At 64.3% G+C, this 56582-nt stretch carries 51 protein-coding genes and 1 tRNA gene (2 of these 52 only partly in view); 29 read left to right on the top strand and 23 right to left on the bottom strand.

What is annotated here, in order from left to right; all coding sequences use genetic code 11:
• Positions 1-374, top strand: partial view of an acyl-CoA synthetase gene (locus AC066Y_RS29820; protein WP_478276980.1) — the final stretch only. The gene continues 1237 nt to the left of window position 1, outside the view; the window shows 374 of its 1611 coding nt (coding positions 1238-1611); its start codon lies beyond the left edge, outside the window; it ends in the stop codon at positions 372-374.
• Positions 375-526: 152 nt separating this feature from the next.
• Here the strand turns inward: AC066Y_RS29820 and AC066Y_RS29815 are convergent, their stop codons facing one another.
• Genes AC066Y_RS29815 through AC066Y_RS29800 form a run of 4 tightly spaced genes read right to left on the bottom strand, consistent with a single transcriptional unit; the run spans position 527 to position 2303 of the window.
• Positions 527-1039, bottom strand: a complete 513-nt coding sequence (locus AC066Y_RS29815; protein WP_478276979.1) for an SRPBCC family protein — start codon at positions 1037-1039, stop codon at positions 527-529.
• A 32-nt stretch (positions 1040-1071) separates the two neighbouring features.
• The gene (locus AC066Y_RS29810; RefSeq protein WP_478276978.1) at positions 1072-1539 is read right to left on the bottom strand and encodes an SRPBCC family protein; all 468 of its coding nucleotides are present in this window, start codon (positions 1537-1539) and stop codon (positions 1072-1074) included.
• Positions 1532-1996 (bottom strand): SRPBCC family protein, encoded by a 465-nt coding sequence (locus tag AC066Y_RS29805; protein WP_478276977.1) that lies wholly within the window; start codon positions 1994-1996, stop codon positions 1532-1534. The genes AC066Y_RS29810 and AC066Y_RS29805 overlap by 8 nt, the downstream gene beginning before the upstream one ends.
• Positions 1989-2303, bottom strand: a complete 315-nt coding sequence (locus tag AC066Y_RS29800) for an ArsR/SmtB family transcription factor (RefSeq protein ID WP_028333124.1) — start codon at positions 2301-2303, stop codon at positions 1989-1991. The genes AC066Y_RS29805 and AC066Y_RS29800 overlap by 8 nt, the downstream gene beginning before the upstream one ends.
• Before the next feature lie 237 nt (positions 2304-2540).
• Between AC066Y_RS29800 and AC066Y_RS29795 the strand changes: the two genes are divergently transcribed.
• On the top strand, positions 2541-3158 hold the full coding sequence (locus tag AC066Y_RS29795) for a LysE family translocator (protein WP_456758807.1): 618 nt from the start codon (positions 2541-2543) through the stop codon (positions 3156-3158).
• A 9-nt stretch (positions 3159-3167) separates the two neighbouring features.
• On the opposite strand, the gene AC066Y_RS29790 is transcribed toward AC066Y_RS29795, so the two are convergent.
• Genes AC066Y_RS29790 through AC066Y_RS29780 form a run of 3 tightly spaced genes read right to left on the bottom strand, consistent with a single transcriptional unit; the run spans position 3168 to position 7428 of the window.
• Positions 3168-4091, bottom strand: a complete 924-nt coding sequence (locus tag AC066Y_RS29790; RefSeq protein WP_478276976.1) for an FAD binding domain-containing protein — start codon at positions 4089-4091, stop codon at positions 3168-3170.
• Entirely contained in the window at positions 4088-6769 is a 2682-nt protein-coding gene (locus AC066Y_RS29785) for a molybdopterin-dependent oxidoreductase (RefSeq protein WP_478276975.1), read from the bottom strand. Before AC066Y_RS29785 ends, AC066Y_RS29790 begins: the two co-directional genes overlap by 4 nt.
• Complete coding sequence (locus AC066Y_RS29780; protein ID WP_478276974.1) at positions 6766-7428, bottom strand: TetR/AcrR family transcriptional regulator; 663 nt, start codon at positions 7426-7428, stop codon at positions 6766-6768. Before AC066Y_RS29780 ends, AC066Y_RS29785 begins: the two co-directional genes overlap by 4 nt.
• A gap of 211 nt (positions 7429-7639) precedes the next feature.
• Between AC066Y_RS29780 and AC066Y_RS29775 the strand changes: the two genes are divergently transcribed.
• From AC066Y_RS29775 to AC066Y_RS29760, 4 genes are all read left to right on the top strand, one after another.
• The gene (locus tag AC066Y_RS29775; protein WP_478277000.1) at positions 7640-7873 is read left to right on the top strand and encodes a DUF6894 family protein; all 234 of its coding nucleotides are present in this window, start codon (positions 7640-7642) and stop codon (positions 7871-7873) included.
• A 9-nt stretch (positions 7874-7882) separates the two neighbouring features.
• A complete protein-coding gene (locus tag AC066Y_RS29770; protein WP_478276973.1) occupies positions 7883-8059 on the top strand; it encodes a hypothetical protein in 177 nt (58 codons plus the stop codon).
• 281 nt (positions 8060-8340) lie between these two features.
• Positions 8341-9429: a PepSY-associated TM helix domain-containing protein gene (locus AC066Y_RS29765; protein WP_478276999.1), complete on the top strand. Its 1089-nt coding sequence runs from the start codon at positions 8341-8343 to the stop codon at positions 9427-9429.
• Between the two features lie 7 nt (positions 9430-9436).
• Entirely contained in the window at positions 9437-9619 is a 183-nt protein-coding gene (locus AC066Y_RS29760) for a hypothetical protein (protein WP_176529339.1), read from the top strand.
• 432 nt (positions 9620-10051) lie between these two features.
• Here AC066Y_RS29760 and AC066Y_RS29755 read toward each other — a convergent pair whose 3' ends face one another.
• Positions 10052-10849: an N-formylglutamate amidohydrolase gene (locus tag AC066Y_RS29755; protein WP_478276972.1), complete on the bottom strand. Its 798-nt coding sequence runs from the start codon at positions 10847-10849 to the stop codon at positions 10052-10054.
• 102 nt (positions 10850-10951) lie between these two features.
• Between AC066Y_RS29755 and AC066Y_RS29750 the strand changes: the two genes are divergently transcribed.
• The 3 genes from AC066Y_RS29750 (at position 10952) to AC066Y_RS29740 (ending at position 13231) form a co-directional block, all read left to right on the top strand.
• Entirely contained in the window at positions 10952-11854 is a 903-nt protein-coding gene (locus AC066Y_RS29750; protein WP_478276971.1) for a transglutaminase family protein, read from the top strand.
• A gap of 2 nt (positions 11855-11856) precedes the next feature.
• Entirely contained in the window at positions 11857-12669 is an 813-nt protein-coding gene (locus tag AC066Y_RS29745) for a transglutaminase-like domain-containing protein (RefSeq protein ID WP_478276998.1), read from the top strand.
• Positions 12670-12832: 163 nt separating this feature from the next.
• Positions 12833-13231, top strand: a complete 399-nt coding sequence (locus tag AC066Y_RS29740; RefSeq protein ID WP_478276970.1) for a gamma-glutamylcyclotransferase family protein — start codon at positions 12833-12835, stop codon at positions 13229-13231.
• Between the two features lie 5 nt (positions 13232-13236).
• Here the strand turns inward: AC066Y_RS29740 and AC066Y_RS29735 are convergent, their stop codons facing one another.
• Complete coding sequence (locus AC066Y_RS29735; protein ID WP_478276969.1) at positions 13237-13791, bottom strand: chlorite dismutase family protein; 555 nt, start codon at positions 13789-13791, stop codon at positions 13237-13239.
• Positions 13792-14001: 210 nt separating this feature from the next.
• Here AC066Y_RS29735 and dnaG point away from each other — a divergent pair, with 210 nt between their 5' ends.
• Together dnaG and rpoD are read left to right on the top strand one after the other, a co-directional pair.
• Positions 14002-16014, top strand: a complete 2013-nt coding sequence (gene dnaG, locus AC066Y_RS29730) for a DNA primase (protein WP_478276968.1) — start codon at positions 14002-14004, stop codon at positions 16012-16014.
• 253 nt (positions 16015-16267) lie between these two features.
• Positions 16268-18400, top strand: coding sequence for an RNA polymerase sigma factor RpoD (gene rpoD, locus AC066Y_RS29725; protein WP_456758792.1), 2133 nt, complete (start codon positions 16268-16270; stop codon positions 18398-18400).
• 214 nt (positions 18401-18614) lie between these two features.
• Here the strand turns inward: rpoD and AC066Y_RS29720 are convergent, their stop codons facing one another.
• The 3 genes from AC066Y_RS29720 to AC066Y_RS29710 form a co-directional block, all read right to left on the bottom strand.
• Positions 18615-18851 carry a hypothetical protein gene (locus AC066Y_RS29720; RefSeq protein WP_092124162.1) on the bottom strand — a complete coding sequence of 79 codons (237 nt, stop codon included), beginning with the start codon at positions 18849-18851 and terminating at the stop codon, positions 18615-18617.
• A 128-nt stretch (positions 18852-18979) separates the two neighbouring features.
• Complete coding sequence (locus AC066Y_RS29715; RefSeq protein ID WP_478276967.1) at positions 18980-20155, bottom strand: DUF5677 domain-containing protein; 1176 nt, start codon at positions 20153-20155, stop codon at positions 18980-18982.
• 152 nt (positions 20156-20307) lie between these two features.
• A complete protein-coding gene (locus AC066Y_RS29710) occupies positions 20308-23172 on the bottom strand; it encodes a CHAT domain-containing protein (protein WP_478276966.1) in 2865 nt (954 codons plus the stop codon).
• Between the two features lie 164 nt (positions 23173-23336).
• Here AC066Y_RS29710 and AC066Y_RS29705 point away from each other — a divergent pair, with 164 nt between their 5' ends.
• From AC066Y_RS29705 to AC066Y_RS29685, 5 genes are all read left to right on the top strand, one after another.
• Positions 23337-23681: a hypothetical protein gene (locus tag AC066Y_RS29705; RefSeq protein ID WP_478276965.1), complete on the top strand. Its 345-nt coding sequence runs from the start codon at positions 23337-23339 to the stop codon at positions 23679-23681.
• Between the two features lie 17 nt (positions 23682-23698).
• Positions 23699-24109, top strand: coding sequence for an ester cyclase (locus AC066Y_RS29700; RefSeq protein ID WP_212313292.1), 411 nt, complete (start codon positions 23699-23701; stop codon positions 24107-24109).
• 270 nt (positions 24110-24379) lie between these two features.
• A complete protein-coding gene (locus AC066Y_RS29695; protein ID WP_478276964.1) occupies positions 24380-25273 on the top strand; it encodes a DUF4231 domain-containing protein in 894 nt (297 codons plus the stop codon).
• Positions 25274-25357: 84 nt separating this feature from the next.
• On the top strand, positions 25358-26164 hold the full coding sequence (locus tag AC066Y_RS29690) for a lytic murein transglycosylase (protein WP_478276963.1): 807 nt from the start codon (positions 25358-25360) through the stop codon (positions 26162-26164).
• A gap of 125 nt (positions 26165-26289) precedes the next feature.
• The gene (locus AC066Y_RS29685) at positions 26290-27135 is read left to right on the top strand and encodes an FRG domain-containing protein (RefSeq protein WP_478276962.1); all 846 of its coding nucleotides are present in this window, start codon (positions 26290-26292) and stop codon (positions 27133-27135) included.
• 261 nt (positions 27136-27396) lie between these two features.
• On the opposite strand, the gene AC066Y_RS29680 is transcribed toward AC066Y_RS29685, so the two are convergent.
• Entirely contained in the window at positions 27397-28263 is an 867-nt protein-coding gene (locus tag AC066Y_RS29680) for an SDR family NAD(P)-dependent oxidoreductase (RefSeq protein ID WP_478276961.1), read from the bottom strand.
• Positions 28264-28422: 159 nt separating this feature from the next.
• Here AC066Y_RS29680 and AC066Y_RS29675 point away from each other — a divergent pair, with 159 nt between their 5' ends.
• The 5 genes from AC066Y_RS29675 (at position 28423) to AC066Y_RS29655 (ending at position 33136) form a co-directional block, all read left to right on the top strand.
• Positions 28423-28824 carry a response regulator gene (locus AC066Y_RS29675; protein ID WP_478276960.1) on the top strand — a complete coding sequence of 134 codons (402 nt, stop codon included), beginning with the start codon at positions 28423-28425 and terminating at the stop codon, positions 28822-28824.
• 135 nt (positions 28825-28959) lie between these two features.
• Positions 28960-29571, top strand: coding sequence for a LysE family translocator (locus tag AC066Y_RS29670; protein ID WP_478276959.1), 612 nt, complete (start codon positions 28960-28962; stop codon positions 29569-29571).
• Between the two features lie 633 nt (positions 29572-30204).
• Entirely contained in the window at positions 30205-31410 is a 1206-nt protein-coding gene (locus tag AC066Y_RS29665; protein ID WP_478276958.1) for a GGDEF domain-containing protein, read from the top strand.
• A 36-nt stretch (positions 31411-31446) separates the two neighbouring features.
• Positions 31447-32064 carry a peptidoglycan recognition protein family protein gene (locus AC066Y_RS29660; protein ID WP_478276997.1) on the top strand — a complete coding sequence of 206 codons (618 nt, stop codon included), beginning with the start codon at positions 31447-31449 and terminating at the stop codon, positions 32062-32064.
• 178 nt (positions 32065-32242) lie between these two features.
• Positions 32243-33136, top strand: a complete 894-nt coding sequence (locus AC066Y_RS29655) for a L,D-transpeptidase (protein WP_478276957.1) — start codon at positions 32243-32245, stop codon at positions 33134-33136.
• Positions 33137-33257: 121 nt separating this feature from the next.
• Here the strand turns inward: AC066Y_RS29655 and rpoH are convergent, their stop codons facing one another.
• Both rpoH and AC066Y_RS29645 read right to left on the bottom strand, forming a co-directional pair.
• Positions 33258-34154 carry an RNA polymerase sigma factor RpoH gene (rpoH, locus tag AC066Y_RS29650; RefSeq protein WP_021077401.1) on the bottom strand — a complete coding sequence of 299 codons (897 nt, stop codon included), beginning with the start codon at positions 34152-34154 and terminating at the stop codon, positions 33258-33260.
• A 217-nt stretch (positions 34155-34371) separates the two neighbouring features.
• On the bottom strand, positions 34372-35352 hold the full coding sequence (locus AC066Y_RS29645) for an RluA family pseudouridine synthase (RefSeq protein WP_478276996.1): 981 nt from the start codon (positions 35350-35352) through the stop codon (positions 34372-34374).
• A 63-nt stretch (positions 35353-35415) separates the two neighbouring features.
• Between AC066Y_RS29645 and AC066Y_RS29640 the strand changes: the two genes are divergently transcribed.
• From AC066Y_RS29640 to AC066Y_RS29630, 3 genes are all read left to right on the top strand, one after another.
• Entirely contained in the window at positions 35416-35751 is a 336-nt protein-coding gene (locus tag AC066Y_RS29640; protein WP_050402671.1) for a hypothetical protein, read from the top strand.
• Positions 35752-35877: 126 nt separating this feature from the next.
• A complete protein-coding gene (locus AC066Y_RS29635) occupies positions 35878-36525 on the top strand; it encodes a QcrA and Rieske domain-containing protein (RefSeq protein WP_478276956.1) in 648 nt (215 codons plus the stop codon).
• A 123-nt stretch (positions 36526-36648) separates the two neighbouring features.
• Positions 36649-38379 carry a methanol/ethanol family PQQ-dependent dehydrogenase gene (locus tag AC066Y_RS29630; RefSeq protein WP_478276955.1) on the top strand — a complete coding sequence of 577 codons (1731 nt, stop codon included), beginning with the start codon at positions 36649-36651 and terminating at the stop codon, positions 38377-38379.
• 148 nt (positions 38380-38527) lie between these two features.
• On the opposite strand, the gene AC066Y_RS29625 is transcribed toward AC066Y_RS29630, so the two are convergent.
• From AC066Y_RS29625 to AC066Y_RS29615, 3 genes are all read right to left on the bottom strand, one after another.
• Positions 38528-38800: a hypothetical protein gene (locus AC066Y_RS29625; RefSeq protein WP_478276954.1), complete on the bottom strand. Its 273-nt coding sequence runs from the start codon at positions 38798-38800 to the stop codon at positions 38528-38530.
• Positions 38801-38941: 141 nt separating this feature from the next.
• Positions 38942-41269 carry a xanthine dehydrogenase family protein molybdopterin-binding subunit gene (locus tag AC066Y_RS29620; protein ID WP_478276953.1) on the bottom strand — a complete coding sequence of 776 codons (2328 nt, stop codon included), beginning with the start codon at positions 41267-41269 and terminating at the stop codon, positions 38942-38944.
• 1 nt (position 41270) lies between these two features.
• On the bottom strand, positions 41271-41723 hold the full coding sequence (locus tag AC066Y_RS29615) for a (2Fe-2S)-binding protein (protein ID WP_092124185.1): 453 nt from the start codon (positions 41721-41723) through the stop codon (positions 41271-41273).
• Positions 41724-42220: 497 nt separating this feature from the next.
• Here AC066Y_RS29615 and AC066Y_RS29610 point away from each other — a divergent pair.
• Positions 42221-42295 (top strand) — tRNA-Glu (locus AC066Y_RS29610).
• A gap of 223 nt (positions 42296-42518) precedes the next feature.
• The gene (locus tag AC066Y_RS29605) at positions 42519-45305 is read left to right on the top strand and encodes a UPF0182 family membrane protein (RefSeq protein WP_478276952.1); all 2787 of its coding nucleotides are present in this window, start codon (positions 42519-42521) and stop codon (positions 45303-45305) included.
• Positions 45306-45444: 139 nt separating this feature from the next.
• Here AC066Y_RS29605 and AC066Y_RS29600 read toward each other — a convergent pair whose 3' ends face one another.
• The 4 genes from AC066Y_RS29600 to AC066Y_RS29585 all read right to left on the bottom strand — a co-directional run bounded on the left by AC066Y_RS29600 (position 45445) and on the right by AC066Y_RS29585 (position 53169).
• Positions 45445-45798, bottom strand: a complete 354-nt coding sequence (locus AC066Y_RS29600; protein ID WP_478276951.1) for a hypothetical protein — start codon at positions 45796-45798, stop codon at positions 45445-45447.
• Between the two features lie 75 nt (positions 45799-45873).
• Positions 45874-50706, bottom strand: coding sequence for an NAD-glutamate dehydrogenase (locus AC066Y_RS29595; RefSeq protein WP_478276950.1), 4833 nt, complete (start codon positions 50704-50706; stop codon positions 45874-45876).
• Positions 50707-51014: 308 nt separating this feature from the next.
• Positions 51015-51914, bottom strand: a complete 900-nt coding sequence (locus AC066Y_RS29590) for an AraC family transcriptional regulator (protein WP_478276949.1) — start codon at positions 51912-51914, stop codon at positions 51015-51017.
• Between the two features lie 241 nt (positions 51915-52155).
• On the bottom strand, positions 52156-53169 hold the full coding sequence (locus AC066Y_RS29585) for an AraC family transcriptional regulator (protein WP_478276948.1): 1014 nt from the start codon (positions 53167-53169) through the stop codon (positions 52156-52158).
• Between the two features lie 297 nt (positions 53170-53466).
• Between AC066Y_RS29585 and AC066Y_RS29580 the strand changes: the two genes are divergently transcribed.
• The 3 genes from AC066Y_RS29580 to AC066Y_RS29570 are packed head-to-tail and all read left to right on the top strand — an operon-like array spanning position 53467 to position 55191.
• On the top strand, positions 53467-54429 hold the full coding sequence (locus tag AC066Y_RS29580) for an NAD-dependent epimerase/dehydratase family protein (protein ID WP_478276947.1): 963 nt from the start codon (positions 53467-53469) through the stop codon (positions 54427-54429).
• 2 nt (positions 54430-54431) lie between these two features.
• A complete protein-coding gene (locus AC066Y_RS29575) occupies positions 54432-54728 on the top strand; it encodes an antibiotic biosynthesis monooxygenase family protein (protein WP_478276995.1) in 297 nt (98 codons plus the stop codon).
• A gap of 22 nt (positions 54729-54750) precedes the next feature.
• Positions 54751-55191 carry a hypothetical protein gene (locus AC066Y_RS29570; RefSeq protein ID WP_478276946.1) on the top strand — a complete coding sequence of 147 codons (441 nt, stop codon included), beginning with the start codon at positions 54751-54753 and terminating at the stop codon, positions 55189-55191.
• A gap of 47 nt (positions 55192-55238) precedes the next feature.
• Here the strand turns inward: AC066Y_RS29570 and AC066Y_RS29565 are convergent, their stop codons facing one another.
• Positions 55239-56582 carry the 3' portion of a tetratricopeptide repeat protein gene (locus tag AC066Y_RS29565; protein ID WP_478276945.1) on the bottom strand. The gene runs 966 nt beyond the window's last position, so the window shows 1344 of its 2310 coding nt (coding positions 967-2310); its start codon lies off the right edge, out of view; its stop codon occupies positions 55239-55241.

Genomic DNA, 56582 nt, shown 5'->3' with positions numbered 1-56582 from the left:
TGCTGACCGGCGATCTCGGCGTGCAGGATGAGGACGGCTATTTCTGGTACGTCAGCCGCGAGGACGACGTCATCACCACCGCCGGCTACCGCGTCGGCCCGTCCGAGATCGAGCACACGCTGATGAAGCATCCGGCGGTCGCGATGTCGGCGGTGGTCGGCATTCCCGATCCGATCCGCACCGAATCGATCAAGGCCTGGATCGTGCTGCGGGCTGGCTATGCGCCGAGCGACGCGCTGGCGCGCGAGATCCAGGAGTTCGTCAAGGTCCAGCTCGCCGCCCACGAATATCCGCGCTTCGTGCAGTTCGCCGACAGCCTGCCGATGACCGCGACGGGCAAGGTGCTGCGGCGGGAGTTGCGGGCGCTGGGATAACTCTCCACCGTCGTCCCGGGCAAGCGAAGCGCGACCCGGGACCTATAACCACTGCCGTTTAATGTTGCGCGACGCTGTGGCCCCAGCGTGCTCCACCACGCAGGGCGGTGGTTATGGGTCCCTGCTTTCGCAGGGACGACAGGCGGGTATGTTCACGGCATCGGGATGCCCAATTCCCTCAGTGCGGCCAGCATGCGCTGCGGCGGCTGCATCGGGATCACCATGGCCTTGCCGGTCTCCACGAGGCTCTTCAGGCTGGAGAGGATCGCCGGCCAGCCGGTGCGGCCACCGGACAGGATGTCGTCGCTGATCGGGCGGTCATGCGATTGCAGCAAGGTCAGCTTCACGCCGTCGCCGGCCGGCTCGATCTCGTAGGTGACGAGCGTCGGCCCGAGCTTTTCGACGAGCTGCGGCCAGTTGACGTTGAAGGTGACGGTCAGCCGCTTCAGCGGATCGCACGCGATCACCTCGCCGGAGATGTGCAGCGCGCCGTCGGGCGTGCGCACGATGTAGGCGCCGCCGACCCGAAGATCGACCTCGACGGCGTTGCCGGAGAAATACTGCCGGCTCAATTCGGCATTCGTCAGTGCTTGCCATACCTTCTCCGGCGTGGCGGCGATGTAGATCACATAGACGATCGCCGGCTTGAATTTCTCGATGTTCATGTCCGCACGTGTCCTTCGATAGATTTTCATTGTCATTCGAAGCCGTCGATCCCGAGCGCGGCAGGCGGGATCGTGACCGCCTTGCCGGTCTCGAGCAGGCTCTTGAGCCCCGACAGGATCGCCGGCCAGCCCCTGGAAATGCCGTCGAGCAGTTTGCTGCCCGCGCCGAAGCCCTCATGGGTCACGGTCAGCTTCACGATCGCGCCGTGCGGCTCGAGCGTGAAGACCACCTTGGTCGCCGGCTCCTTGCGCATCTCCTCGTCGCGCACGTGCTTAAAGGTGTAGGCGAGGCGCCGCGGCTGATCGGCCTCGAGGATCTCGCCGGTGTCGGTGGTCTCGCCACCCATCACCAGCGCCAGCGGCGAGCCGACCTTCCAGTCCGATTGCAGCTCGGTGTCGAACCAGTACTGCCGGGTGAACGTGCTCGATGTCAGCGCCTCCCACAGCTTCTCCGGCGTGGTCTCGATGTAGGTCACGTAAACGAATTCGGGCTTAGGCATGGTAAGGCTCCCGGGCGCCGCTGGTGAGCAGGTCGGCCGGCAGTTCGCGCCCGGTCTCGAGGAAGCTCTTCAGGCTTGCGATGACCATCGGCCAGCCGCCAGAGATGTCGCGTAGCGTCCTCGGGCCGAGATTGTCATGCGTCATGGTCAGCTTGACGATCCCGCCGTGCGGCTCGATGTCGAAGGTCACGCACGAGACCTGCTCGCGCGCGGCGCCTTCCTTCACGACGTCCCAGCTGTAGGCGAGCCTCCTGGGCGGATCGGCGATCAGCACCTCGCCCTGCACGGCGCGGCGGCCGTCCTTGCTGAGATGGTGGGGCGAGCCGACCTTCCAGTCGGAGCTGGCGCGATAGCCGAACCAGAAGCGTTCGGTGAAGTCGCTCGATGTCAGCGCATGCCACAGCTTCTCGGCCGTGGTCTCGATATAGGTGACGTAGACGTAATCCGGCTTACTCATCACGCTTCTCCAATTGCCGTTTCAATTCGCTGAGCGCGGCGAGCTTCCCGCGCTCGAACTTCCTGATCCACCGCTCGCCGATCTGATGGATCGGGACCGGGTTGAGGTAATGCAGCTTCTCGCGGCCATGCCTGATCGTGGTGACGAGGTTGGCCTCCTCGAGAATCACAAGGTGCTTGGTGACGGCCTGACGCGTCATGTCGAGGCCGTCGCAGAGCTCGCCGAGCGTCTGCCCGTTCTGATCGTGAAGCCGGTCAAGCAGCGTCCGCCGTGAGGCATCCGCGAGGGCTTTGAAGACTTCATCCATGGGTCAGATAATAGGCAACCAAATGGTTGCATGTCAAGAGCGTGTGTTTGGGCGCCGCCGGATCGCATCGCAAGATGCGATCCGGGTGAGGGTACAGGTCTATCCACTTACACCGCCTGGCGGAGGGAGCCCCTCACCCCGACCCTCTCCCCGCAAGAGCGGGGCGAGGGAGCGGGGATGTTTCCATGACCGCCGCTCACGTGCATAATGACGACAAAGAAAGCAGAAGAGCCCATCATGTCCCTGCAAGCCTATTTCGCCTTCGTCGCCGCCTGCATCGCGCTGGCGCTGTTGCCCGGTCCGATCGTCACGATGGTGATCGCCAACGGGCTGCGCTACGGCACGCGCGCCGCGCTCACCAATGTGCTGGGCGCGCAGGTCGGGCTCGCGATCGTGATCGGCATCGTCGCGATCGGGCTAACCTCGCTGATGGCGACGATGGGCTACTGGTTCGACTGGGTGCGCTTTGCCGGTGCAGCCTATCTGGTCTGGCTCGGCATCAAGCTGATCCGCTCGCCGGTCGAAGGCGTCGGCACCGACGATCGGCCGCCGCCGCCGCGCGGCGGCTTCTTCCTGCAGGGCTTTCTGGTGCTGCTCTCGAACCCGAAGGTGCTGGTGTTCTTCGGCGCCTTCATTCCGCAGTTCATGGACATGGACAAGCCGCACATTCCGCAGGTGGCGCTGCTCGGCGTCACCTTCATGGCGACCGCCGTGCTGACCGACGCCGCCTACGCGCTGGCGGCCGGCCGCGCCCGAAAGTTTTTCTCCAAGGAGCGGACCCGGCTGATGTCGCGCATCTCCGGCGGCTTCATGATCGGCGGCGGCATCTGGCTGGCACTCACCCGCGCGCGCTGAGCCTGCGCGCTACGCCACAACCCGCTCGACCACGTCGCGGACGAGGCCCGTCAGCAGGTCGAGCTTGTATCCGGTCATCGTCAGCGGCCTGGCCCCCGATGTTGCCAGCTCGGCGGCTTGCGCGATGGTCGACGCATTGGCCGGCTGTCCCTGCAGCGCGGCAGCGCATGCCGTGAGCCGCAGCGGGACCGGGGCGATGCCGCCGGCCGTGATGTGGATCTGCTGGAACGTGCCGCCGGATAACACCGCCCGCACGCAGATCTCGACCAGCGGCCATTCCGCATATGAGCGGCTGATCGCGCGCTTGTAGAGCGCGCGCTCGCCGGCCAGCGGGACAGGGAGCTCGATCCGCTCGATCCGTTCGCCCGATGCGAGCAGATTGTCGACCGTGCCATTGCTGCCGTCGCCGAGCAGGTCTGAAATCGACAATCCGCTGCGCCGGTCCGTGGTGACCTTCGCATCATAAGCCAGCAGCGCCATCGCCATGGTCGATGGATGCGGCGCCACGCAAGGGCCGAGATCGAACGCGACGTGATAGAGATGATTGCCCGATCGCGCCGGACAGTTGGAGCCGCCCTTCTTGAGACAGGCGATCTGCGGATTGCGGAAATACCAGCAGCGCGAGCGCTGCGCGAGGTTGCCGCCGAGCGTCGCCATGTGCCGGATCTGCGGCGTGGCGAGGCCCTGCGCGGCCGCGGCGATGCCGGGATAGGCTTGCGCCAGCCGCGTATCGGATGCGATCGCCGCGATCGCGGTCAGGGCGCCGATGCGTGCCGCGCCGTCTGCACCCCACGCGACCCCGATCGTATCGGGACTGGCGGTGAGATCGATGATCGATCCGCACGACAGGCCGCTGCGGCGGCGCTCCGACAGGTCGGTGCCGGCGGCGCGGAATTCGGGCGCGGTGATGACGTCTGCGGTTGCGACGCTCATGCGGCATCCCTCCCTTTCAGCGCGGCGACGATGCGGTCGGGCCGGATCGGAATCTCGGTGAGGCGGACGCCGATCGCGTCGTGGATCGCGTTGGCGACCGCGGCCGAGGTCGGCACCGTCGACGCCTCACCGATGCCGACGCTGTTGCCGACCACATGGTCGAAGCCGGCTTCGTCGAAATGGACGTCGATCTCGGGCGTGTCGGCGATACCGGGGATGCGATAATCCTCCATTCCCGCGGTCAGGACGTCGCCGCTGGTCGGATCGAGCTCGCGCGCCTCGTAGAGCGCGTAGCCGAGGCCCTGGATCACCGCGCCGCAGGCTTGGCTGCGCGCCAGCGCGGGCGCTGCGATCTTGCCGACCGCGATGCCAGTGTGCACGTTGAGCACGCGGACATGGCCGAGCCAGGTGTCGACCTCCACCTCGATCACCTGCACCGAGCTCGGCACGCCGGCGCCGACCGCGATGTTCGAGAAGCGGCGCATCATCCAGCCGAACACCATGCCCATCAGGCCGACTTCGCGCAGCGGCGAGCGGATGCCAGGCGCGGTGTTCTTGCCGTCCTCGCCGCGCGTCTCCGTCACCGCGATGTCGGGCGAGCGCGCGATCAGCTCGCGCCAGGGCGCGTTCGAGCCGGGCACGGGCTTTCGTGTCGCCTGCTCGAGGATTGCGGCCTTCAGTTTCCGCACCGCCTGCAGCGTCGGCGGCATCACCGAGGCGGTGACGCGGCTGCCGCCGGAGCCCGGGCCTTCGGGCAGCGATGAATCGCCGATCCGCACGTCGATGTCAGCGGGCTCGAGATCGAACTCGCGCGCGATCGTGTCGGCGAGCACGCTGCGGGTGCCGGTGCCGATGTCCTGCGTCGCGGTGCTGGCGACGATGCGGCCGGCCTTGACCGCGACCTCGACCTTCACGTTGGGCTGCCAGAGATAGAGCCAGTAGCCCGTCGCCATCCCGATGCCACGGCGATAGCGTCCGTTCTGCGCCGGCTTGCGGTTGCGCCAGATCTCGAGCCCGGATGCCCAGTCGTAGAGCCGCTGGCGGTTGGGATCGGGATCCCAGCGCTTGCGCAAGGCGATCGGATCGACGTTGAGCCGCAGCGCGGCCTCGTCGATCGCCTGCTCCACCGCGAATGCCATCGGCGGACCGCCGGGGCCGCGGAAGGCCGCGCCGGGCGGCAGATTGCTGATGACGTCGAAATCCGAAAGGTCCTTCGCCTCGGCCGGATAGATCAGCCGCGCGAGGCCCGCGATGGTCGAATTGGTCGCGGCGCCCGTATCGGCGTGCGCGGTGACCGAGAGCGCCTTCAGGCTGCCCTTGTCGGAGGGCAGCAGCGCGACCTTCAGCTCCGCGGCCGGACGATAACCGGCGACGGACAGCTCCTCCTGCCGATCGTAGGCGACCCGCACCGGCGCCTTCGCCTCGCGCGCGAGCTCGATGGCGGCGATGGTCTCGACGCCCAGGCTCGCCTTCGACCCGAAGCCGCCGCCGACGTGATCGGCGATCACGCGGACCTTGTCGTGATCGAGCTTGTAGCGTTTTGCGATCTGCTCCTTCAGATGAAACACCTGCTGGGTCGAGGCGTGCAGGGTCAGCCGGTCGCCGTCGAAGCGCGCCACCGCAGCATGCGGCTCCAGGCACGCGTGCTGCTGCGTGGCGGTGCGGAAGGTGGCTTCGACCAGCAGGCGGTTGTTGGCCTGGCGCGCCTCATCGACCCAGTTGCGGGCCTTCTTGGCGCGCGTCGAGAATACCGCGGTCGGCCCGCGGATGTTCTGCTTCCATGGTGCCGGCCCGCCGGCCGCCTCCGAGACATTGCCGGCCCGCTTGCGGCTCGCTTTGTCGAACACCACAGGCGCGCCGTCCTTGCGCCCGGCGTCGAGGCCGACCACCGCGGGCAGCCGTTCGCTGGTCAGCTTGATCGCAGCCAGCGCGGCCAGCGCGGACTTGCGGTCGCGCGCGGCGACCGCGGCAATCGGCTCGCCGACATAGCGCACGATACGGTCGTCGCCGAGCAGCGACACCGCGGCGACACCGGCGAGCGCGCGCGCCGGTGCCAGATCGAGCGCGGTGATGCGGGCATGCGCCTCGCGCGAGCGCAGGATCAGGCCTTCGAGCTGGCCGTCATGGTTGATGTCGACGGTGTATTTCGCCGCGCCCGTCACCTTGTCGCGCGCCTCGATCCGCGGCGCTGTGACATTGTCGCCGTCGAAGCGGCCGGCGCAGGCATCCGCCACCGCACGAAAGATCCCGTCATAGGCGCCGCAGCGGCAGAGATGGCCCGACAGCGCCGCGCCGATCTCCTCGCGCGACGGGATTGCGGTTCCCCTGGTCGCGCGCCAGTTGTCGCAGAACGCGGTTGTTTCCACGATGAAGCCGGGCGTGCAGAAGCCGCATTGCAGGGCATCATGCGCCATGAACGCCTTCTGCACCGGATGCAGCCCAGCGGCGCCGATGGCCTCCACCGTCGTCACCGCTTTGCCGGCCGCGGCGTGCGCCGGCATCAGGCAGCTTGCGACCGGCGCGCCATCGACCAGCACCGTGCAGGCGCCGCAGACACCGGCGCCGCACACGAGCTTGGTGCCGGTGAGCTTGAGCTGGTCGCGCACGATGTCGATCAGGAGTGCGTCGGGATCATCGGGCAGGGATTCGACGCGGCCGTTGACGGTCGTCGTGGTCATGACTGTCCTCCAGTTGTCTTGCGTGTTGGCTTCTTGCGGATTGCCGCCTTCCTGGCGGGCGGCTGTGGTGATTTCGGCACCGCGCCCGCGCACAGCGTCCGCACCATAGTCGCCATGTCCTTCAGGAACGCGTCCGCCGGCTGCATTGCCGGATATTGCGACTTCGCTGCGTACATCGACATTTCGACCAGCCGCGCGAATTCGGCCGGCGAGAGATCCTGCGGCAGCGACAGCTGCTGCCGGCGCACGACCCGCGAGATCGTTGCGACCATGCGCTCCGCATAGCGTGCGGCATAGGTCTGGTAGAGGTCGCGCGCGTGCACGAGGTGCTCGGAATACAATTCCTCGAGGTGCGGCGAGCCGTCCAGCGATCCGATCATGGTCGACATCCGCGCGGTCATGCCCGCGGCGAGAATGTCGCCGAGATTGCCGCCCGCCGTCTCCGCCTCGGCAATGGCCGCGTCCTCGGCCGCGATCGCGCTCTCATGCACGCGCTCGATCACGGCGCGGAACAAAGCTTCCTTGGATTCGAAGTGATGATAGAGCGCCTGCCGCGTCAGGCCGGCCGTTTCGGCGACCTGCTCGATCGAGGAGCGGCGAAAGCCGTGCCGGCGGAAAACCAGCATGGTGGCATCGAGGATGCGGGTTTTCGGTCCCATTTGACGATTTTGACAAACATATAAAAACTGTCAAATCGCGATTTGGTGAGGGTAGTGCTGGAGCCCACGATCACCATTCCGCGAGGCCGCCGCGCCGCCTGCGCCCGTGAACCGCATCACGGATGGTCGCGTCCAAGTTACGTAGAGCTTCGTCGTGCAAAGGCGAGCCTGCTCGCCCGGAGCTTTCGAGGATACGGACATGGCCCAGGACATGACGCAGGTCTTTTTCCACTGCTCGAACACCCGCGGCGTGTTGATGGATCGCCGCGGCACCTCGGTGACGAGCCTCGCGGAGGCCTGCGAGGCGGCGACCTGCATGATGCGATCGCTGGTCGCAACCGCCAGCCTGGAAGATTGGCGTGACTGGGCGGTGCATGTCAGCGACGAGGCCGGCGAGGAGATCGTCATCCTGTCCTTCGCATCCGTTCTCGGCAAACCGCATTGAGAGGAAACCATGCTGTCACTGCAGTCATTGCTACCTCTGCGCCGCGGCCTGAGCGCGATCATGACCGGCTGGCAGAATTTGATCGCGCGAATGCGCGATCCCTACCGGCCCGAGCTGCACTACATGCGCGGGCCGGGCCCCAAATGGCGTGCGAAGCATCCCGTCCACGCCGCGTCAGCCGGCTGAACGCGGAGATCCAATTTAGAACGATCCCAGGAAATCGCGCTGAAGGCAGGGACGCATCCTCGCAGTTCGCGGACGCTCTCGTTGCGTGATCGCAACACGACCGACGATAAGTCCAACACTGGACGGGTTCTAATCGCCGCGCGACCGCGTGCATCTCTCATCGTGTTAGTGACGGCAAGAATGGAGACTGGAATTAGGTAGCGAAGTTGACTGCGACGACCAAATCCCTGCGGCGATGGGGCGCCGTCCACAAATGGACCAGCCTGATCTGCACCTTGTTCATGCTGCTGCTCTGCATCACCGGTCTGCCGCTGATCTTCCACGACGAGATCGATGATCTCCTGCACAGCCAGGTCAAGCCGGCCGAGGCGGCCGCAGGCACGCCGCCGGCCAATCTGGATCATCTGCTCGCCAACGCGCTCGCGCGGGCGCCGGGCAAGGTGCCTCATTTCCTGATCTGGGATCGCGACGAGCCCGGCGCGATGTGGGTCAGCGTCGGCCCGACGATCGACGCCGATCCGACCAACAACCTCCTGATCCGGATGGATACGCATACCGGCGCCTATCTCGATTCCCCCGACGTGACCGGCCGCTTCACCTACATCATGCTGAAGCTGCACACCGACATGTTCGCGGGCTTGCCCGGCAAGTTGTTCCTTGGATTGATGGGGATCCTGTTCTGCGTCGCGATCATTTCCGGCACCGTCGTCTACGCGCCATCGATGCGAAAGCTGCGCTTCGGTGCCTACCGTGCGCAGCGGAGGCGCGTCGTGCGCTGGCTCGACGTCCACAATCTCGCCGGCATCCTGCTGGTCGCCTGGACGCTGGTCGTCGGCTTCACCGGCGTCATCAACACCTGGGCCGACCTCGTGCTCAAGATGTGGCAATTCGGCCAACTCGCCGAAATGACCGCGCAGTACAAGGACCGGCCGGTGCCGTCGAAGCTGACCTCGCTGAACGGGGCCGTTGAGGTCGCCAGGCATGCAGTGCCTGGAATGACGCCGAGCTTCGTCGCGTTCCCGGGGACCCTGTTCAGCAGCAAGAGCCACTACGCGGTGTTCCTGCACGGCGATACGCCGCTGACCTCGCGGCTGCTGAAACCCGCGCTGATCGATGCGGAAACCGGGACACTGACCGACAGCCGCGACATGCCCTGGTATGTGTCGACGCTTTACGTCTCACAGCCGCTGCATTTCGGCGATTACGGCGGCATGCCGCTCAAGATCGTCTGGGCGCTGCTCGACATCCTCACCATCTTCGTCCTGGTCACCGGCGCGTATCTATGGCTGCGCCGGCGCAAGGCGGGTGTCAGCCAGGAACGCGCCATCGCCAACGCCGCCTCCATCGACAACCCCGCGCTCACCTCGTGACATCAGCATGGTCGCACACCGTTCATTGAGCCAGATCTTCGCCGCCCCGCTCGTCATCGCGATCGTGAGCACAGTGGGATTGATCAGCGCGCTGGTCGGAGACGGCTGGTGGGATGCCGTCTCCTGGGTGGCGCTCGGCCTGCCCGTGCTGCTCTATCTGCTGTTCATCTGGCGGCGCCGACCGAATTGATCGGGTTGGCTTGATCGACGCCACGCACGTGCCTCGCGTGCGGCATCGCGCCCGTTGCGAACACCGCAGATCATCTGCCACGGCTGCGTCGGCTCGGCGGCGGCGATCGAGGCCACTCGCAAATTCAGAGTCGCGCGCGTGCCGGTCCGAAAGGCGATGTCAGTCAATCGTTCGCCGAGAAAGCGGCGGCTCCGTCCCCGGCGGCCGAAGATACCTGGCTAGAGCATGATGAGATCGGGTTGAGCAGCGACCGCGGCGCTGCTGCGCTCCCTCGCCCCATTCTTACGGGGAGAGGGTTGGGGTGAGGGCTCTCTCCGCGCATACAGTGATGGCCGCGTTTGCGGAGGCTCCCCCTCACCCGGAACGCATCTGACGATGCGTTCCGACCTCTCCCCGCACGCGGGGCGGGGTGAAACGGAGTCCGTCGTATGGCTAGACCCGCGCTTCCACACGCAGTGTCGTCTCGATCTCGCCGAGGATGCGCGCCAGCCGCTCGGCCCATGCCGTCTCGCCGGCCTGGTCGGAGATCAGGTCCTGGCGGATCTCGATGCCGGAATTCATCAGGCCGCGCTTCTCGCCATGCACGGGGATCGTGTAGTCGGTCTCGTCGCTGACTGCATAGGGCTCGTTGTCGCCGACCACGAGATCGCCCTCGCTGCGCAGATGCTTCAGCAGCAGCGGCGGCAGCGCCTTGTCGCGGTGATAGAGCGTGCCGATGTGCCAGGGACGCGCGATGCCGGCATAGACCGGCGTGAAGCTGTGCAGCGACACCAGCACCGTCGGAATGCCCTGACGCGCACGTTCGTCGATGATCTCGTCGATGCGCTGGTGATAGGGCTCGAAGATCTGCGCGCGGCGCATCTCGGCGGCTTCGCGCGACAGGCCTTCATTGCCGGGAACGGTGGTGGCTTCGCTGATCAGCGGGACAGCGCTTGCGACATGCGGCGGACGATTGCAGTCGATCACGAGCCGCGAGTACCGCTGCGCGATCAGGTGCGCGCCGAGCAGGTCGGAGAGCTGGGTTGCGACGCCGGCGATGCCGATGTCCCAGGCGATGTGCCGGACGAGCTCGCTTTCGGGCAGGCCGAGGTCGCCGAGCGGGGAGGGAATCAGCCTGCCATAATGATCGCAAGTCAGAAGGAACGGCGAGCGGCCGCCAGGATTATGTTCAAGAACCGGTGAAACATCGGTGTTTGTCAGCAGAAAGAACGGGCCACCGGCGTGATTCACGGGCTTTTTCCTCAACTTTGCCTATTCAAGGGGCATGCTGGTTTGGAATCGAGCAGCATTCTCTATAGATTTGGCGGCCCAAATCACGATGATTGTTTGAAGATGCCGCTCCTGACTATCCATCACAAGACCGTTTATCGCTATGCGCGCCCGGTGGCGTTCGGCGAACACCGCATCATGCTGCGCCCCCGCGACGGCCATGATCTGCGCGTGCTCGACAGCGCACTTGCGATCGACCCGCAGCCAATGTCGCTGCGCTGGATCCACGACGTGTTCGGCAACAGCGTCGCGATCGCCACCTTCGACGAGCGCGCCGACACGCTGTCGTTCGTCTCGACCGCGACGGTGGATCACAATCCGGCCGACAGGTTCGCGCTGACGCCGGACGACGCCGCCTACTTCTATCCGTTCCTCTACGATGATGAGGAATTCCCCGACCTGCAGCAGTTCATCACGCCGCAATATGGCGACCCGAACGGCGAACTGTCGGCCTGGGCGCGGCGCTTCCTCGATGTCGAGGCGCCGACCCTGACGTTCAAGATCCTGAGCGACATGACGCATGGCATCCGTGAGGCGTTCAGCTATCGCAAGCGCTTTGAGCATGGCACCCAGCATCCGCTCGATACGCTGCGGACGCAGTCCGGCACCTGCCGCGACTATGCGCTGTTCATGATCGAGGCGCTGCGCCGGCTTGGCATCGCCGCGCGCTTCGTCTCCGGCTATCTCGCGATGCCGACCGACAGCGCGCATGGCTATGTCGGCGGCGGTTCGACCCACGCCTGGGTGCAGGTCTATCTGCCGAGCGCCGGCTGGATCGAGTTCGATCCGACCAACGGCATCGTCGGCACGCGCGATCTGATCCGCGTCGCGGTCGCGCGCGATCCGCGCCAGGCGATCCCGCTGCACGGCGTCTATCTCGGCCCGACCGATGCCTTTCTGGACATGGACATCGACATCAAGGTCGTGTCGGTCGGCGAGAATGCGGCGGAGCGGGAGACGGCTTGACGATGCAGATCAAGGTCGGCTTCGAGATCACCTACACGGCTCCGCAGCCGACCCCGATGGTGATCATGCTGTCGATCCATCCGTCACGCTACGCTGATATCGTCGGCACCGAGAGCATTGCTGCCGAGCCGGATGTCCCGATCGGCCTCTATCGCGACGGCTTCGGCAATGTCTGCGGGCGTCTGGTCGCCCCTGCCGGTGGTGTCACCTTCCGCGGCAGCGCGCTGGTGCGGGATTCCGGGTTGCCCGATGTCGTCAATCCGGCGGCGCAGCAGGTTCCGATCGAGCAGCTGCCTGACGACATGCTGCTCTATCTGATGCCGAGCCGCTATTGCGAGACCGACAAGCTGACCGACATCGCCTGGTCGCTGTTCGGCAACACGCCGCAGGGGTGGGCGCGGGTGCAGGCGATCACCGATTTCGTACACCACCATGTGACGTTCGGCTACGAGCACGCCCATCACATGAAGTCGGCGCATGACGTCTACGAAGGCCGCGCCGGCGTCTGCCGCGACTTCGCGCATCTGGCGCTCACCTTCTGCCGCTGCATGGGCATTCCGGCGCGCTACTGCACCGGTTATCTCGGCGACATCGGGGTCCCGCCGGATCCCGCGCCGATGGATTTTTCCGGCTGGTTCGAGGTCTATCTGTCGGGCCAGTGGTACACCTTCGATGCCCGCCACAACACGCCGCGGATCGGCCGCATCCTGATGGCGACCGGCCGCGACGCTGCCGACGTCGCGCTCACCACGAGCTTCGGCCGCATGACGCTGACGAAGTTTGTCGTGGTGACCGACGAGGTGGCGACGGCTTGATTCTTCCCGGCCATTCCGTCATTCAGGGCTCGCAGCTTTGCAGCGCTTCCCGTCGTCGTCCCTGCTCCCGTGCGCAATTGCGCACTAGGCAGGGACGACAGCGAGTGTGAGGCGCAGCTTGTGAGTTATGCTGCCCCATTCTGCCGGAATGACTAGTGAGCTCATGATCTCCGACCTTCTCTTCGTCTATGGCACGCTGATGCGCGGCTTCGACCATCCGATGGCCAAGCTGCTCGCAGGCAATGCCGAATTCCTCGGGCCGGCGCAGTGCCGCGGCAGGCTCTATCTGGTGAAGCACTATCCGGGCCTGGTCGCGTCAGACGATCCCGCCGACATCGTGCACGGCGAATTGTTTCGCCTCCGCGAGCGCGAGGCCATGCTGCGCGAATTCGACATGTACGAAGCCTGCGGTGAAGGCTTTCCACCGCCGACCGAATATGTCCGCGAAATGCTTGCTGTCACGCTCGCCGACGGCAGCGTGAGCGAGGCGTGGACCTATCTCTACAACTGGTCGGTCACCGAGCTGCCGTGGATCGCGTCAGGAAAGTTTCTCGAGCACTGACTGCTTCAGACTTCCCGTTCGACCCGGATGTCGACCTCGCGCTCGACATAGCTCCATTCCTCGGTCGCGCGCAGCATACCGACCAACTCGTCGAACAGGCTGTCATGCTCCGGGGCGAATTCGAACCAGGTCAGGAAGTCGAAGGGCATGCCGAGGTCGCGGGCGTGAAACAGCTGGCGGGCGATCGCGGGGAGGAATTTCAAGGTGCCGGCGATGTGATGCGACTTGTCCTCGAAGATCTCGCGGCGCTCCGGCTGCGTCAGCTCCCACCACGCCGCGGATTTCCTGATCGGGATCAGCGCCGCATGCGTTGCCTCGCTGCGGCCGAGCCCGGCCTGCACGGCGGCGAGCTTCTCGCGCTCTTCCTTCTCGGTATAGCGCAGATAGCTGGCAACGCCGGCGAGCCGCCAGGAGGTCTGCGCCGGCAACAGCGGCAGTGCGATCGACTCGCTCGCAACGATCGACAACGCCGCGACCTTCGGCAGCGTCTCGCCCTTCACCCGCGTGATGGAGGTGACCTGCCAGCCGCCGCTCTGTCCGCCCCTGAATGTCGTGAACATGGCGCTATCCAATCCCGGAAGCGGGGAGGGGGCAAGCTTGCCGTGCAGGCTCTCCACCGTGGATTCGGGGGTAGCCCGCTCGACGGAGCCGTGACGGACCAGGCCTGTGAATAGCCCGGAAAAGCCCCACATTGTTCGGCATGCCCGGCCGTGCCGCTATATGGCTAACCGGTTGTCCGCGATTCGCCGCCCGAGCCCAGAATCACCCTGATGCGTTTCACGCCCGAATTCCTCGATGAGCTGCGCGCCCGGCTTCCGGTCTCGGAAGTCGTGGGCCGGCGCGTCAAGCTCAAGAAGGCCGGTCGGGAGTGGAAGGGGCTGTCGCCGTTCCAGCAGGAGAAGACGCCGTCGTTCTTCGTCAACGACCAGAAGCAGGCCTGGTTCGACTTCTCGTCCGGGCTGAACGGCAACATCTTCGACTTCCTGATGAAGACCGAGGGCGTGACTTTCCCCGAGGCGGTGGAACGTCTCGCCGCGATGGCGGGCGTCGCGCTGCCGGCCGTGACGCCCGACGCGGCGCGCCACGAGCAGCATCGCCGCACCCTGCACGACGTGATGGAACTGGCGACAAAGTTCTTCGCCGATACGCTGGCCTCGCGGGGCGGCGCCAAGGCGCGCGGCTATCTCGCAGACCGCAGCATCTCGCCGGCGACCCAGCTCCAGTTCCGGATGGGCTATGCGCCGCCGGATCGCTTTGCCCTGAAGGAGCATCTCGGTGCGCAGGGCATCTCCACCGAGGACATGGTGGAGGCGGGGCTGCTGGTGTCCGGCGAGGACAAGCCGGTGCCGTTCGATCGCTTCCGCGACCGCGTCATGTTCCCGATCACGGATGCCCGCGGCCGCGTCATCGCGTTCGGCGGCCGCGCGCTGGAGAAGGACGTTCCGGCCAAGTATCTGAACTCGCCGGAAACCCCGCTGTTTCACAAGGGCGACAATCTCTACAACCTGTTCACCGCGCGCCAGGCCGCGCATGACGGCGCGCAGCTGATCGTCGTCGAGGGCTATGTCGACGTCATCGCGATGGTCACCTCGGGCTTTCCCGGCGCCGTCGCGCCGCTCGGCACCGCGCTGACCGAGAACCAGCTGGCGATGCTCTGGAAGATGGTGGACGAGCCGATCCTCTGCTTCGACGGCGACCGCGCCGGCCAGAAGGCCGCCTATCGCGCCGCTGACCTTGCCTTGCCCCAGCTCAGGCCGGGAAAGAGCCTGCGTATTGCGCTGCTGCCGGAAGGGCAGGACCCCGACGATCTCGCGCGCTCCGGCGGCCGCGGCGCGATCGAGGATGTGATCGGCGCCGCGAGGCCGCTCGCCGAAATGATCTGGTCGCGCGAGATCGAGGGCGGCAATTTCGACACCCCCGAGCGCCGCGCAGCACTGGAGGCACGGATCGGCGAGCTCACCAATGGCATCCGCGACGAGGTGGTGCGCCGTTATTACCGGCAGGATTTGCAGGAGCGGCTGCAACGCAACTTCGCCCCGGAGGGGGGACGCGGTGGTTATGGCCGCGGCGGCTACGGCAACAGGGGCAATTTCGGCGGTGGCCGCGGCGGCGAATCACCCCGCCAGTTTGCCCCCCGCGGCCCGGGTCAGGGCGGCCGGTTCGGCGCCAAGGGCGGCGGCACCCCCGGGTTTTCACGGGGTCCCTATCAGGCCGCGAGCCAGCAACTGGCCAACAGCCCGATCATGCGCGGCCAGCGCAGCGCGATCTCGAGCCGCGAGGCGCTGATCCTGCAATCCCTGATCAATCACCCCTGGCTGCTGCACGACCATCTCGAGGAGGTGGCGGCCCTGGAGCTCGCCCATCCCGAGGCCCACAAGCTGCGGGCTGCGATTATTGCCGCCTTTGCCCACGACCATCACCATTCTCCTGATGTCGAGGAGCAGGCCGAAAAGATGCGGGCCGACCTAGAGGCGGGTGGATTATCTCAGATTCTTCAAAGGGTTGAGCGGGCGATCACAACCCAGGCGGTGTGGGCGGCGCAGATCGGCGCCGCGCGCGAGGATGTTTTATCGACCTGGCGTCAACTCGTTGCCTTGCATCAGAAAACCCACGCCTTACTTAGGGAAAGAAAAGATGCGGAAGCGGCTTTGGCTGAAGACTCCAGCGAGGCCAATCTGGCGTGGTTGCAGGATATCCAGGCCCGGATGGCAGAAGCCGACGGGACCGAAGCCCTGATTGAAGGGTTCGGCGAATTATCGGGCCGGTTCCAGCGTAATGTCTGATAACAAAAATGCTGCGGACGGCGCTGGCCGCACCCGCAAAAAGACTCGCCAAATCCATGGTTTGGCTGCAAAAACAGGGTTAAGCGAAACTTAATAGCCTCGCGGCTATTTCAAGATGGAAACCGTCGAGACGGATCAGAGGGGTGGCGAGATTATGCGCCGCCCTTTGTGCGTCGAGAGAGTAAATCTAGATTTCGTGCGGATGCGCGTGCGTGGCGCCATTTCGCATGACCGCGTTTCGGGAGCTTAGTGAATGGCCACCAAGGCAAAGACGCTGCAGGTTAAGGACAAGGAAAAAGACGACAAGGCAGCGGATGCTCCTGAGAAGGATGCCGCTGACGCGCCGTCGCCGTTGCTCGACCTGTCGGATGCCGCGGTGAAGAAGATGATCAAGCAGGCCAAGAAGCGCGGCTTCGTGACCTTCGATCAGCTCAACGAAGTACTGCCCTCCGACACGACCTCGCCCGAACAGATCGAGGACATCATGTCGATGCTGTCCGACATGGGCATCAACGTCACCGAGGCCGACGATAGCGAAGGCGAGGACGAGAAGGACGACGGCGACGACGAGACCGACAACGAGCTCGTTGAGGTCACGCAGAAGGCCGTCACCGAGGTCAAGAAGTCGGAGCCTGGCGAGCGCACCGACGATCCCGTGCGCATGTATCTGCGCGAGATGGGCACGGTGGAATTGCTCTCCCGCGAGGGCGAAATCGCCATTGCAAAACGCATCGAGGCCGGCCGCGAGGCGATGATCGCGGGCCTCTGCGAGAGCCCGCTGACCTTCCAGGCCATCATCATCTGGCGCGACGAGCTCAACGAAGGAAAGATCTTCCTTCGCGACATCATCGATCTCGAAGCCACCTATGCCGGCCCCGAGTCGAAGGGCGGCATCAATCCGAACCTGATCGGCAACAACGGCGCCGAGGGCGCCGCCGCTGAAGGCAATGGCGGCGATGTGCAGGCCGGCGCGCCGGCCCATGTCGCGCCGCCCGCAGCGCCGCCGGCGCCGACCCCGTTCCGCGCCGCGCCCGCCGGTGGCGAAGCCGGCGTTGAGGAGAAGGATCCGGCCGAAGCCGCCGCCGAAGGCGACATGGACGACGACGAGTTCGAGAACCAGATGTCGCTCGCCGCCATCGAGGCCGAGCTGAAGCCGAAGGTGGTCGAGACCTTCGACAAGATCGCGTCCGAGTACAAGAAGCTGCGCCGCCTGCAGGAGCAGGACATCGCCAACCAGCTGCAGAGCGAGTCGCTGTCGCCCTCGCAGGAGCGCAAGTACAAGAAGCTGAAGGACGAGATCATCGTCGAGGTGAAGTCGCTGCGCCTCAACCAGGCCCGCATCGATTCACTGGTCGAGCAGCTCTACGACATCAACAAGAAGCTGGTCTCGTTCGAGGGCCGCCTGCTGCGCCTCGGCGACAGCCACGGCGTCGCGCGCGAGGACTTCCTGCGCAACTACCAGGGCTCGGAGCTCGATCCGCGCTGGCTCAACCGCGTCTCCAAGCTGTCGGCCAAGGGCTGGAAGAACTTCGTCCATCACGAGAAGGACCGCATCAAGGACCTGCGTCACGAGATCCAGTCGCTGGCGGCGCTCACCGGGCTCGAGATCGGCGAATTCCGCAAGATCGTGCACGGCGTGCAGAAGGGCGAGCGCGAGGCCCGTCAGGCAAAGAAGGAGATGGTGGAAGCCAACCTCCGTCTCGTGATCTCGATCGCCAAGAAGTACACCAACCGCGGCCTGCAATTCCTCGACCTGATCCAGGAAGGCAATATCGGCCTGATGAAGGCGGTCGATAAGTTCGAATATCGCCGCGGCTACAAGTTCTCGACCTACGCCACCTGGTGGATCCGGCAGGCGATCACCCGCTCGATCGCCGACCAAGCCCGCACCATCCGCATCCCCGTGCACATGATCGAGACGATCAATAAGATCGTCCGCACCTCGCGCCAGATGCTGAACGAGATCGGCCGCGAGCCGACCCCGGAAGAGCTCGCCGAGAAGCTCGGCATGCCCTTGGAGAAGGTCCGCAAGGTCCTCAAGATCGCCAAGGAGCCGCTGTCGCTCGAAACCCCTGTTGGTGATGAGGAGGATTCGCATCTCGGCGATTTCATCGAGGACAAGAACGCGATCCTGCCGATCGACGCCGCGATCCAATCGAACCTGCGCGAGACCACGACGCGCGTGCTGGCCTCGCTCACCCCGCGCGAGGAGCGCGTGCTACGCATGCGCTTCGGCATCGGCATGAACACCGACCACACGCTGGAAGAAGTCGGCCAGCAGTTCTCGGTCACCCGCGAGCGCATCCGCCAGATCGAAGCCAAGGCGCTGCGCAAGCTGAAGCACCCGTCGCGGTCGCGGAAGCTGCGGTCGTTCCTCGACAACTAATTCGGGTCGTCATGCCCGGGCTTGGCCCGGGCATCCATCGAGACAAAAGCGGCGGGCAAAGGCCCGCCGTTTTCATTTGTAGAGATCCCGCAAAATTCTCAACGCCAGCGCCCGGGGCACCCCTCTCCCCAACCCTCCCCCTTGCGGGGAGGGTTAGGGCGAGGGGTGCCGCTTGCTCCGCTGCTGATGGGGTGCGAAAACTTCGCGCGCGCCGCTACTTCTTCTTGGCGCCGACGCGCTCGATGGTCTTGATCTCGAGCGGCGGGCGGCCGCCCTTTTCGGCGATCTCGCGGTCCTGCTCACGCAGGAAGGCGCGCGCCGGCTCGTCGCCGTCCAGCCCGCCCAGCAGCTCCGAGGGCACGCGGCGGTTCGAGCGCTGCGAGCCGTCTTCATAGAAGACGTTGAAGAAGGCAAATTCGCCTTTGGGATTGGTCCCGGGTTTTTTCGGCATGGGCGGCTTGTCCCCGATCGGAGCGTCGAAGTCAAAGCAATTCTATGCTGCGACGAGCTTGCAGCACTTGGGACCCGCAGCGGTAATTATCCCCGGTAGGTCCTGCGCCGCCGTGCTCTTCTATCTCATTACGGTTGGCTGACAGAACGCCTTACCTTCGCGGGCAAAACGGCTGCGCGAGCCTTCATCTTTGGGAATAAGTCTTCCAATTCGGAGCCGACGGGCGCCGAACTGTCCAGGACTATGCGTCGAGTTGCGAAGCAAAATAGAGATATATCCCATCGCGAAACTCCTGAAATTTTTTGTAGCGATAGGAGGCTCTGCATGATCATCGAAGAAATCAGGCACGTGAGCATTGAGACGAATACTCTAAGACTCTCGTCATCGTCGTGCGTCAGCAAGAATCCGGTGCGGTTGTCGGTCCATGTTCTGGAGATGTGGCGTGACCCCGAATGGACAAAAGAACTAAGGTATTCGTATAGAACTTCGAAGAGCTCCTTGTCTTGCTGAAATCTCGAAGTTGAAACGTACTCGTAGAAGCTGCGCGTTCGGGGGATTTGCTTTCCCGACCTCCGGCTTACCAATATGTTTCTCTTCAGTTTTCCGTCTTTTACGAGCACTTTATATTTTCCCGAGTTCAATCCAAAGTCAGAGTCGAGTAAGTATTTTGCGTTTCGTTTGCTGCGCGTCGCGTAGATCAGTTTGCAATTGATTTCGTACAGAGATCTGACCAGAACGAGAGCTTCTTCGGTGGTCGTATATTTTTGTGAACGAAAGATTGCCCTTACGATCCTGTATGCTCGGACCACTAGGTACGCACAAACAAATCGCTGGATGTCGATCGTGTAATGCCCTGAGTTGATGTTTCTTTCAATGAAGTTTCCAAAAATGTAGAGAGCATTCCCGAGGGGATCATTTTTATCGATCGCCATCTCGTCATAGTCTGACAGCTTGTAAATGTCCTCTTGATCCTGTGGATCGAGTGCGTCGTACTGTAGCCCTGCCAGTCTGATTTCCTCTTTCTCATCCTTTGTTAGCCGTCTGTACCCTTGCTTCGAAACCATGAACCCAGTTTTGTCGAAGATATAGATCAAGCGCTGAGGTGTGTTTGCCCGCACCATGTCCGCGATCATACGCTCGCTATGCTCTGCGTCCGAATAGCAGTAGCTCCAATGGAAGAGGCGATCACCCTCCCCAGGAGGTCTGCGCATCGCTTCGAAGAAGCTATGCTCGGCCTGCTGGATGGCTTCAGATAGGTTTGGTAAGTCTCGCGTTCTTGATTTTCGCTTCGTTGGGCGGCCCATGTTCAGGACTCTCATTCGCGGGAGACGAGCCGCACATTAGATCCAAAGATCACTTGTAGATCGGCAAGTGTGCCCCATAGAAATCATCGACACCATGCCAATCGGCTGCGATTCTCCGCATTCCACATGTTGATCCAAGATCGTTTCGTCTGTCAGCCCTCGAACAGCACGAACGCCGCCCACACGCTCGCGTCCCTGGCGCCGGCGACCTTGCCGTCGCGCGCATCGCGCCGGGTCAGGCGCAGCGCATCCGAATAGGTCAGGCCCTCCGCCAGGTGCTCATAAAAGCGCACGGTGAAGTTCGCGGTGCCCTCGTCGGCGACCGGCCACAGCGTCAGCAGCGCACGGCGGGCGCCGGCGATGCCGAGCGCGGTCGGCAGGCCGCGCAGGCCGCTGACAAAACTCTCGTCGCCGCGGCCGGTCTCGCAGGCCGAGAGCACCAGCAGGTCGAGGCCGGACAGGTCCCAGTCCATCACCTCGAACGCATAGAGATAGCCGTCCTTGTCGTCGCGCAGCGGCCACCGGCTGTCGCCGGCGCCGGACAGCACGATGCCGCTCTGCCAGAGCGTGTCGAGGCCGGACGCCGTGCTGTCGTGATAGAAGCCGTGGGTCGCCAGGTGCGCGATGCGGGCCTTGCCGATCGCCTCGCGCAGCACAGTTTCGCTGACGCCGCGCCCGGTCAGCAACTCGACCGGCGCGCCGCGCGCGCGGGCGAGTTTTGCGATCGCCTCGATTTCGGTCTTCGTGCCGGGCAGGGGCATCGGCCCCGGCTGACCGTATTCGATGCCGCCGGCGAGCAGCATCGCGCCCGTCCGGTCGAGCGTCTCGCGCGCATGGATTGCGATCAGCGCGTCGGGGCTGGTCAGCATCCGGATCGTGGTGCGGTCCTCCAGCAGGCCGCCGTCGGCGCCGGGCAGCAGCGAGAACGGCACGGCAAACAGGAAGCCGTCGGGCACCACATAGAGCGTGGTCTTGTCCTTCAGGGCAGGCTCCAGCGGCGCGAACAGCCGCGCGCGGAGGTTCTGGAAGCGGCCTTTGCTGTCGAGCACCTTGTCGTCGAGCGCCTTGTCGTCTGCTGCCTTGTCGTCTGCTGTCTTGTTGTCCACCATCTTGGCGTCGCGATCCGGCGCGGCGGCCTGCGTCGCGCGCAGCCGCGCGATCTCGGTCCGTACGCCGGTGTCGACCATCCGGCCGGGATCGCCGAGATCGACCACGCGCGGCTCGCTCGTTGCGGTCTCGACGATGGCGTAGAGCACGGTCGCGGCAAGCGGCTGCTTCGACTGGCGGTCCGCCTTCCATTGCCGCGTGATGAAGTAGTTGATGACGGCTTCCCGCGGCGCGAGCAGTTGCGCGGGACGGATCGGGTCCTGCGGCAGCTTCACGCCGATCGCGTCGAGCCGCTTGCCCAGCGCCTTCCCGGCTGCGTCCTGCCGCTGCCACACGGACCTCGCCCAGTCGTCGATATTGCCCGACGAGAACAGCTCCTGCTTCTCGCCGTTGAGCCGCAGCGCCGCGCGCAGCAGCGCCGCGGTCTCCTCGTCCTTGCCGGCCATTTGCGTCTCGAGCCGGCGCAGCGCGGTGGCATCGCCGCCGCCGAGCGTCTTCCAGCGCAGCACGGCGGCGGCAAACGCCGGCTGTGCCACCGATGACCCGGCCCCAGTGGCGAAATGACCGAACGCGAACAGCAGATGGTCGGCATGGGCACGGATCGCTTCCGCCACCGCACGATCGCCTGATGTGCCGACCTCGCGCTTCATCCAGTCGAACATCTCGCGGTCGAGCGCGGTGAACGCGCGCACCGCGCGGTTCGGATCGCTGGCAATCAAGGCGTCCGCGATGCCGAGCTTGATCTCGAAGCTGAGCGGATGCTGCGCGGTGAAGGCGCGGGTCGAGATCGCCAGCGCGGTCTCGCGCAGCCGCATGCCCGCATCTCGCTCGCCGCGCTGCTCGCGCTTGCCGGCCGCCAGCACCGCGGCCTTGATGCGCAGGAAGTCCGCGAAATTCGCCTCATTGGCGACGATCGCCTCCAGCCGCTCCAGGTCGGCTTGCGGCATCGCGGCGTCGCCGGCGGCGAGCATGTCGGTGTAGAACAGCCACGCATCGGCCTGGCCGGCGAAGCTCGGATCCTTCGGCGCAAGCACCGTCGCGATCGCGCGATGCCGGCGGAAGTAGTGGCGGGCGTCGCCGAAGCGGCCGAGATTGAGAAAATCCTGTCCGGCGTTGTTGACCGTCACCAGCGTATTGAGATGGTTCTCGCCGTAATGCTTGGCGCGCTTCTCGATTGCGAACAGGTCGAGCTCGAGCGCCTTCGCCGGCGCGCCGATCTCGCGCAGCATGTCGGCATAATTGTTGGCGAGCTTCCAGGTGGTGCGATGGTCGGGCCCCAGCGCCTTCTCGGAAAGCTCGAAATTGTGCCGGCCGAGATTGGTCGCCGACGCCGCCGAGCCGTTGGCCGACAGCGCGACCGCGAGTTTGTCGTTGGCGATCAGCGATTCTTCGGAGCCCTCGCCCCAATAGGCGTTGAAGGCGGCGATCGCCTTCATGTAGAGCGGTACCGCCTCCGCGATCCTGGCGTGGTCGGATGTGAGGATCGCGTACATCAGCAGCACGTCGGCATTGCCGGGCGGCGACTGCGCTGCCGCCTTGCTCTGGAACGCGCGGACGAACAGTTTTTCGGCGAGATCGTCGCGCTTGACCGCGCGCAGCGTGGCGGTCGCGTCGAAATATTGCTCCATGACGAATTGCGCGTCGTCGAGCTTGTCTGCCGCATCCAGCGCTGCAAGCAGCTGTGCATAGCCCGCGTCGATCTTGCCGCCGCGCGTCAGCGCGATGGCGTTCTTCATCTGCGCGCTGATCGCCTGCTTGCTGCCGGCGCCTTGCGCCGGCGTGCGCTTGGCGGGGGAGCTCTGCGCTGCGGCGGTATCGATCGGTCGGTTCAGAACAGCGCCGAACACGAGGATGATACAGAGCGATGCGGCTATCCTGCGCGCGCGTACGAAACCCCCGGTGATCGTCATCGCTTGCGCATCCTCATCGTATCGTCCGTCATCGGATCGCGTTCCCCGCAAATGACGGCTTCGTCGCAACAGGCTGACGACGCTTTAGCGGCGCGCTTTTGCACGAACAAGACACGGCAGCCGGTCGCGCGTGGCGCGGAACCGGCGAGCCGAATTCGTGCTTCTTGGTCGCGGCCGATGCCTCCGGCGTTCACGCATCGCGCCCCGAATTGCTCCAGCGCACGCGCCGCTGGATGCCCGTGCGCCGCCGCTTGCGTTCCACCGGCATGGTCAAGCGATCGGACGATGTTACCTCTGGCATGCCGGCTGGTTATGCCGTACGCATCGGCTGGCTTCGGGAGCGGCAGCCGCGTGCAAGTCATCGCACTTTCCCGGCAACCGCCTTTCGCTTCGGAATAGAAGCGCGCGCCGGTCGAAAGCGGCGGCTTTTTCTGACCATCGTCACTTGCACCGTCCCGCCCGATTCGCGTATGAGGCGCATCCTTCCTTTTCTGCAACTTTTCCTTTGATCGAAGGCGCCCCGCCGATGTCCAACGCCACCCTCGACGCCAACAAGGCGCTGGTGCTCGCGCATTACGACGCCGTGACCAATCGGCTCGATCCCGATGCGATCCGCGCGCAGCTGGCGTCCGACTTCTTCGACCATGCCGCCGGCAAGCGGATGAGCGCGGAGGAAGTGATCGCGCATGCGACGGCCATGCATGAGACCTTTGCCGATCTGTCGGCGGTGGCGGAATGCCTGGTGGCCGAGCGCGACATCGTCGCCGGCCGCTTCGTCTGGCGCGGCCGGCACCGCAGCCCGTGGCGCGGCATTGCCCCGACCGGCCGCCACGTCGAATTCCGCGGCATGACGTTCTGGCGGATTCACGACGGCAAGATCTCCGAGCGCTGGGCGGAGATCGACTTTGTCGATCTGGAGCGGCAGCTCAAGGACTGAGCTTCCACCGCAATCCCTTTGTGCTGTTCCGATACACCGCGGCGCTTTCGACCGCCGCGGGCCGCCGATCGGCGTCTTCTGCACGCCAGGATTTCGTACCCCGGTTGTCTTGACCGAAGGTTGCTATTGGATGAGAATGATCTTTTGAATTGCTCGACGATATTTGGAAACGAGCATGGATATCGATTATTCCAAGACCTGTTTTGTGATCATGCTGCTGGAGCCGATGTTGTCCTGAAATAATTTGCGCGTTGCTCGAGGATATTTGCGATGGCCATATTGGACACGATTGCGAACCGCCAGGCGCAGTGGTCAGAGACCGCAAACCAGCTGAAATCGACCATCGACCGGGCGCGCTGGTCGGTGTTCGGGCTGTCGTCGCTCGGTGCGGTCCTGGCCGCGGTGGCCAGCCAGCTGCCGGACAACACGACGGCGCCGCGCACCACGGTTGCGGTCGCAGGCGCCGTGAGCCTCGCCATCGCGACCTTCTTCACCCAGCGTCTGCTCGGCGCCGATCGTATCTCGTCCTGGGTGCGTGCGCGCGCGATCTCGGAGCGTCTGAAGCGGGAGGCCTATCGCTTTGCCGCCAGCGCAGCCCCCTATGACGACGCAGCCAGGGCGGACGCCTTGCTTGATGACGAGGGTCGAAAGATCGAGGCCGATGGTGAGGACCTGCTGCCGCAGCTGGTCCAGGCCGCGGGGCAGGGGTCGCTGCCCCGCCAGGGCCTGCAACAGCAGCAATACGTCACGCAGCGCGTGCAGGGGCATATCGGCTGGTTCACGAAGCGGGCCGCCCGCTATCAGGTCATTGCATCGCGTCTGCGGCACGTCGAATTCGCGCTCGCCGCACTGGCAACCCTGCTTACCGCGGTTGCCGGCGTGGAAGCCAAGCCTGTGATAGCCGGTATTCCGTTCGATATGGTCGCCTTCACGGCCGTGCTGACCACGCTCGGCGGTGCCGTGCTCGCCCATGTCGAAGCCTCGCGCTACGATTTCCTGGTCACCACCTATCGTGCCACGGCGCGGCGCCTCGAGGACTGCACCAATCGGCCGCGCCCGTCATGGTCGGACTTCGTCAACGAATGCGAGAACATCCTCGCGACCGAAAACATGTCCTGGATCGCCAAGTTCACCGGCAAGCCCGGGGCGACGTCGAGCCCGTGAGAGGTCAAGTGGCGGTGCCGACGCTTTGACTGCCTCGTTTGCGCCGTGGCATGATCGGCCATTCGAAGCAGGAGGGATTGTTGCATGCTGAGGTGTCGTTTGGCGGTTGTGTTCGGCGCCTTGCTGCTTGCCACCCCCTCCTATGCCGCCCGCTGCGGCGGCAGTTTCCCCGCCTTCGTCCAGTCGTTCTCGCAGGAGGCGGCCGCGGCCGGCATCCAGCAGGACGTGATCTCCCAGGCGCTCGGCGGCGTGCAGCAGGACGGCGGGGTGCTCGCCTTCGACCGGCGGCAGCGCTACACCTTCAACAAGACTTTCGAGCAGTATGTCGCAACCCGCGTCGGCTCCGGGCGCATCAATGGCGGCCGCGCCATGTTGCAGCGGCACGCCGCGCTGCTCTCGAAGATCGAGCAGCAATACGGCGTGCCGCGCCAGATACTGGTCGCGATCTGGGGACTGGAGACCGATTTCGGCAAGGGCGACATGGGCAAGCTGCCGGTGTTCCGCGTGCTCGCCACGCTGGCGCATGATTGCCGCCGCACCGACCTGTTCCAGGGCGAGCTGCTCGCCGCGCTCAAGATCCTGCAGCGCGGCGACCTCAGGCTCAACGACATGATCGGCGCCTATGCCGGCGAGATCGGGCAGACGCAATTCCTGCCGTCGTCCTACATCAAGTATGGCGTCGATTTCGACGGCGACGGCCATGTCGATCTGCGCCACTCGGTGCCGGACGTGCTGGCCTCGACCGCGAACCTGCTGCATACCAGCGGCTTCAAGATGGGCGCGCCCTATGGCGAAGGCAGCGCCAATTTCGAGGCGATGCGCGAGTGGAACAGGGCGGTGATCTATCGCAAGACCATCGGGTATTTTGCCGATCAGCTCATCGGGCGGTGAGGGGCGCGGCCTTTGCGTCTGCCGTCATTGCGAGCCAAGCACTCCATCTTTCAACATATGGGGGACGATGGATTGCTTCGTCGCTTTGCTCCTCGCAATGACGGCTGACATGGCCGGGTGATGGCATGGAAACCATCGGCAGCCAAAAAATCTGGTCGTTCTTCGACCGCCGCGGATGCCAGATCGCGAAGAACGCGGCGGTGCGGGAGGGGCCGGGCCATCGCGTCGGCTCCTATCTCGAGCTCGCGACCAAGATCGCCGAGCTGCAATTCCTCAACCGCGACCATGTGCTGCTGTTCCGCGGCCAGGGCGCCGATTTCAGGAACGTCAAGCGCAACTCGTCGCTGAAGCCGACGCTGTTCCGGGCTGGCCGCGGCAATCCGGACCGCGCGACACTGGCGGCGCGGTTCGCTGCGCTGGCCCGCGCCGAGCAGATCCTGATTACGGAATACGCGAAAGCAAAGCTGCTTGGGCTGGAGCGGCTGAAGCGGCATCGCATCCTGCGCTGGTCGATCCTGCAGCACTACGAGGTCTGCACCACGCCGCTGCTCGATGTCACCCATTCGATCCGGATCGCGGCGTCGTTTGCGTCGCTGGCGGAGACCGGCACCGCGTTCCTCTATGTGCTCGGCGTGCCGAACCTCAGCGGCGCGATCACCGCGAGCGCCGAGGCCGGCCTGCAGATCGTGCGCCTCTCCAGCGTCTGCCCGCCTGCGGCGGTGCGGCCGCATATCCAGGAGGGTTATCTGCTCGGCGAATATCCTGAAGTATCCGGCACCGACGAGAGGGAAAACTATTTCCCCTACGAGATGGATTTCGGCCGGCGGCTGGTCGCAAAATTCTCGTTCGCGCCGGCGTCGTTCTGGAAGAACGACAATTTCCCGCAGGTGACGAAGAGCGCGCTCTATCCGTCGGAGCGGAGCGATCCGCTGTTTCGGCTGGCGCTCGGGGTGAAGAAGCAGTTGGGGTGATCAGGCTTCGCAGCGCGCCCGGGCTGATGGTGTCGCGAGTGCGGATGTGTGACTCGCAGGCAGGTGTATGGACCCGCGGGCCGCGCAACATCCTCAGTGTCGTCCCACGCTTGACCCGGGACCCATAACCAAAAATGTTGGTTGTTGCGCGATGTCGGAACGACGAGTCCCGCTCGCTACGCCTGCTGCGGCGTAGGGGTCCCTGCTTTCGCAGGGACGACACCGGTTATATGCACGGGCTACCCCCGCGACGCCGCACATTCAACCGGCCCTCGGCGCCTCGCGCGCCAGCCGCCGCGCCGCCGTCTTCTCCATCATCCGCTGCATCACCTTCCAGTAGGTCGCAGGACGGAAGCGTTGCAGCAGGTCCATGAAGCGGGCGTCGTTGCCGATCAGGATGCGCGGCTGGTTTTTCTCGATGCCGGCGATGATGCGCTGCGCGGCTGCGGTCGGCGTGGTTTTGGCCAGCGCGTCGAAACGCTCGATCGATTCGGCGCGGCGGGCATTGTCGGTGATGCCGGTGCCGGTGCGCGAGTTGCGCGCGATGTTGGTGGCGACGCCGCCGGGATGCACGACGGAGAGCCGGACCGGGCTATTCGCCACCGCAAGCTCGTGGCGCAGGCTTTCCGAGAAGCCGCGCACCGCGAACTTGGCTGCGCAGTAAGCACTCTGGCCGGGCGGCGCGAGAATGCCGAAGATCGAGGAGACGTTGACGATATGCGCCTCGCGCTGCCGTGAAAGCAGCGGCAGGAAGGCGCGGCTGCCGTGCACCACGCCCCAGAAATTGATGTTGAACAGCCACTCCATCTGCGCCTGCTCGATCTCGTCGAACTGGCCAAGCAGCGCGACGCCGGCATTGTTGACGACGATGTTGAGCCCGGGATGGGCGGCGCCGGCGGCCTCGGCAAATGCCGTGATCTGCCCGGGCTCGCTGACATCGAGACGATGCACCGTGACCTTGCGCGGGCTCGCCTTGGCGATCTCGGCGGCGGCGGCCTGCAGGCCGGCCTCGTCGCGGTCGGCAATCGCCAGATCGCAACCGCGCAGCGCCAGTTCATGCGCGAGCGCGCGGCCGATGCCGCTGGCGGCCCCGGTTACGGCGGCGGCAGATCCAGAGATCGCGGTCATGTCAGGTCAGCTCCATCTCAACGAGGGGTGGCGGGAGCCATGAGGAACACGGCGGGTTTCCTCACTTTTCTCAGATTGGAACCGAACTATCCAGCGCCCAGGTGTTTGACCCTCGTCACACTCTCAAACCGAGGCATTCAACTCAAGGGAGGCCCAGCCATGGGACAATCGAGACCCTGTCGTGCGAAGGCCCTGGTTGTCGAAGACGACCCGATGCAGCGCGAGATGATCGAATTGCTGCTCGAGGAGAGCGAGTTCGAGGTCATTTCCTGCGAGAGCGCGGAGGCCGCGGAATTGGTGCTGCGGAGCAACGGCGACAGCGTCGTGCTGATGTTGACCGATGTCGAGCTGGCCGGAAACATGACCGGCGTCGAGCTCGCCTATGTCGCCAAGATTTACAGCCCCGATCTCGATGTGATCGTGACCTCGGGCAAGCCGCTGCGGCAGCGCCTGCCTGACGGCGCGACGTTCTGGGCAAAACCCTGGGCGCCGCTGGACGTGATCCGCGTCGCCGAGACGAAGGCGTCGGCGCTGTCGGGCGGCGGGGTCCGCAGGTTCTGACAGGACCAGGTCCTGACAAGCCCAGGGCCCTCATAACAGAGTTGTCAGCGCGGGGGAGCAGCCGCCGGCCGGTGGCTGCTTCCGCCCCGGGGGCGGGACGTGATATTGGCGGCTGATGTTCCTGGGGATTTTGAAATGACCTGGTCCTTCCTGCTGACCACCTTGATCGTGGTCGCCTCGCCCGGCACCGGCGTGCTCTACACCCTGGCGGTGGCGCTGACCCGGGGCGCGCGCGCGAGCGTGGCGGCGGCGTTCGGCTGCACGCTCGGGATCGTGCCGCAGATGATCGCGGCGATGCTCGGCCTTGCCGCCATCCTGCACACCAGCGCGATGGCGTTCGCGGCGCTGAAATGGGGCGGCGTGGTCTATCTGCTCTATATGGCCTGGCAGGCGCTGCGCGAGCGCGGCGCGCTCGCCGTCGACACCGAGATCAAGCCGCGCTCGAGCGGGCGGGTGATCGTGACCGCCATCCTGATCAACATTCTCAATCCAAAGCTGTCGATCTTCTTCCTGGCCTTCCTGCCGCAGTTCATCGCCGTCGACGAACCCCACCCGCTGGCGCGGATGGTCGAGCTCAGCGGTGTGTTCATGGCGATGACCTTTGCGGTGTTTGCGGTCTACGGGCTGTTCGCGGCGTCGGTGCGCGACCGCGTCATCACCCGGCCGAAGGTGATGGCCTGGCTGCGGCGCAGCTTTGCCGCGGGCTTTGCCCTGCTCGGCGCCAAGCTAGCCTTCGCGGAGCGCTGACGTCGCATTCCCTGGCGCCTTGTGGCAGGCAATAAAAAAGCAGGCCTTGCGCCTGCTGCCTTGCGTCCCTGCCTGGATGGTCCGGATCGGGTGCCCGGGCAGGGCAGGAGCCGCTACCCGGGCGAGAAATTGGTTACTTCTTGGCGGCCTTCTTCTTGGTGGCCTTTTTCGCCTTCGCCTTCTTCGCCTTCTTCGCTTTCTTAGCCATAGTATCCTCTCAAGGTTTCATGGATTGAACGCGACTCCGAGGCATGCTTGGCGGAGGGCCAGCCTCGCAACATCCTCAGTATCAAACTCAGCAGATTCGGAGGCTGCTGCCGCGTGCTGTCACTGCGCTGTCATCGTGTTATCCACAGCTGTTACGTGTTTTCGCCAGTTTTTCGCCAGTGTGCGCGTGTCACGCGTCGCGGCGGCGTCGCATCCGTCATGCTTAACGACGCGCAAACGGCCGGTGCGCCGATCTTCATCAATTCAAAACCACAGCGCGGATTGGCGCGTGGCGGGTGAGAGTCCGTTAAGCGGCGCGGCCGCATCCTGTCCCGCAAGGCAACGGGGATTGCCATTGGGAGAAACGCCCCCGGGCGGACGGTCATTCAGGAGAGGCGAGGCCGATACGGGTCTCGAACAGGGGCGATGTTGAGCGTTCCGACGCTTTGGACGGTATTCGTTATCAATTTTCTCGCGCTCGGCCTGATCTGGGCCTATGTCGCGCGCAGCTATCCAGCTTTCGGTGCGGCGCGGTTCTGGACCGCGTCCACCTTCGTCGCGTCCGCCGGCGCCGCCTGCGCGATGCTTCGCGTGATGATGACGGACTCGCTGCTGCCGCTGCTCGCGGCAGGGACGCTGATGGTGTTCGCCGCCGGCCTTGCCGCGATGGGCATCGAGCGCTTCTACGGCAAGCCGGTCGGCTGGCGCAGCACCGCGCTGTCGACCGCATTCGCCTTCGCCGGCCTCGGCGTCTTCATCTTTGCCTATGACAGCATGCCGATGCGCATCCTGGTCTACACCGTCGCCCAGGTCACGCCGTTTGCGCTGACGCTGAAGCTGTTGCTGTCGCCCGAGAACGGCCGCGTCAACCCCGGCGCGCGCCTTGCCGGCATCGTCGCCTCCGTGCTGATCTGCATTTATGCGCTGCGCCTCGTCGGCGCTTTGCTGCAGCCCGGCGAGTTCTCCTTCGTTCGTTTCAGTGCGAGCCAGTCGCTGGTGATCCTGCTGATGGTGTTCCTGTCGATGGCGCTCAATTTCGGCTTCCTGCTGATGGCGATCGACCGGCTGCGCAACGAGGTCGCCGACCTCGCGCTGCTCGACGATCTCACCGGCGTCGGCAACCGCCGCCATCTGCTGCAGCGGCTGACCGAGGAATGCGCCCGGTCCGAGCGCAACGGCGAGGCGTTCGCGCTGCTGGTGATCGACCTCGACGGCTTCAAGGGCATCAACGACACCCATGGCCACGCCGCCGGCGACGCCTGCCTGCAGCACTTCACGCTGATGGTGCAGACAAGGCTCCGCCCGGGCGACATGCTGGCCCGCACCGGCGGCGACGAGTTCTGCATCGTGCTGCCGTCCTCGACGCTACGCGAGGGCGCCATGATTGCCCGCCGCGTGCTGGAGGTCTGTCGCGCCGACGCCGAGCAGTGCACCGGCAATGAGATTCCGATCGCGGTCTCGATCGGCGTTGCGCAATGGACCCGCGAGATCGGACTGCATCCCGACCGCCTGGTCGCCGCCGCCGACCATGCGCTCTACGACGCCAAGAAGGGTGGCAAGAACGGCTACGCGACCTATGAGCCGAAGCTGCCGTCCGATATGGTCGCTCTCGTGGAGCGCAAGCGCGCCTGAGCGTGCTAACGAGGGGCGACACTGGATCTCTCCGTGATGATGCCTCGCCTGCTCACCGCACTCCTTGCGCTCGTGCTGTCCTCCGCCGTATCGGCCGAAACTGATCTTGCAGCGATCGCGCGATCGCAAGGCACGCCGGAAATTCCCGGCTTGAGGATGGTCTGGCTGTCGCCCTGGGGCGACGTCGCCAAATCGCATCCCTGGCGCAACATCATCGTGCACCAAACCGAAGGCCCGGCCGGCTCGGCGCGAAATGGCGCCGCCGAGCAGCACAAGAACCCGACCCGCCGCGGCGTGATGGTTTGGGTCGAAACCGACGGCACGGTCTATTGGGCGGTCGCCGACAATCTGGTCCCAACCCATACCGACGGCGCCGACCGCAACGACAACAAGTATGTCGACAACAGCAAGACCTATCGGCAGGTGAACAAGGACACCTCGATCGGCGTCGAGTTCGCCGGCAATTTTCCCGATGTCACGAAGGGCCCAACCGATGCGCAGATCGCCGCCTGGCGGGTGCTGGTGAAGCTGCTGCGCGCGCGTTACGGCATCCCGTTGGAGCGCGTCTACGCGCACAACTGGATCGACTTCAAGGACGCCCGCTATTGCGAGGGCTGCGCGCTCGCGACCATGGCGCGAGAGTGGGGCGAGTAGGGCACGTACTCATTAAAATCCAGGACGCCCGCTTTCGGGGACGAAGCGGAAACCCACTCATCCTACAGCCGAACTGGCGTTAACGACGCTTGGCGATTTCCAGCCTGAACGAAATCGCTTCGAAGCTTGTTAAAATTTGCTGGGTACCTGTTCGAAGCACAGGGATCGAGGGAAAGACATGGCAAAGCGGGCCAAACGTAGGAAGACTGAGGCGCTCGCGCTGCCGGTGGCGGGAAGAGTTGCAATTGGCGCCGTGGCCGCTGTCGCATTGGGGTACGGTTTGCTGTGGCGCCCGGCGAGCGTTCAACCGATACGGAAGCAGGCCGCGCACCAGGTCCCGGCGCCATCCAGTCCTACGCCATCGGCTCCTGCACCATCGACTCCTGTTCACGTATCGGCGCCAGTGCAGGCACCAGCGCCAGCTCCGGTTCCAATTCCGGTCCCAGCGCCCGCGTCCCGGATCGAAACGCCAAAAGCCGCTGACGCTCCCGGAAGGTTTGTTCGGCAGGTGGTTGACTACGTCAGCCACCAGACGCCGGGCACCGTCGTCATCGATACCGGAAACACATTCCTTTACCTCGTTCTGAACGACGGACAGGCGATGCGCTACGGCATCGGCGTCGGCCGCGAAGGTTTCACGTGGTCCGGTGAACAGACCGTGGCCCGCAAAACAGAATGGCCGGACTGGCGTCCGCCGGCAGAGATGATTTCGCGCCAGCCTTATCTGCCGCGGTTCATGGCAGGCGGTCCCGGCAATCCGCTCGGCGCCCGGGCGATGTATCTCGGCGATACCGAATATAGAATTCACGGCACCAACAAGCCCGATACGATTGGGAAGCGGGTTTCGTCCGGCTGTATCCGGCTGACCAATGAGGACGTCGTGGACCTCTATGACCGGGTGAAGATCGGCGCGAAGGTGATCGTGCTTCCGGCACAAGCTGCCCATCGACCATCCCAGGGAGCGCCGCCCTACACCGCCTCAACGCAGGACCCCGCGTCGCCGTCGAACCGGCCCTCGGCAACGAACGTGCAGTTGCTGTCGTCTCGACCGAAGATGGCCGATGCCCAGTAGGTCAATCCGAGCATCGTGCCAAAAACCAGCTTCGCAGGATGGCGATACCCATCCACCAGACAAAAACAAAAAAGCCGGCGTTGCCGCCGGCTTTCGTGTCTGTTGGCTTGTCGCCGCGCGATTAGTGCGCGGCTTCGAGTGCGGCTTCCTGCCGGGCGATCGTGCCCTTGACGGCCGACTGCACCTTTTCGAACGCGCGGACCTCGATCTGCCGCACGCGCTCGCGCGACACGCCGAACTCGGCGGCGAGATCTTCCAGCGTCATCGGCTCATCCGCCAGGCGCCGCGCCTCGAAGATGCGGCGTTCGCGCGGGTTGAGCACGCCGATCGCACCGTTCAGGGCCTGGCGGCGATGATCGAACTCCTCGCTCTCGGCCATCAAGGCTTCGGCGTTGGGCGAGTTGTCGACCAGCCAGTCCTGCCATTCGCCGGCTTCGCCGTCGTCGCGGATCGGGGCGTTGAGCGACGCGTCACCGCCGAGGCGGCGATTCATGTCGACTACGTCCTGATCGGTCACGCCGAGGCGCTTGGCAATCAGCTTCACCTGGTCGGGGTGGAGATCACCCTCTTCCAGCGCGGAGATCTTGCTCTTCGCCTTGCGCAGGTTGAAGAACAGCTTCTTCTGGTTCGCGGTGGTGCCCATCTTCACGAGCGACCAGGAACGCAGGATGTACTCTTGTATTGACGCCTTGATCCACCACATGGCGTATGTGGCGAGACGGAAGCCCTTCTCGGGCTCGAATCGCTTCACCGCCTGCATCAGGCCGACATTGCCTTCCGAGACGACCTCGGAGATCGGCAAGCCGTAGCCGCGATAGCCCATGGCGATCTTGGCCACGAGCCTGAGATGGCTGGTGACAAGCTTATGCGCCGCGTCGCGATCATCGTGCTCGCGCCAACGCTTGGCGAGCATGTACTCCTGCTGGGGCTCCAGCATGGGGAACTTGCGGATCTCGGCGAGGTATCGAGAGAGGCCGGATTCTCCATTGAGGACCGGCAACGTAGCTGTACGGGCCATTACTTGCGCCCTCCAGTGGTTCAGGCCCCCGATAGCGGCGGGCCCGGCAGGTGGCCGCTGGGTCAAAGCCGGCCAGGCTGCGATGTTCCGCGTTGGATATTCAACGCAGGTGCAACATACACCAAACTGTCCGTGATAGGGAAGGATTGCTGACGTCACGTCCCCGTGTGGCAGCCATAACCTGTTGTCATAGCAAGGCTTTTCAGCAGGGGGTGCGTCATACCGCCGCTGCCAGGGCGCGCTGCAGGAGAAGCAAATCCTCCGGCAAAGCCGACTCCCAGTGCAAAAGTTCCCCGGTCCGGGGGTGCTCCAAAGCCAGCAGGTAGGCGTGCAGGGCCTGTCGATCGAGCGCGGTGAGTGCGTCCTTACCTTCCACGCTGAGCTGCCCGGCCTTGGTCTTGAAATGGGCGCCGTAAACGCTGTCGCCCATCAGGGGATGGCCGAGATGGGCAAGGTGGACCCGGATCTGATGGGTCCGCCCGGTCTCGAGCCGGCAGGCCAAGAGCGAGGCGACCGGCTTGCCGTCGCGGCCGGCAAAACTCTCTCGCACCTCGAAATGGGTGATCGCCTCGCGGCCGCTCTGGCGCACCGCCATTTTCTCGCGGGCATGCGGATGACGGTCGATCGGCGCGTCGATGGTGCCGTGGGGCCGGTTCGGCACGCCCCAGGCGAACGCCATGTAGCCGCGCTCCATCGGGCCGGTGCGGCCGTGGTCGGCGAACTGCGCGGTCAGCGACTGATGGGCCTGGTCGTTCTTGGCAATCACCATCAGTCCCGTGGTGTCCTTGTCGAGGCGGTGCACGATGCCCGGCCGCTTGACCCCGCCGATGCCCGACAGGCTCGAGCCGCAATGGGAGATCAGCGCGTTGACCAGTGTTCCCGTGGCGTGGCCGGCCGCGGGATGCACGACGAGGCCCTTCGGCTTGTTGATGACAATGATGTCGTCGTCCTCGAACACGATATCGAGCGCGATGTCCTCGCCCTGGGGCTCGGCGGGCACGGCCTCCGGAACGTCGATTATGATCGTATCGCCCTTGGCGACATGATAAGCGGGGTCGCGCACGACGGCGTCCTTGACGGCCACGGAACCGGCGAGGATCAGCGCCTTCAGCCGGGACCGCGACAGCTCCGGCGTGCGCTGTGCGAGCACGCGGTCAAGCCGGGCCGAGCCCTCGTCGCCTGCGACGATGACCTCCAGCTTCCGACCGCCATTCGAAGAAACCTGATTCAAATCGACCTGTTGCAAAGATAGAGCCTTGTGATGACCGACACCGCTGTGACCGAACCGACCCCCGACCAGGCCGCGCTGATCGCGCGGGTGCGGCGCATGATGCTGATCGCGGGCCTGACCTCGGCATTGGCCGTGGCCGTCGTGTTGATTGCCATCGGCTACCGCCTTTATCGCAGCGAGGGAAGCCCCGTTTCCGTATCCGATGTCACTGCTGCGCTGCCGAAGGGCGCCCGTATCGTCGCAACCGGCGTCGCCGGCGAACGGCTGGTCCTCACGCTTGATATAGGCGGTGCAACAGAGATCCGCACATTTGATGCAAAGACACTGAAACCTGTCGGCAGGCTGAGCTTCGTCAACGAGCCCTGATCGAGGCAATCGCGAAGCGGCGCGGTCGATCAACCAAAAGCTGCAGCGTATTTTTTGCGCATGCGTTCGCACATCGAGAATGTGTGCCGCCATCTTTTCGGCCGAGTTGCACGCTCAGCTTGCGCCATGTCGGAGTCCAACCCCAGCGCTTCCGTCGAACAGAGAGTTGAATCCGACGCATCGGGTTCGTTCGCGGACCCGACGCGTCGCGCGGTGTTGACCGCGCTTGCGGGCTGCGCCTGTCTCGCCGCGATCGAACCCGCAGCCGCCGACGATGAAGACCAGCCCGGCGCCAGTGAGCGACCGCAAAAAGCCGACGTCCTGGTGCGCGCCGAAGGCGACAAGGCCGGCCAGGTCATCAAGTCGGATGATCTGACCTTGGGCGGACCGCCCATTCGCGCCTGGCCGCAGGACCCGAAGACCTCCGTCGTGCGCAAAGGTTCGCGGCTCAACGAGGTCGTGCTCGTCAAGCTCGATCCGAGCGAACTCGACGATGCCACGCGCGCCCGCGCGCCTGACGGCATCGTCTGCTACTCGGTCATCTGCACGCATGCCGGATGTCCGATCACCGCCTGGTTGAAGGAAGAGCAGGGCGACAAGAACGTTCTGAAATGCCTCTGTCACAACTCCGAATACGATCCGCGGCAGAATGCGCAGGTCGTGTTCGGGCCGGCGCCACGTCGCCTCGCGGCCTTGCCGCTGACGGTTGCCGACGGCGCGATCACGGTCGCAGCGCCATTCGTCGGGAAGGTGGGTGCTCAGCAGGGAGGATGAGGCCGCACCGAGAGTTCTGCATGACCTAAAGCATGATCCGGAAAAGTGCGAAGCGGTTTTCCGAAGAGATCATGCTCAAAACAAAAACTGAAAAAACAAAACAGAGCAGGGAGGTAGCATCTCATGACAAGCAAGCAGTGGTTATTGTCGAGTTGTGTCGCATTCACGTGCCTCATTTCGACCTACGCCGTCGCGGGGCCGATTGAAAACTACAGTTCGGTGACCTCAGCGCGTCTCGAAAATCCCGAACCCGGCAACTGGATGCTCTACCGCCGGACCTATGACGGACAGGGTTTCAGTCCGCTCAACCAGATCAACACATCCAACGTCAAGGACCTCAAGCCGGCCTGGACCTTCTCGACCGGCGTCATCGAGGGCCATGAGGCGCCGCCGATCGTCAACAACGGCGTGATGTTCGTCGCGACCCCGATGGGGCAGGTGATCGCGCTCAACGCCAAGACCGGCGACGAGTACTGGCGCTACAAGCGGCAGCTTCCCGATGACCTGTTCCAGCTGCATCCGACGAGCCGCGGCGTTGGGCTGTGGGAGGACAAGCTCTATCTCGCCACCACCGACGACCACGTCGTCGCGCTCGATGCCAAGACCGGCAAGGTGGTCTGGGACACCAAGGTCCAGGACTACAAGAAGGGTCAGTACATGACGCTGATGCCGCTGGTGGTCGACGGCAAGGTGATCGTCGGCGGGTCCGGCGGTGAGTTCGGCGTGCGCGGCTATGTCGTCGCCTACGACGCCAACAGCGGCAAGGAGCTGTGGCGCACCTTCACCATCCCCGGCGAAGGCGAGCCCGGTCACGAGACCTGGAGCGGCGACGACTGGAAGTCGGGCGGCGGATCGGCCTGGATGACCGGCACCTACGACAAGGACACCAAGACGGTCTATTGGGGCGTCGGCAACGCCGCGCCATGGCCCGGCTCGATGCATGCCGGCGACAATCTCTACACCAGCTCGGTGCTCGCGCTCGATCCCGACAGCGGCAAGATCAAGACCCACTTCCAGTATCACCAGAACGATTCCTGGGACTGGGACGAGGTCGATGCGCCGATGCTGATCGACATGCAGCGCGACGGGCGGTCGTTCAAGAGCCTGGTTCATCCCGGCCGCGATGCGATCTTCTGGGTGCTGGAGCGCAAGCCGGACAAGATCAACTATGTCGCCGGCTGGCCGTTCGTGAAGACCAATGTCTGGAAGGGCATCGAGGCCGAGACCGGCCGGCCGATCGTCGATCCCGAGCATAAGCCCGTGATCGGCAAGCGGGTCGAGTTCTGCCCGTCGCTGTGGGGCGGCAAGGACTGGCCGTCGGCGGCCTATAGCCCGAACACCAAGCTCGTCTACGTTCCCGCCAATGAAAACTTCTGCGGCGGCTTCACCGGCGAGAAGCAACCCTTGGTTCCCGGCCAGCTCTGGCTCGGCACCAAGCCGGAGGACATCGGCCTGACGCCGGCACCGAACGCCGATCATTTCGGCGAGTTGCAGGCATGGGATCCGGTCACCGGCAAGAAGGTCTGGCAGCACGACTACAAGACGTCGCAGCTGTTCGGTGCGGTGACTGCGACTGCGGGCGATCTGGTTCTCGCCGGCGGCACCAACGACCGCGCCTTCCGCATCTTCAATGCCAAGACCGGCGAACTGTTGTGGGAGCAGAAGACCAACTCCGGCATCATGGCGATGCCGATGTCCTATGAGGTCGATGGCACGCAATACATCGCGGTCCAGTCGGGCTGGGGCGTCGACGCGCAGCGCATCCAGGACGCGCTCGCCGGCAAGGTCGCGGGCTTCGAGAACAACGTGCCGCAAGGCGGCGTGATCTGGGTGTTCGCGCTCAACAAGAAGTAGGGCGCGCGATCGGAGCTTCGCTTCTAGAACCGAAGCTTTAGAAAACGCGCCAACCGATAGGGGGCGATGCGATCGGGAAGCGGCGGTTGGGGAGACCGCCGCTTCCCGGTCCGCTTTGGCTTTCAGCATGATCCTTCCGGATCATGCGCTACTTGCCTTTGGTGTCGACCTTCTGCTTCTCGTCCTCGTTCATCTGCTTGATCGTCGGATCACGGCTGGCCTCGCCGGTGGCTTGGCCGGTGGTCGAGGGTGGACCGCTGCTCGGAACCGAGGTCTGGTCGGGCAGCACTTTCGCTGGACGCGTCGCGGTCGTGCTCGGCGGCGAGGCGGTCTGTGCAAACGCTGCCTGTGTCGCAAAAAGCAAGACGTCCGCGGAGAAGATCGCCGCGAGCGTCCGGAATTTTCGAGGTGGGGTTCTCATCGATCTGCTCCTCTAAAGCGCGATCTGGATCGCGCTTTAGATGATTTGCTGGGGCATGATCTTCTCGGAAATCTGCTTCGCACTTTTCCGGATCATGCCTCGGATCGATGAGAACGGTCCGCTTCAGCTAACGTTCCTGCCTCAGGTCTCCAGCTGCTTGCCGATCGGAAGGGCCCGGATGCGCTTTCCGGTGGCGGCAAAGATCGCGTTGCTCAGCGCCGGTGCGAACGGCGGCACGCCGGGTTCGCCGACGCCGCTGGGCGGGGTGTCTGCCCCGGGCGGCACGATGTAGACGTTGGTGATCACAGGCGACTCGTCGATCCGGATCACCGGGAAGTCGTCGAAATTGCTCTGCTGCACCTTGCCGTCCTTGAAGCTGATCTCGCCATATTTGGCGAGGCTCAGCCCCATGATCGCGGCGCCTTCGATCTGCGAGGCGATCCGCTCCGGGTTGACGTAGGTGCCGCAATCGATCGCGGTGTCGACCCGCGGCACCGTGAGCTTACCCTTGTCGTCAACCGCCACCTCGACGATGGTCGCGATGTAGCTGACGAAGGAACGATGCACGGCGATGCCGAGGCCATGGCCTTTCGGCACGCTACGGCCCCACTCGCCCTTCTCGGCGACCAGTTCGACCACCTTGCGTAGCCGCGCGGTGTCGATCGGGTAGCTGTCATAGGGCTCGCCGTAGTTCCAGGGATCCTTCACCGAGGACAGGTTGACGATCCGCGAGCTTCCGATCAGCTCCAGCAGCATGTCCTTCTGGTCGCGGCCCGTCGCATGCGCGATCTCCCCGACCATGGATTGCACCGCGAAGGCGCGCGGGATGTTGGACACCGAGCGGAACCAGCCGATCCGCGTGAACGCGGCCGCTTCCGGATTCTCGCACTGCAAATTGGCGATCTCGAACGGATTGTCGATCAGGCCCATGCCGAGCTCGAACGGCGCTTCGTGGTTGGCGCCGGCGGCGAAGGTCGAGGCGATGGTCGGCGCCACGCTGCGGTGCCGCCACGCGATCACCTTGCCGCTCTTGTCGAGACCCGCCTCGATCCGTTCCACGGAGACCGTGTGCAGGAAGTCGTGATGCACATCGTCCTCACGGGTCCACTGCACCTTGACCGGCGCGCCGAGTTCCTTCGACAGCAAGGCCGCCTCGAGCGCGAAGTCGCATTTCGACTTGCGGCCGAAGCCGCCGCCGAGCAGCGTCACGTTGACGGTGACATTGTCCTCGGGGATTCCGAGCGTCTTGGCGACATCCTCGCGGGTGCCGCCGGGGCTCTGCACCGGCGCCCAGATCTGGGCCTTGTCGCCCTTGACGTCGGCAACCGCGACCGGCGGCTCCATGCTAACATGGGCGAGATGCGGCAGGTAATATTCGCCGACGATCACCTTGTCGGCGCTCTTCAGCGCCACATCGACGTCGCCTTCCTTGCGCACGATGAGCCCGGGCTTGCGCGCGGCTTCCTCGAGCGAGGCACGATAGGTGACGGAATCGTACTTGGCGTTGGCGCCGTCATCCCAGACGATCTTCAGCTGGTCGCGGCCCTTGATCGCGGCACCGGTGTTGCGTGCGATCACGGCCACGCCGCCGAGCGGCTGGAACTTGGACGGCCAGGGCCAGCCTTTGACCTCCATGACCTTCTCGACGCCGGGCACCTTCATCGCCGCGCTGTCATCGAACGACTTGAGCTTGCCGCCGGTGACCGGCGGACGGGCGATGACCGCGTATTTCAGGCCGGGCAGGCGGACATCGGCGCCGTACTGCGCCTTGCCGGTGGTGATGTCGTGCAGGTCGACGATCGAGACCTGGCCCTTGCCGAGATAGCGGAAGTTCTTCGGATCCTTCAGCTTGAGGCCCTCGATGCTCGGCACCGACTCCTTGGCGGCATCGGCCGCGAGATCGCCGAAGCCGATCTTGCGTCCGCTTGAGCTGTGGACGACCTCGTGGTTCTGCGCCTTCACCTCGGTCACCGGCACGCCCCATTTCTTGGCGGCGGCGGCTTCCAGCATCGAGCGCGCGGAGGCGCCGATCTGGCGCATCGGGATCAGATAGTGCCGCGTGCTGCGCGAGCCGTCGGTATCCTGGTTGCCGAACTTGACCTCGTCGCCATGCGCCTGCTGGACATGGACGCGCGACCAATCGGCCTCCATTTCCTCGGCGACGATCAAGGGCAGGCTGGTGCGGACGCCGGTGCCCATCTCGGCGCGGTGCGCCAGGATGGTGACGACGCCATCGGGGGCGATCGCGACGAACACGCGCGGATCGACCACGACGCCGTGCGGCATCTTGCCCGCGCCGGTCTCATAGGCGAACGCCTGGCGCGTCATCACGGGCGCAGCGAGCACGAAAGAGCCGGCGATGCCGAGACCCTTGAGGATGCTGCGGCGCGAGAGGTTCTCGACCTTCACGTGCTTCTCGAAGCCGCGGAGCTTGCCGGAATTGGTGGGTATGTTGGTGCGGATGTTCATGTCACACTCCCGTCGATGCGAGATGGACGGCATTCTCGATCCGCTGGTAGCAGCCGCAGCGGCAGATGTTGCCCGACATGGCTTCGCGGATCTGGTCGTGGTTGGGCTTCGGGTTCTGGTCCAGCAGCGCCGCGGCCTGCATGATCTGGCCGGCCTGGCAGTAGCCGCACTGCGGAACATTGACCTGGCGCCACGCCTTCTGCACCGGATGGTCGCCGGTTGGGTGCAGCCCCTCGATGGTGGTGACCTCGCGGCCGGCGACGTCGGAGACCGAGGTGATGCAGGCGCGCACCGCTTCCTTGTCGATGATCACGGTGCAGGCGCCGCACAGGGCCTGGCCGCAGCCGAACTTGGTGCCGGTGAGGCCGGCTTCGTCACGCAGATACCAGAGCAGCGAAAGATCCGGGTCGCCATCCCAATTCTGTTCCTGGCCGTTGATTTTTAGTTTGATCATGGTCTGTCCTCGCTCTGCTTAAGCTATTGACCGGTGCGGGCAGGGCGGAACGTCTTCCATGGCCTGCGGCCGCGTTGATGTTTGTTTTTGCCAAGATATTCGTGAGCCAAATTGTCGTGCCTGCGGGCTTGCGCTTTGTTCCAAGCACTCCTCTCGCGTCTCGAGCGCCTGCCCGGCGCAGCATGGTGAAGAGCTGCGATGTTAGCAGAGGCGGGCCGCCGGGTGACTTCACAGGCAGGTGTTTTGCATTTCCGTTTGGCGAAAGCAGGGCCGTGCACGATGCAGACATGACATCCGGAGGTGGCCATCATGCGCGCGGCGCGGCCGCGTCGCTGGTCCGTGCGCTGAGGCCCCGCAGGCGCAGGGGGCGTTCCGGGGCCGCTCCCGTGCCGAAATCGCCGGCACGGGACGGTAAGCATGGATGACAAAATCCCCGCCGCAACGCACAAGCCATCTTGCGGCAGGCCGATTTCAAGGCTATTGCCTTCCCCCTCAACGCTCCCTTCGTCTAGCGGTTAGGACGCGGCCCTCTCAAGGCTGAAACAGGGGTTCGATTCCCCTAGGGAGCGCCAAATGTTCGGTTTTCCTCGACATTGTACGACGCGCCTCCGTTCGCGAGCGTCCTTCTGCTCGATAGCTGATTGATCGCGCCGGCCTGCGTCAGCTGAGTCTGGCGCTTGTGCTCGTCCGCGGTCCCGGCGACGGAGCTTTGAGCATCCGCGTCGCCCGCCTTGGCGGGCAGTTCGGCCCATAAATCAAGCGGCGGGCGTCGCTCATTTCCGCTATGATCAAGTCATGACGATCGGGATTACCGGACCCGGCCGGAAGGTACCACGGCAAAGTGGCGTGGTCAGGCTGATCGTTGCGGCCGTCGTCATCACGATTTGCCTGATCCTGCTCTCGTTCGCGAGCGACTTCCTGGTCGATTGGCTTTGGTTTTCCTCGATCGGCTATCTCGAGGTTTTCCTGACGGCGATCGGCGCCAAGGCGACCGTCTTTTTCGCGGTCTTGGCGGCGACCGCCGTCGTCCTCTGGCTGAACGGAGTGCTGGCGGCGCGGTTTGCGATGCAGCAGCCGCGACAGATTCCGGCCGCCCCGTGGAAGGTGGCCGGTGTTTTGCCGCCGCCCCCCGATCCGTCCGCAATACTGCGCGATCGATTGACCCGGCCCTGGTTCATCGCGCTCGGTGCAGGTTTGCTCGGCGTGCTGGTTGCCGCAAGCGAAGCCGGTAATTGGGGCATCTTCCTGCAGTTTCTCTACCACGTGCCCTATGGCGCGGAGGATCCGCTCTACAACAGGGACATCGGCTTCTATCTCTTTGCGCTACCCGCCTATCTCGCGATCAAAAACTGGATGCTGCTCGCAATCGTCCTGAGCGCGCTGTTTGCCGGAGCGATCTATTGGGCGCGCGGCGACATCGAGTACGATGTTCACAACCGATCGATCTCGCCGACGGTGATCGCACATGGCTCGGGGCTGGTTGGCCTTCTGTTCGCGGTGAAGGCCTGGTCCTATGGGCTCGACCGCTATCTGCTGCTCTACGGCGACAATGGTGTCGTGGTCGGGGCAAGCTACACCGATGTCCATCTGGGGCTGCCGGCCCTGTGGCTGATGATCGGGATTTCGATCATCGCGGCGTTCATCGCATGGGCCAATTTGCGCGCCCGCACCTACCGGCTTCTTGCCGCCGGGTTCATCCTCGTCGGCGCCGGCTCTGTCGTGCTGTCGAGCATCGTCCCTTCGCTGTTCCGGCACTTCGTCGTCAAACCGACGGAGTTGCAGCTGGAGAAGCCGTACATTGAACGCAACATCGCGCTCACCAGGCAGGCCTACAATCTCGACCGGATCGCAGCCAAGCCGTTTGCCGCCGAACAGCGCCTGACCTTCAAGACGCTGGAAGCGAACAAGGCCACCATCGACAATATACGGCTCTGGGACTGGCTGCCGCTGTCGAATACCTACGCGCAACTGCAGGAGATCCGTACCTACTACAAATTCCACGATCTTGACGTCGATCGCTACTGGCTCGACGGCTCTTACCAGAGCGTGATGCTCTCGGCCCGCGAACTGCGGGCCTCGCTGCTGCCGGCGAATGCCCAGACCTGGGTCAACCGCCACGTGCTGTTTACGCACGGCAACGGCGCGGTGATGAGCCCGGTCACCCGCAAGAGCACGGAAGGACTGCCGTTCTTCTATTTGCGCGATATTCCGCCGGTTGCGGACGGCGGCCCCAGGATCGAGGAACCGCGCATCTACTTCGGCGAAGAGAGCGACGACTACGTCATCGTCAAGGCCAGCATCCCGGAGTTCGATTATCCAAAGGGGAAAGACAACGTCTATGCGGCCTATGACGGCAGTGGCGGTGTTCCGATCGGAGCATTGGGATGGAGAACGCTGTTCGCCTACTACTTCAATGACGCGAATCTGGTCCTCTCAAGCTACATCACGGCCGACAGCCGGATCATGATCCGGCGCAATATCACGGAACGGGTGCGCATGATCGCTCCATTCCTCAGGCTCGATCATGATCCCTATCTGGTCATCAGCAACGGGCGGCTGTTCTGGATACAGGACGCCTACACCACGAGCTCCTATTTCCCCTCCGCGCAGCCCGTGCCGGAGCTCGATCTCAACTACATCAGGAATTCGGTGAAAATTGTCGTCGATGCCTATAACGGGACGGTCGATTTCTATCTGATCGACCCACGCGACCCCATTGCAGCGACCTACCAGCGCATCTTTCCGAGCCTGTTCAAGCCGTTCACGGCCATGCCGGCGGATTTGCAGAAGCACATTCGCTATCCGGAAGATCTGTTCCTGATTCAGGCGCGGCTCTATCAAACCTATCACATGGAGCAGGCCGAAACTTTCTATAACCGCGAGGACTTCTGGCAGTTTCCGCGACAGCCGGGCGGCGATGGCACCTCGGTGATGACCCCCTATTACATCATCATGCGGCTGCCCGGCGAGCCGCAGGCCGAGTTCTTCCTGATGCTTCCCATGGTGCCGAGCCGTCGCGACAACATGATCGCGTGGCTCGCTGCGCGTTGCGACGCGCCCGACTACGGCAAACTGATCGTCTACGAATTCCCAAAGGACAAGCTTGTCTACGGGCCGTTTCAGATCGAGGCGCGGATCAACCAGAACACCGAGATCTCGCAACAACTCACGCTGTGGAATCAGATGGGCTCGCGGGTGATACGCGGTGCGAACCTGCTGGTGATCCCGATCGAGAACTCGATCCTTTATGTCTCGCCGCTCTATATGCGCGCCGAGCTTGGTCACCTGCCGGAGCTGAAACGCGTGATCGCAGCCTACGGTGAGCATGTCGTGATGAAGGAGACGCTCGCTGATGCCCTGGCCGCGTTGTTCGCAGAGCCTGGTGCGGTGCCGGCCGTTTCAAACGCAACGGAAGCGGTGTCCCCTGCGGGCGGGGCGGCGAGCCCGGCGCAGCAGGCGCTCGATCGCTACAATCAGGCGGTGGAGCGATTGAAGGCCGGAGACTTGAAAGGTTTCGGCACGCAGTTCGATGCCCTGCGCGAGCCCCTGGAGGAAATGAACCGGCGCTCCGTCGGTCACTAATGGCGCGGGGGAATCGTGAGCGCGGACGCGCGCCTCAATTGGGTGCTGTTAAAGGCTACATTTCAATTTCAATGACATAAGAGTTCGCAGTCTTGTTCTGGACGGCGCGCCATTTCCGCGTCGCCTGCGATGCCGCCGATCAATCGTCGCAATTGCTGGTGCCTCCGGTGACGTTCCGGATCCTTGCCACGATCTCCGGCCGGTTGCTCTCGAGCCAGGCCACGGCGTCGGGTCCATCGACAACGCACGCGAAGGTTTCCCAGGTTGGGTCCTCCAGCGATTCCGGTTGCAGTCGCTTCGCCGCATACTCAACGAGGTCGTGCAAGCGTTCATAGCCTCGTCGGCGCTCGAGGGAATCTGCAATCGCTGTGCTGGCCCATCCTCGCTGGGCCAAATCGATAATGCTCGGAGCGTCAGCCTCGCTGAACCAGGGTGTGGCATCGAACTCGATGCAGCGGACATTATCGGCGGTATGGCAAGTCGCGTGGATCATTGGATTCCTCCGTTCGCCGGCTAACAACCTGCGCTGGCATTGCTCTTGGAGTTTCACATCGCCGCCTCGCACGCCTCAGGCTTTGACCAGGTCCCCCAGCAGGTTCGCCGCCACCGTCAGCTTGGCGAGCGTCAGGCCGCTGGCCGCGATCTCCTCGACCGAGCGGCGGATGCGCGTCGCTTCGGGGTGGGCCGCGAGCCAGGTCTCGACAGCCTGCTGGCCGGACTGCCCGGTTGCCAGCATATCCGCGGCCAGTCTTCTTTCGGCGCCAGCGATCTGCTCAACGGCGCGATCGATCGCCATGCGTTCGAAATAATCGTTTGCCGGCACGCTGCGCGCGGCGGCGACGATGCGGTCGAGGCGGAAATTCGCTTCGGCGGCGAAGAAGGTCGCGGCGGCGTCGCCGATGGGGCGGGCGGTGCGCTCGGCGACCGTCACGATATCGGGTGCCGATGCCAGAGCGTCGAGATCGGCGAGTTCGCCGGCGAGGCCGGCCGGGACACCGGCATCGGTCAGGTCCTGCCGACGCTTGGCACGTGCGGCCTGCAAGTCCGGCGGCAGCGCGGTGTCGAGCCCTGCGACGATCTGGCGGATAGCCGGGCCGAAGCGCGCGACGACGGCCTCCAGCCCGTCCTTGAAATCAACATTGCGCACGTACCAGACCATGCGGGAGAGCAGGAGGTCCTGGACAGACGCGTAGAGGGACAGCTGCACCTGCCCGTCGATGCAGGTATCGAGTGCATCGATCGCGTCACTGAGCCACTTGAGCCCGTAGCATTCATCGACTGCCACATAGGCCATGACGATGGTCGGGATATCGGCGTCCGTCTCGTCGATCAGGCGCACGACACAGGCCGGGCCGCCGCGGTTGATCACCGCATTGGCGAGGCTCGTCGCGATGATCTCCCGCCGCAGGCGGTGGAATTCGACCGCTGTCGGGAATTTGTCCTGAACCTCGCGCGGAAAATACTGGGATAGTTCCCGGGCAAGATAGGGATCATCGGGCACGCTGGTGACGAGCAGGTCATCGTGAAGCGTCAGCTTGGCGTAGGCGAGCAGCACGGCAAGCTCGGGCCGTGTGAGGGAATGGCCGCGCCGTGTGCGCTCGGTGAGCGCTGCGTCGTCGGGCAGGAACTCCACCGCGCGGCTGAGCAAATCGCGCTGCTCGAGCGACTGCATCAGGCGCGTGAGGAAGCCGGTCTCGGCCACGCCCTTGCGTTCGGCGAGCGAGAGCGCCAGCGACTGCAGATAGTTGTTGCGCAGCACCAGCGTGCCGACCTCGTCGGTCATCGCGGCCAGCAGACTGTTGCGGTCCGCGGGGCTGAGCCGTCCCTCGCGCTCGAGCCGCGCCAGCGCAATCTTGATATTGACCTCGACGTCGGACGTGTTCACGCCGGCCGAGTTGTCGATGGCGTCGGTGTTGAGCTTGACGCCCCTCTGCGCCGCCTCGATGCGACCGCGCTGGGTGACGCCGAGATTGGCGCCTTCGCCGATCACCCGGGCCCGCACGTCGCTGCCCGTGATGCGGATTGGATCGTTGGCGCGGTCGCCGGCCTGATCGTCGCTTTCCGCGGCGGAGCGGACATAGGTGCCGATGCCGCCAAACCACAGGAGATCCGCGCGCGCCTTCAGGATTGCCGTCATCACCTCGAAAGGCGTCGCTTGCGGCTTGTCGAGATCGAGCAGGGCGCGTACCTCCGGAGCGAGCGGGATCGCCTTGAGCTGGCGCGAGAACACGCCGCCGCCCGCCGAGATCAGCGACTTGTTGTAGTCCTGCCAGCTCGATCGCGGCAGGTCGAACAGACGCTTGCGCTCGGCGAGGCTGATCGCGGGATCAGGCGCGGGATCGATGAAGATGTCGCGGTGATCGAAAGCCGCCACAAGCTTTGTCGCCGGCGACAGCAGCATGCCATTGCCGAAAACGTCGCCGGACATGTCACCCACGCCGACCGCGGTGAACGGCATGGTCTGAATGTCGGTGCCGAGCTCGCGGAAGTGGCGCTTGACCGCTTCCCAGGCGCCGCGCGCCGTGATCCCCATCTTCTTGTGGTCGTAGCCCTGGCTGCCGCCGGAAGCGAAGGCATCGCCGAGCCAATGGTTTTTCTCGGCCGAGATCGCGTTGGCGATGTCGGAGAAGGTGGCGGTGCCCTTGTCGGCGGCGACAACGAGGTAGGGGTCGTCGCCGTCGTGGCGCACGGTGGAGTCGGGCGGCACGACGATGTCGCCGTCGAGATTGTCGGTGAGCTCCAGCAGCGAGCGAACGAAGATGCGATAGGCTTCGGTGCCTTCCGCGAGCCAGGCGTCGCGATTGGCAGGCGGCGGCAGGCGCTTGGGCACGAAGCCACCCTTGGCGCCGACCGGCACGATCACGGCGTTCTTGACCTGCTGCGCTTTCACGAGGCCGAGGATCTCGGTGCGGAAATCCTGCGGCCGGTCGGACCAGCGCAAGCCACCGCGCGCAACCTTGCCGAAGCGCAGGTGAATACCTTCGACACGAGGTGAATAGACGAAGATCTCGTAGAGAGGTCGTGGAGCCGGCAGGTCGTCGATCCGGCGCGCGTCGAACTTGAAGGAGATCACCGGACGCGGATGTCCATCCTCGCCGATCTGCCACAGATTGGTGCGAATCGTCGCCTGCACCAGGTTGGTGAAACGGCGCAGGATGCGGTCCTCGTCCAGCGAGGCGACGGATTTGAGTTGCTCCTCGACCTCGGCAAGCAGGGCCGTCTCGCGTGCCGAGCGCTCGGCATCCGTGGAGGCGAGGCGTGGATCGAGGCGGGTCTGGAACAACGCGACGAGGTTGGCCGTGATCGCGGCGTTCTTGCGCAAGGTCTCCCACATATAATCCTGGGTGAACGGCGCGCGGATCTGGTGCAGGTAACGGGACAGTGCCCGGATGGTCGAGACTTCCCGCCAGCCCAGGGCGGTGCGCAGGATCAGGCCGTTGTATCCATCGGATTCGGCGTGATCGCGGACCACCGCCATGATCGAGGCTTCAAGGCGATGGCTGAATTCCGGGCTGATCGTGATCGGCTGGCCGTCGCTGGCTTCGATCGTCATCTCGTGGAGCCAAACCGGCGGGGGCGCCGGCGTGGCGCGCGGCGCGATCTGATAGGTGCGTTCGTTGACCACATGCAGGCCGTGATTTTCGATCACGGGCACGCGGTAGGACAGCGACAGGGGCGCGCCGTGCGAAAACACCCTCAGTCCGAAGCGCTTTTGATCGGCCTCGCTTTCGTCACGGTAAACCGAAATCGCCACGGGGCGGGTTGGCGTAAGCTTTTCGATGGTGGCGATATCGGTGATCGCCCGTTCCGCGCTGAACACCTCGGTATAGCCGCCGCTAAACGCCTGGGCATATCGGTTGGTGAGCATGCGCGCCCGCATGCCGTCGGTAGAGGCAGTGAGCGCGGCCTTCAGCTTGTCGGCCCACGTCGCGGCAATGGCGCTGATCCCGGCTTCGAGCGTGGCGCGTTCGACGACGGGAGTTTTGCCGTCATAGCGCCCGATGATGTAGTGGACGCGCACAAGCGCCCCTTCAGGGAATGAAACGTAGGAGGCCGACAGCGTCCCCTTGTAGACCTGCGACAGGAAGGCACCGACGCGGGTGCGGACGTCCGTGTCGTATTTGTCGCGCGGAATGAAAGTGAGAATGGAGACGAAGCGATCGAACTTGTCCACCCGCGCCAGCGCGCGGACGCGCGGACGCTCGTAGAGGATCAGGATCTCCATGATGAAATTGTAGAGCGTGTCGACGTCGATCTGGAACAGTTCGTCACGCGGATATTCTTCGAGGATATGCATAAGCGCCTTGCCCGAATGGCTGTTCGGGTCGAAGCCGGCGCGTTGCAGCGCGCGCGTCACCTTGTGGCGGACATAAGGGATCTGTCGTGCGGAGCGGGTATAGGCGCCCGAGGTGAACAGGCCGACGACCCGCAATTCGCCCTCCAGCCGGCCGTCGGGCGTATAGAGCTTGATGCCGACATAATCCATGCGAATGCGACGATGAACGCGGCTGGAGACGTTGGCCTTGATGACGATGAGCAGGGTGGGGTCGTGCATGAACTCGCGTATTTCCGACGTCATCACCACCATTTCGCTACCGCGGCGCAGCACCTTCGCATCCGGATCGCGGAGGACGCCGAGGCCTTTGCCCGTCGTGATGTCGTCGGATGCATCGCTGTCGGGCGAGAAGCGATATTCGCGCACGCCGAGGAAGGTGAAATTGTCCGCGCAAAGCCATTGCAGGAACTGGTTGGCCTCGGCGACCTCGTCGATCGGCAGCGGCGGCGGATTGGAAGAGAAGGTCTTGATCGCGTCCTCGACCCGGTCGCGCATGGCACGCCAGTCGGTGACGCAGGCGCGGACGTCGTTCAACGTCCTGGTGAGGCCGTCGATCAGCTTCTGGCGATCGGCATCGGCGTCCAGGCGGGTGATGTGGAGGTGAATCAGGCTTTCCCGCGTGCCGTTTACTCCCGCCGGCAGCGTTTCGCCGTGGAAGCGCAGGAGCTTGCCTTGGCTGTCGCGCTCCACCGCCAGGATCGGGTGAGCGACGAGGGTGACTTCGATGCCTTGCTCGGCCAGCTCCGCCGTCGTGGAATCGAACAGGAAGGGCATGTTGTCGTTGAGAATCTCGAGCACGGAAATCTCGCGCCCGTCCGGCATCATCGGATTGACGACACGGATATCGGCGCTGCCGGCCGTACGCTGCTGCACGTGCTCCCAGGCTTGTTCCGCCAGGAAGGCCAGCGACAGGGCATCGTGATTGGCGAGGTCCTCGACATTGGTGTAGCCGAACAGAAGTTCGGCAAAGCTCCGGGGCGCCTTGCCCGGCTGCACGCTTCCCGCGGCATCGCGGATCAGGGTTGAACGGGCCTTATCGTCACGCCAAGCCATAATGTCCTCCATTTGCCGCGCCGTCCGATCGCGTTCGCGATCATCAGCTTGATTCTGGAGTGCATCGCTTCGAGCGCCACAGCCTTGACCGCGATCGAGTGCGTACGCGAAATCCCCGGTCTCAAAGTCGCGACAACTCCCGACGACAATACTCCGATCCCAAAGCTATCCAAGGCGCATGCTGTCGGGAGAAGTATTGAGATGCCCTGCTGCAGCGCGTGAGGCCGAAGTCGGCGCAGAGGCTGCCGAACCATTATGGTTGGCCAAAATCACAAGCAATTTCAATCGAGTATGAGTTCACAGCGCTGCGGTGCAGCTGTTCAACGCCGCGCCGCTGCGCGAATTTCCGAAGGCGTTGCGCCGTAACGGCGACGAAAGATGCGGTTGAAGTAGGACAAGTCTCCGAATCCGGCTTCGAACGCGATGCTGGAGATGTTGCGTTCATCCCAGAGCCGATCGATCAGCAGCCGATGCGCGCTGGTCAAGCGGGCATCCAGCACGAATTCCGAGAAGCTTGTGTCCTGGTCCGCAAATAGCCGCTGCACGCTGCGCGGCGGAAGACGCTGGCGCGCTGCGACCGCGCGCAGCGACAGGTCGGGATCGCAGAGATGCGCGCTGATGTCGGCCTTGATTGCGGCGAGCCGAGCGGCCCGCAGCCCGCGGCTTTCGGCCAGCGCCGCTCCGTCGCTCGTGGCGCCGATCGCGAGCGCCGCCAGATCGTACACATGGGTGACGACGGCGCGCTGCAGCTCGTACGTCGTCAGTCGCGCCCCGGTCTGCAACTGCCTGACATAGTTCACGAGCAGACGAAGTGCGTCCGTGCCGGGCAGCAGACGCATCAGCGCATCCTCGGGCCTGGACACGAGCGATGCGACGGCCTTGCGCTGCAGCGGAATCGTGATGAAGCATGACGGTGACGACGTGGCGGACATGCTGGTCTCAGCCGCCGACATCAACAGCGCGTCGCCCGCACGGAGCGTGACCTCTCGACCGCCTTGCGCTGCGACCCCGGTGCCGCTCGTAAAGACCTTCAGAACGAGATCGTCACGGTCGTCCAGCAGATCGCGCGTCCTTGCCGCGCGTATATTGACGCTCGCGCCCGACACGATCGCGAGCCCAGGGAGCGCCTGCACCACCAGGTCAGCGCGGAACGGGTCATCGGAAAGCGGCCCCAGATCGAACTTCACGGTCGCGCGTCCGATGACCTCCCGCAGAATCATCAGCCGGTCCCGCTCCGGCCAATCGGCGCTCGAGAATCGAAACGTGCTGCAGTCCGGCAGTTTCGGGAACGAGGAGGCTGGATCATCTGCTCGCATGATGTTCTCGGCCGTGTTTCCAACCGGTCAACCGCTCGCCGCCTTCAGAGGGGAACTCATGCCCGTTCTACGGCGGGGCAGGGCGGGGAAGCTAGGACGGTCGCGTCAAGGGCCTGGTTTGAGGCGCCATCGATCCGACGCGTCATCAACGCCTTGGCGTTGCGCGAATCTCCGACGGCGTCGCGCCGTAGCGGCGGCGAATGGCGCGGTTGAAGTAGGACAGGTCGCCGAACCCGACTTCGAACGCGATGCTGGAGATGTTGCGGTCGCGCCAGCGTGGATCGGTCAGCAGGCGGTAGGCGTGAGCGAGGCGCGCGTCGAGCACGTATTCCGAGAAACTCGTGTCCTGTTCGGCGAACAGCCTTTGAAGGCTGCGCGGCGACAGATGCTGGCGCGCGGCAACCGCGGTCAATGTGAGGGCGGGATCGCCGAGATGGGAATTGATATCGGCCTTGACGGCGGCGCGCCGCGCCGTCCGCAGCCCGCGGCTTTCAGCAACGGCCGCGCCGTCGCGCGTGGCACCGATCACCAACGCCGCGAGGTCGTACAGATGGGTGACGACGACATGCTGCAGCTCGCCAGTGGCCATCCGATCCATGCGGTTCAGCTCGTCGGCGTAAAAGGTAAGCAGTCGCAATGCCTCGATGTCGCGTGGGACCGGACGCATCAGCGCATCCTCGGGGTTGGGCACGAACGGCGTAAGCGCCTTGCGCGGCAGCCGCAGACTGAGGAAGCGCACAAGCGACGGGTAGACGCTCACCCGCGGTTCCGCGGTCGACATCAGAATGGCATCGCCGGTGTCGCCGGTGGCCTCGCGTCTCCGGTGCGTGATGATGGGCGCGCCGCTCAGCGCGATCCCGAGCACGAGATCGTCGCTGCCGTCGAGCAACTCGCGGGTCACGGCGGCGCGCAAATTGGCCAATGCCCAGGAACCGAGCCAAAGCCCGGGCAGCGCCAGTACCGTCGCCTCGGCATGGAACGCTCCGTCGGACAACGGCTCCGTGTCGAGCTGGATGACCGTGCGCCCGATCGACTCGCGCCAGATTGCCAGTCGATCCCGTGCCGGCCAATCGGCGGTCGAGAACCGGAAAGTCGTAGGCGCCTGTTGCTCTGACATCGTCGGCTCGTTCCCGTGCCGTGGCATCCGCTGTTGCGGCATTGCGTCACCCGACCCGAAAAGTCAACGGTGGCGTCTGTGTCCTAGATCACGGTGCGCCAGCCCAAGAACACCGGTCCGATCACCTCCTACACGTCGTGCCACCGGAACCGATCAACGGGAGTTTTTTTGCGTGTCTCGGAACAGGACTGGGCGCCGGTCGGGATATCGGCCTGCGACCTTCGGCTCCACCACCCAGGATCTGATCAGCGCCTGCTGCCAAGGGCGAGATCGACTGCAAACTTTGACAACGATTTTGCCGCTTGAGGACCGGTTCGCGGCGAGGAACCGGTGAGACGCATGACGAAAACGGCGTTGATGATCGGAGCGACAGGAGGCGTAGGGCGCGAAGCCGCAAGGGCCTTGGTGCGCCGCGGCTGGCACCTTCGGTGCCTGAGCCGCACGCCAAATCCGGCTTCCGCCTCTCTACCGGGCAACGGCGTCGGCTGGATCAAGGGAGACGCGATGAAGGCGGATGACGTGGTCAACGCAGCCAGAGATGTCGCCCTCATCGTTCACGCAGCCAATCCACCGCGGTACCAGAACTGGCGTGGCCTCGCGATGCCGATGCTTCGTAACTCCATCGAAGCGGCGAGAGCCTCAAACGCGCGACTGATCTTCCCTGGCAATCTGTATAACTTCGGCGCCGACGCCGGTCCGCTGTTGTCCGAGACTACGCCGCAGCAGCCGAACACGCGCAAGGGCCGCGTTCGCTGCGAGATGGAAGACATGCTGAGGGCGGCGGCGGCGACCGGGATCCGATCGCTTGTCGTGCGCGCCGGCGACGTGTTTGGTGGACATGGGCCATCCTCAAATTTTTCGAATGTTCTGATCAAGCCGAGGCAGACGCTGCGTGCCATCTCATATCCCGGTCCTCCTGCGACGGGTCATGCCTGGGCCTATCTGCCGGACTACGCCGAAGCGATTGCGCGACTTGCAGAGATCGAAGCCGATCTGCCGCCGTTCGACGTGTTTCACTTTGGCGGACACTGGATCGAGCCCGGGATCGAGCTCGCTCAATCCATTCGTCGCGCGGCCGGAAGGCTCGACCTCCCCATTCGCCGCTTTCCATGGCTGGCCGTCCGGCTGCTCGCGCCCTTCGTTCCGCTCCTGCGTGAGGTGGAAGAAGTTCGCTATCTCTGGGATGTCCCGCTTCGGCTCGATAATTCCAAGCTGATTGCGTTGATCGGCGACGAGCCTCACACACCTCTCGACCAGGCAGTTCGCGCCAGCCTGTTCGAGCTCGGGTGCTTGTCGAGTTGAAGGTGAAGTTGCAAAAAATGGAGACCAAAATGCCAGTACTGATGGTTCGCGGCGATGTCGAGGACTTCGACAGATGGAAGCAGGTTTTTGACGGGAATGCCGAGGCGCGAACCGCGCATGGTTGCCGCCGCGTCCGCCGCTTTCGCTCGACGGCAAACCCCAACCACCTGCTGATCCTGTTCGACTGGGACACCGAGGAAAATGCGAAGACCTTCAGCTCCAGTCCGCAGCTCGAAAGAACTCAGGCCAAAGCCGGCATTTTGCCGGGGCGAGAGACCGCCTTTTTCGAGGAATTCTGACATGCTCACACAGAGGTCGCCAATGTCGAAACGACTTCGCTCCAGCGCGATTGCGCGATGGTACATCATCGCGGCCGCCATCTATCTTTGCATCGGACTTGCCGTCGGCATCGGCATGGGTATTGCCGAGGACTTCAAATACGTGGTCGTGCACGCCCACCTGAATCTACTCGGCTGGGCGACGATGTGTCTCTACGGGCTCGTCCTGCAGGCGTTCCCGGAACTAGGCGCATCTCGGCTCGTACGCTGGCAGTTCGCTGCCGCGAACCTTGGCGTCGTCATTTTCGTCCCAGGGCTCGTTCTTGTGGTTGCCGGCGTCACTCACGTCGCTGCAATCGTAGGGTCACTCATTTCCTTTGTCGGCGCCTTGCTCTTTGTCGGCCTGCTGATCGGATCGTTACGTCAGGGACGCGGCGAGACGGAGCAGCCTGGCCCGAGCAGCACGTCGACAGCCGCTCATTGACCCATAATCAATCCTCGCCAGGATCAGGAGGGGTCCGCAATCAGCGATCACGCCGGGACGACGATATGGTCCGGCGCAATGCCCGCCCGGTGACGCTCATACATCGCGGTGTAGGCGGCCTCGATATCCCGGGTGAAACGCTTGGTATCGAACAACGGTGCCGTCAGCCGGTTGGCCGCCAGCCTGGTTCTGAGCGCCGCGAGCCTCGAAGGATCGGTCGCAAGATCGACCGCCATGCGCTCGTAAGCCTCCGGAGATTCCGCAACAAGCTCGGGCAGGCCGACCGCATGGAGCAAGCTTGCCGCGACCCGACCGGCAAACGTGTCGCCGAGAATGGTCAGCACCGGCAGGCCGGCCCATAACGCATCGCTGGCGGTCGTGTGGGCGTTGCAGGGAATGCTGTCGAGGAACAGGCCGGCGAGGCGATGGCGTGCGAGGTGGTCGGGCATCGGCACGCGCGGTGCGAACACAAGGCGCTCCGCAGCGACGCCGCGCGCGACCGCCTCCTTGCGCAGATTTGCGGCAGCGCGGGCGTTGCCTTCGAGCAGCCACAACATGCTGCCCTCGACGTGGCCGAGAATCCTCATCCACCGATCGAACATGTCAGGCGTGATCTTGTAGTTGTTGTTGAAGCAACAGAACACGAAGCCCGTCGGCGCCAGCCCGACGTCGCCGCGTGTGAACACACGATCGGCAATGACGCGCTTGTCGTCGTTGGCCTGATAGCTGTTGGGCAGGGCGACCACCTTTTCGCTGTAGAATTCGCGATGGTGGTCCGGGATCACGGTACGATCGGCGATGATGTAGTCGATGAACGGGGCACCGAGTGTTCCCGGGTAACCCAGATAATTGACCTGGATGGGGGCAGGCCGGCGGCCAAGGACCCTGGTGCGCGATTCCCCGGTAAAGCCTTTCAAATCAACCAGGATATCGATTTCGAATCGTCTGATCAGGTCGGCGACCTCATCGTCGCTCATGTCCCGGACCTCGACAAATCGATCGAACGATGCCTCCAGCCGTCGACGTATCTCCGGGTCGTTGTTGGGCGACCATGAGATTGCCACCGTCTCGAATTTCGACCGGTCGTGGCACTCGAACATCCCTGCCATCAAATGCGACGTCGCGTGGTTGCAAAAATCCGACGAGAAATAGCCGATCCGAATTCGATCGTGATGGTAGCGCTCGCCTCGCCATCGCTCGCTTTTTGACGGCGGATGATTCTTCGCGGTCCATCGCGTGGCGCAAAGCAGCTGGTCGGCGGCCGATGAAGGAATGCCAAACAACAGGAATGGCGGCGGAATCGCGTTCCGATTCCTGATCGACCTGATGAATTGGTCGCACTCGGCATCGAAGTCGACCCAGTCGCAAATGTGAGATTTGGCGTGCAGACG

The organism is Bradyrhizobium sp. USDA3010 (genome assembly GCF_056429065.1).
The sequence above is the reverse complement of the archived record's forward strand: the minus strand, read 5'-3'. Positions and strand labels throughout refer to the sequence as shown.

Excerpts from the sequence above, each read along its gene's own strand:
- AC066Y_RS29815 (WP_478276979.1), bottom strand. The coding sequence starts at position 1,039 with ATGAACATCGAGAAATTCAAGCCGGCGATCGTCTATGTGATCTACATC.
- AC066Y_RS29810 (WP_478276978.1), bottom strand. The coding sequence starts at position 1,539 with ATGCCTAAGCCCGAATTCGTTTACGTGACCTACATCGAGACCACGCCG.
- AC066Y_RS29805 (WP_478276977.1), bottom strand. The coding sequence starts at position 1,996 with ATGAGTAAGCCGGATTACGTCTACGTCACCTATATCGAGACCACGGCC.
- AC066Y_RS29800 (WP_028333124.1), bottom strand. The coding sequence starts at position 2,303 with ATGGATGAAGTCTTCAAAGCCCTCGCGGATGCCTCACGGCGGACGCTG.
- AC066Y_RS29795 (WP_456758807.1), top strand. The coding sequence starts at position 2,541 with ATGTCCCTGCAAGCCTATTTCGCCTTCGTCGCCGCCTGCATCGCGCTG.
- AC066Y_RS29790 (WP_478276976.1), bottom strand. The coding sequence starts at position 4,091 with ATGAGCGTCGCAACCGCAGACGTCATCACCGCGCCCGAATTCCGCGCC.
- AC066Y_RS29785 (WP_478276975.1), bottom strand. The coding sequence starts at position 6,769 with ATGACCACGACGACCGTCAACGGCCGCGTCGAATCCCTGCCCGATGAT.
- AC066Y_RS29780 (WP_478276974.1), bottom strand. The coding sequence starts at position 7,428 with ATGGGACCGAAAACCCGCATCCTCGATGCCACCATGCTGGTTTTCCGC.
- AC066Y_RS29775 (WP_478277000.1), top strand. The coding sequence starts at position 7,640 with ATGACGCAGGTCTTTTTCCACTGCTCGAACACCCGCGGCGTGTTGATG.
- AC066Y_RS29770 (WP_478276973.1), top strand. The coding sequence starts at position 7,883 with ATGCTGTCACTGCAGTCATTGCTACCTCTGCGCCGCGGCCTGAGCGCG.
- AC066Y_RS29765 (WP_478276999.1), top strand. The coding sequence starts at position 8,341 with ATGCTGCTGCTCTGCATCACCGGTCTGCCGCTGATCTTCCACGACGAG.
- AC066Y_RS29760 (WP_176529339.1), top strand. The coding sequence starts at position 9,437 with ATGGTCGCACACCGTTCATTGAGCCAGATCTTCGCCGCCCCGCTCGTC.
- AC066Y_RS29750 (WP_478276971.1), top strand. The coding sequence starts at position 10,952 with ATGCCGCTCCTGACTATCCATCACAAGACCGTTTATCGCTATGCGCGC.
- AC066Y_RS29745 (WP_478276998.1), top strand. The coding sequence starts at position 11,857 with ATGCAGATCAAGGTCGGCTTCGAGATCACCTACACGGCTCCGCAGCCG.
- AC066Y_RS29740 (WP_478276970.1), top strand. The coding sequence starts at position 12,833 with ATGATCTCCGACCTTCTCTTCGTCTATGGCACGCTGATGCGCGGCTTC.
- AC066Y_RS29735 (WP_478276969.1), bottom strand. The coding sequence starts at position 13,791 with ATGTTCACGACATTCAGGGGCGGACAGAGCGGCGGCTGGCAGGTCACC.
- dnaG (WP_478276968.1), top strand. The coding sequence starts at position 14,002 with ATGCGTTTCACGCCCGAATTCCTCGATGAGCTGCGCGCCCGGCTTCCG.
- rpoD (WP_456758792.1), top strand. The coding sequence starts at position 16,268 with ATGGCCACCAAGGCAAAGACGCTGCAGGTTAAGGACAAGGAAAAAGAC.
- AC066Y_RS29720 (WP_092124162.1), bottom strand. The coding sequence starts at position 18,851 with ATGCCGAAAAAACCCGGGACCAATCCCAAAGGCGAATTTGCCTTCTTC.
- AC066Y_RS29715 (WP_478276967.1), bottom strand. The coding sequence starts at position 20,155 with ATGGGCCGCCCAACGAAGCGAAAATCAAGAACGCGAGACTTACCAAAC.
- AC066Y_RS29710 (WP_478276966.1), bottom strand. The coding sequence starts at position 23,172 with ATGACGATCACCGGGGGTTTCGTACGCGCGCGCAGGATAGCCGCATCG.
- AC066Y_RS29700 (WP_212313292.1), top strand. The coding sequence starts at position 23,699 with ATGTCCAACGCCACCCTCGACGCCAACAAGGCGCTGGTGCTCGCGCAT.
- AC066Y_RS29695 (WP_478276964.1), top strand. The coding sequence starts at position 24,380 with ATGGCCATATTGGACACGATTGCGAACCGCCAGGCGCAGTGGTCAGAG.
- AC066Y_RS29690 (WP_478276963.1), top strand. The coding sequence starts at position 25,358 with ATGCTGAGGTGTCGTTTGGCGGTTGTGTTCGGCGCCTTGCTGCTTGCC.
- AC066Y_RS29685 (WP_478276962.1), top strand. The coding sequence starts at position 26,290 with ATGGAAACCATCGGCAGCCAAAAAATCTGGTCGTTCTTCGACCGCCGC.
- AC066Y_RS29680 (WP_478276961.1), bottom strand. The coding sequence starts at position 28,263 with ATGACCGCGATCTCTGGATCTGCCGCCGCCGTAACCGGGGCCGCCAGC.
- AC066Y_RS29675 (WP_478276960.1), top strand. The coding sequence starts at position 28,423 with ATGGGACAATCGAGACCCTGTCGTGCGAAGGCCCTGGTTGTCGAAGAC.
- AC066Y_RS29670 (WP_478276959.1), top strand. The coding sequence starts at position 28,960 with ATGACCTGGTCCTTCCTGCTGACCACCTTGATCGTGGTCGCCTCGCCC.
- AC066Y_RS29665 (WP_478276958.1), top strand. The coding sequence starts at position 30,205 with ATGTTGAGCGTTCCGACGCTTTGGACGGTATTCGTTATCAATTTTCTC.
- AC066Y_RS29660 (WP_478276997.1), top strand. The coding sequence starts at position 31,447 with ATGATGCCTCGCCTGCTCACCGCACTCCTTGCGCTCGTGCTGTCCTCC.
- AC066Y_RS29655 (WP_478276957.1), top strand. The coding sequence starts at position 32,243 with ATGGCAAAGCGGGCCAAACGTAGGAAGACTGAGGCGCTCGCGCTGCCG.
- rpoH (WP_021077401.1), bottom strand. The coding sequence starts at position 34,154 with ATGGCCCGTACAGCTACGTTGCCGGTCCTCAATGGAGAATCCGGCCTC.
- AC066Y_RS29640 (WP_050402671.1), top strand. The coding sequence starts at position 35,416 with ATGACCGACACCGCTGTGACCGAACCGACCCCCGACCAGGCCGCGCTG.
- AC066Y_RS29635 (WP_478276956.1), top strand. The coding sequence starts at position 35,878 with ATGTCGGAGTCCAACCCCAGCGCTTCCGTCGAACAGAGAGTTGAATCC.
- AC066Y_RS29630 (WP_478276955.1), top strand. The coding sequence starts at position 36,649 with ATGACAAGCAAGCAGTGGTTATTGTCGAGTTGTGTCGCATTCACGTGC.
- AC066Y_RS29625 (WP_478276954.1), bottom strand. The coding sequence starts at position 38,800 with ATGAGAACCCCACCTCGAAAATTCCGGACGCTCGCGGCGATCTTCTCC.
- AC066Y_RS29620 (WP_478276953.1), bottom strand. The coding sequence starts at position 41,269 with ATGAACATCCGCACCAACATACCCACCAATTCCGGCAAGCTCCGCGGC.
- AC066Y_RS29615 (WP_092124185.1), bottom strand. The coding sequence starts at position 41,723 with ATGATCAAACTAAAAATCAACGGCCAGGAACAGAATTGGGATGGCGAC.
- AC066Y_RS29605 (WP_478276952.1), top strand. The coding sequence starts at position 42,519 with ATGACGATCGGGATTACCGGACCCGGCCGGAAGGTACCACGGCAAAGT.
- AC066Y_RS29600 (WP_478276951.1), bottom strand. The coding sequence starts at position 45,798 with ATGATCCACGCGACTTGCCATACCGCCGATAATGTCCGCTGCATCGAG.
- AC066Y_RS29595 (WP_478276950.1), bottom strand. The coding sequence starts at position 50,706 with ATGGAGGACATTATGGCTTGGCGTGACGATAAGGCCCGTTCAACCCTG.
- AC066Y_RS29590 (WP_478276949.1), bottom strand. The coding sequence starts at position 51,914 with ATGATTCTGCGGGAGGTCATCGGACGCGCGACCGTGAAGTTCGATCTG.
- AC066Y_RS29585 (WP_478276948.1), bottom strand. The coding sequence starts at position 53,169 with ATGCCGCAACAGCGGATGCCACGGCACGGGAACGAGCCGACGATGTCA.
- AC066Y_RS29580 (WP_478276947.1), top strand. The coding sequence starts at position 53,467 with ATGACGAAAACGGCGTTGATGATCGGAGCGACAGGAGGCGTAGGGCGC.
- AC066Y_RS29570 (WP_478276946.1), top strand. The coding sequence starts at position 54,751 with ATGTCGAAACGACTTCGCTCCAGCGCGATTGCGCGATGGTACATCATC.